The sequence below is a fragment of the Plantibacter sp. H53 genome (assembly GCF_001650455.1).
Taxonomy (GTDB): Bacteria; Actinomycetota; Actinomycetes; order Actinomycetales; family Microbacteriaceae; genus Plantibacter; species Plantibacter flavus_A.
In genome coordinates this window covers 55,904-113,574 of the sequence record NZ_LWCT01000008.1, presented here as the reverse complement: position 1 = coordinate 113,574, position 57,671 = coordinate 55,904, and the positions used below count along the sequence as shown (strand labels likewise).

Genomic DNA, 57,671 nt, shown 5'->3' with positions numbered 1-57,671 from the left:
AGGAAGAGGCAGCAGATGATGGCGCCGAACATCGTCCCGAAGACGAGCGAGACGTAGACGACGCCGAACCAGCCGGTGATCTGGACGCCCTGTCCGAGCGTGGTGAACGCGGTCTGCAGTCCGAAGACGAGTCCGATGATCGCGACCGACCGGCCGAGGAGGCGTTCGAAGTTCGCGGTGTTCAGCATCCGGCGCTGAACCTGGACATCTCTCGTGGTCGCGGGGATCGCGGGATGCCTGGTCGGTGCCCGGAAGCTAGGAGACATCCGTCCCGCCTTGATCGAGGCCGGGGAGGATCCCGTCCTCGACCGCTCGGCGGAGCAGGTCGACCTTCGTCGGTGCCGGGCGACCCACCTCGACGTACTTCACCCGGATGCGGTCGATGTGCTCTCGGGCCGTGGAGTAGGCGATGCCGAGCTGCATGGCGACGGTCTTCAGCGGCAGGCCGGACGCGTAGAGGTGCAGGACGTCTCGCTCGCGACGACCCAGCTGCGCCCGCGCGAAATCGCTGTCGGCGTCGATCGCACTCGCCCACTCGATGTTGTTCAGGGCCTCGCCACGGGCCACCGTGCCGATGGCGGCGATGACCGTGTCCGTCGGTGAGGACTTGGGGATGACCCCGGACGCTCCGGCGGCCAGCGCCTCGCGCACCAGTGCGACCCGATCGGCGATCGAGTGGATGAGGACGTGTGCCCCCACAGCCTGCACCGCGTGGATGTTCGAGGTCGGCGTGCTGCCGTCGGAGAGCGAGAGGTCGAGCACGACCACGTCGGGCACGACGCCGTTCAACGCGGCGATGCACTCGACGGCGGTCGGGGCACTCGCCACGACCTGATACCCGGCGTGCGCACACACCGCTTCGATCCCGAGCCGCACGGACTCGTGATCATCAATGATTGCGACGGTCACCACGGCACCATCGTAGCGAGTGACGGACCCGCCGGGCGCGACGGCCGGATCGCGAGTCGCCTCCGTCGGCTCGGGCCCGCTCAAGCCGTCCGTGAGAAGCCCGCGACGGCCTCGAGGTGGTGCGTGTTGGGGAAGAGGTCGTAGGCCGCGAGGTGGTCGAGCTCGTAGCCCTGCTCCGCCAGGAGGGCGACGTCGCGGGACAGCGCGATGGGGTCGCAGGCGACGTAGACGATCGACGCGGGCCGCAGCTCGCCGAGCATGGCGACGATCTCCGCGCCGGCGCCCGAGCGGGGCGGGTCGAGCACGACGGTCGCGGTGGCGTACCGGGACCGCTCGATCCGACTGCCCGTCGCGATCTCCGACCGCAGGAAGGCGTCGACCTTCGCGGTGACGGCCTGTGCGCCCACCCACTCGGACAGGTTCTCGCCCGCGTACTCGGTGGCCCGTTCGTCACTCTCCACGGTCGTGATGCGGGTGGTCGCGCCGAAGCGGTCCCCCACGCCCGCGGCCAGGAGGCCGACGCCGCCGTAGAGGTCGAGGTTCGCGGCGCGCGGGTCGAAGCGCGCGTCGTCGATGGCCGCCGACACGGCCTGCTGGAGGGTCGTCGCAGCCTGACGGTGTACCTGCCAGAACCCGTTCGCGTCGACGATGAACTCGCGCTCGCCGACGAGCTCGCGGATCGGGTCTGCCGCCGGACGGACCGGCTTCGGTCCCCCGCGTCGACCGCGCCCGCCACCGCGTCGGCGGTCGCCGCCTCCGACCTCGTCCGTACGAGTCAGGACGCGGACCGCCCCGGTCGAGGAGGCGACGATGTCGATGGACGTGGTGCCGTCCGGCAATTCCTCGAGCTTGGCCGCTCCAGCGACCGCTTCGATCGCGAGCGGCAGGTCGTCGACCGGGACGACGTGGTGGGACCGCGAGGCGTAGGGACCGATGTTGCCGTGCTGGTCGACATGCAGGGAGACCCGCGTCCGCCACCGGGTGCCGTCGGGCGTCTCGCCCTCGACCGCGGCGACCGTGAAATCGGGAGCGACTCCGGCGAACCGCTCGAGCCCCTCAGCGAGGACCTGGTGCTTCAACGCACGCTGGTGGGCGAGCTCGATGTGTCCGAACTCCGCTCCTCCCGCCCGCTCGCTCGGCTCGCGGTGGACGGAGGCCTCGGCCCAGACGTGCGGACGGCGGTGCTCGGACGGCGTGAGGACCTCCAGGGTCTCAGCCCGCCAGAAGCGCTTCTCGTTCTCGTCGACGATGCGTGCCCGCACGCGCTCGCCGGGGAGCGTGTCGGGGACGAAGACCACCCGGCCCTCGTGCCGGGCGACGAAGACACCCCCGTGGGCTACGTTGGTGATGTCCAGTTCCACGGTGCGTGCAGTCGTCGTGCTCATGCGTCGAGCATGTCACACGGGCGGCTGCGGGGAGTCCACCGTCCACTGCAGAAGGAACCGTCATGCGCCTCACGCTCGCCTCCACGTCACCGGCCAGACTCGCCCTGCTGCGGTCGAGTGGCATCGAGCCGATCGTCGTCCCGTCGTCGGTCGACGAGGAACGGGCCGTCGACGACGCGACCCGCGCCGCGGGTGCGCCGCTCGCCCCCGACGAGGTCGTGGCACTCCTCGCCCGTGCGAAGGCGGAGGCCGCTCTGGCCGTCGTGCGCGAACGTGGCGACGCGGTCGACCTCATCCTCGGCGGCGACTCGGTCTTCGTCCTCGACGGCGTCGTCCACGGCAAGCCCCACACACCCGAGCGCGCCCGCGAACGCTGGCACGCCCAGCGCGGGAGGACGGGGACCCTGTACTCCGGTCACTGGCTCATCGACTGCACCGGTGCCTCGCCGGTCGGGATCGGCGCGGTCGCGAGCGCCGAGGTGTCCTTCGCCGACGACCTCGACGACGCCGAGATCGACGCGTACATCGCATCGGGCGAGCCCCTCGCGGTGGCGGGGGCGTTCACGATCGACAGTCTGGGTGCCGCCTTCATCACCCGCATCGAGGGCGATCCGTCGACCGTCGTCGGCCTCTCGCTCCCGACCCTGCGGCGTCTCGTCCGCACGCTGGGACACGACTGGCACGAGCTCCGCAACCGGCCCGGTGCCCTCTGACATCCCAGCCCTTGTAGAGGCGATACGTCGTTCCTGCGACTTTTTTGTGCGTGTGAGCCAAAGGCTCACCCGGGCCTCCCGGTAGGCTCGTGGACTGTGCCACGTATAACCAAGGTCCTCATCGCCAACCGTGGCGAGATCGCCGTCCGCGTCATCCGAGCCGCGAAGGACAGCGGGATCGCCTCCGTCGCCGTCTACGCCGACCAGGATCGCGACGCCATGCACGCCCGTCTCGCCGACGAGGCCTACGCCCTCGACGGGACGACGAGCGCGGAGACGTACCTCGTCATCGACAAGCTCCTGTCCATCGCCCGACGGTCCGGCGCCGACGCCGTCCACCCGGGCTACGGCTTCCTCGCCGAGAACGCGGACTTCGCGCGTGCCGTCATGGCCGCAGGGCTGATCTGGATCGGCCCGTCGCCCGAGGCCATCGAGCGGCTCGGCGACAAGGTCTCCGCCCGCCACGTGGCCGAGAAGGTGGGCGCTCCGCTCGCCCCAGGCACGCTCAACCCCGTATCGGGTGCCGAGGAGGTGCTCGACTTCGTCGACGTCCACGGCCTGCCCGTCGCCATCAAGGCGGCGTTCGGCGGCGGCGGTCGCGGCCTGAAGGTCGCCCGTGAGCGCGAGGAGGTCGCCGAGCTCTTCGAGTCGGCCACCCGCGAGGCCATCGCAGCGTTCGGCCGGGGCGAGTGCTTCGTCGAGAAGTACCTCGACCAGCCGCGCCATGTCGAGACGCAGTGCCTCGCCGATGCGCACGGCAACGTGGTCGTCGTCTCCACCCGAGACTGCTCGCTGCAGCGTCGCCACCAGAAACTCGTCGAAGAGGCACCGGCGCCCTTCCTCTCGGACGACCAGGTGGCGGAGCTCTACCGCGCGTCGAAGGCGATCCTCAAGGAGGTCGGCTACCTCGGTGCCGGCACCTGCGAGTTCCTCATCGGCAAGGACGGCACCGTCTCCTTCCTCGAGGTCAACACCCGCCTGCAGGTCGAGCACCCGGTCTCCGAGGAGGTCACCGGCATCGACCTCGTCCGTGAGCAGTTCCGTCTCGCCGAGGGCGGCGTCCTCGACTACGACGACCCGCAGCCGAGCGGCCACTCCTTCGAGTTCCGCATCAACGGCGAGGACCCGGGACGCGGCTTCCTCCCACAGCCGGGCCCGATCCACGTGTTCAAGACCTTCGGCGGCCCCGGTGTCCGGCTCGACTCCGGTGTCACGGCCGGCGACACGATCTCAGGCGCGTTCGACTCGCTCCTCGGCAAGATCATCGTCACGGGACGTACCCGCGAGGAGGCGCTCGAACGGAGCCGTCGCGCACTCGACGAGTTCGAGGTCGCCGGCCTCCCCACCGTCATCCCCTTCCACCGCAAGATCGTCCGCGACCCCGCGTTCACCGCGGAGGACGGCACCTTCGGCGTCTACACCCGATGGATCGAGACGGAGTTCGTCAACGACATCGAGCCCTGGGACGGATCCATCGATGCGCAGCAGGCACCCGCTGCCCGCTCGACGGTGGTCGTCGAGGTCGGCGGCAAGCGTCTCGAGGTCAGCCTTCCGGGCGGACAGCTGGGACTGAACGTCGGTGCGCCGGTCGCCGCTCCCGCTCCGCACCGCCGCGGGGGTGCAGCAGTGGTCTCGGGTGCGACGGGTGACTCCGTCTCGGCGCCCATGCAGGCGACCATCGTGAAGCTCGCGGTCGCCGAGGGCGATGTCGTCGTGAAAGGCGACCTCGTCGTCGTCCTCGAGGCGATGAAGATGGAACAGCCCATCACGGCGCACAAGGACGGCACGGTCGGCGCGATCGACGCGACGGTCGGTGCCACGGTCTCCTCGGGTCACCAGCTCCTCACCATCAGCTGACCCGGACGGCGCCTTCGGGCGTCGTATCGGACCCGGCGACGATACGCTGAGCAGGTGTCAGCAGCCGACCTTCTCGAAGATGCGTTGGATCGTGTGGCGGACTTCGACGCCGCCGGTGCGATCGCACTGCTCGAGGCGGAGCCCGGCGCTGCGTCCGATCCCCGCGTCCTCGCCCTCCTGTCCTACGCCCGGTTCACCACCGCCGACTTCGCGGGTTGTCGCCGGGATGCGGTGGACGCGCTCGCCGCATCGACGGACTCCGACCGGACGACCCGCCTGCTCGTGCTCGGAGCCGCCGGGCTGGCCCTCGGGTCGGACCGCTCGTCCGGCTCGGAGCTGGAGGGGTGCTTCGCGGAGGCGGACGCCCTCGTCGACGACGGCGGGGACCTCGAACCGACCCTGGCCTGGCTCGTCGGGTACCTGCTCGTCGAGGGTGCCGTCGTCAACGTCCTGATCCACGCCGCCCGGCGCTTCGCCGACGCGTTCGCCGACGACATCGCCGCCACCCCGGGCCGCTTGTACCGGACACTCGTCGACGGGGTCCTCGCCCGCCTCCTGCTCAACGAGGGACGCGTCGCCGAGGCCGAGGCCGCCGCGCTCGCGATGTTCGAGCGGGCCGGGAGCGGACCGACCGCGCTGTACGCGGAGGCCGTGCAGTGCCTCGTCGCCGGGAACCGAGCCGAGCAGGGGGCGACCAGGACGCTCGCCCGCCGCGTCCGTCAGGCCATCCCCGAACCCACGGGCGCCTTCCAGACGACGTGCTACCTCCTCGTCGGCTACGGACTCGCAGCCCTCGCGGACGACCACGGTGCCGCGGCCCTCGCCCGCAGCGCATCGGGGAACGACTTCAGCGGCTTGTCCGTCCAGGACCGGGCCCTCGCGATCGAACTGCTGGTCTCGAGCGCGTTCCTCGACCGCGACATCGTCGAATCGGAACGCCTCATCGGCTTCATCGCCGCCGACGTCGACCGCAGGGTCCCCGGGCCGGCCATCCTCCGCATGCAGTGCAAGCTCGAACTCCTCCGCGGGCGCCCCGCCGAGGCGCTGGCGCTCGCGCGCACGGCGACCACCCGCGCGTTGGCCGACGGCCGCATGCTGGAAGCCGGGATCGGCGAGATCCTCGCGACGCGCGCCCTGATCGCCATGTCCGACCGGACGCAGGCCGTCCGCGAGTTGGCCGCGCTCGCCGAGCAGGCGGTCCGCGGCGGGCACACCGCCGCGACCCGCTCCGCCGCCCGGGAGCTGAAGGCGATCGGTCGACGTCTCGCGCCGGTCGCGGGATCCGGTTGGGACGGACTGTCGCCGCGCGAACGCGAGGTCGCCCTGCTCTCCGCCGAGGGCAACTCGACGGCGGAGATCGCGTCCGTCCTCCAGCTCTCCTCGCGCACGGTCGACGCGCACGTCACCCGGGTGCTCGCCGCGTTCGGGATCGTGTCCCGCCGCCAGCTCCCCTCGCGGCTCCCAGCCACACTGCCGTTGACCGCCGTCCCCGTCCCGACCACGCCGCTGACGCCCCGACAGCGGGACCTCACCGAACTCGTCGCGGACGGCCTGTCCAACGACGAGATCGCGACGGCCCTCGGCATCTCCCGCAAGACTGTCGAGAAGCATCTCAGCGCCGTCTTCCACGCCTGGGGCGTGCGCTCGCGGGTCGCCGTCGCGCGCATCGTGCTCGCGAACCGCGATCGGTGACGTCCAGCTCCTCGGCGACGGTTCGACGAGGACGACGTCTATTCGACGATGTGCATGGCGCGCGCCGCGTCGGTGATCGACCCGGTGAGTGACGGGTAGACCGTGAAGGCACGCGCGACCTGGTCGACGTTCAGCCGCTGCTCGACCGCGAGGGCGAGCGGGAAGATGAGCTCGCTGGCCTTCGGGGCGACGATGACCCCGCCGATGACCGTGCCGCTGCCGGTCCGCGCGAACAGCTTGACGAAGCCGTCCTTGATGCCCATCATCTTCGCGCGCGGGTTCTGGGCGAGGGGCAGTTTGTAGATCTCGCCCTGGGCGATGCCGTCCTCGATCTGCTTCTGGGTCCAGCCGACGGTCGCGATCTCGGGCTGCGTGAAGATGTTCGCGGCGACGTTGCGGATCTCGGTCGGGTTCACCGCGTCGCCCATCGCATGCAACATCGAGGTGCGACCCTGCATCGACGCGACGGACGCGAGCGGCAGGAAGGTCGTGCAGTCGCCGGCGGCGTAGATGTTGGGGACGCTCGTGCGGGCGACCCGGTTGACGCGGATGTGTCCGGAATCGGTCAGCTGCACGCCGGCCTCCTCGAGGCCGATCCCGGCGGTGTTGGGGACCGAACCGACCGCCATGAGACAGTGCGAGCCCTCGACCGTGCGGCCGTCGGAGAGCGTGGCCACGACGCCGTGCTCGGTGCGGGTGACGGAATCGGCCCGCGACTTCGAGAGGACGGTCATGCCGTTGCGTTTGAAGACGTTCTCGATGACCGCCGCCGCGTCGGCGTCCTCACCGGGCAGCACCTGGTCGCGGCTCGAGATGAGCGTGACCTTCGAGCCGAGGGCGGTGTAGGCGGAGGCGAACTCGGCGCCGGTGACGCCCGAGCCGACGACGATGAGGTGCTCGGGGACGGAGGTGAGATTGTACAACTGCGTCCAGGTGAGGATGCGCTCGCCGTCCGGCAGGGCGGAGGGCAGCTGGCGCGGGCTCGCGCCGACGGAGACGACGACGGTGTCGGCCTCGATCCGGTCGAAGTCGGTGCCGGCGGACAGGTCGGTCGAGACGATGACCTCGTTCGGTCCGTCGAGCCGGCCTTGACCGTTGACGATGCGGACCCCGGCGCGGATGAGGCTCGCGCGCATGTCCTCGGACTGCTGACGGGCCAGCCCGAGCAGTCGCTTGTTGACGGCGGCGAGATTCACCGCGACCTCGGGCCGGCTGGGCTTGCCGGTGGTCTCCGAGCGGACGAAGAACTGCACACCGAGGTCGGCCGCCTCACCGATGGCTCCGACCGCGTCGGCCGTGGCGATGAGGCTCTTGGACGGGACGACGTCGGTGATGACCGCTGCTCCACCGACACCCGAACGCTCCACGAGCGTGACGTCGGCTCCGAGCTGCGCCCCGGCGAGGGCCGCCTCGTACCCGCCGGGTCCGCCTCCGATGATCGCCACTCGCTGCTTGCGTTCGAACTCGTAGGCCATGCGTCCATTCTCGCGCGCCACCAGGGGCGGGACCAAACCCGTCCGGGCCTGCGGCGGTGGGGATCGTGCGCGGATGAGCGGGGTCGGCGCGGTTGGGCGGCGGCCCCACCCCTGTCTAAAGTGAGAGGATGTCCGAAACCTCTGCGAATCCACTCGATCTGTCCGACGTCGATCCCTTCGAGATCGCCCGCGAAGCCGCCGGCCAGATCGCCGAGAAGACCGGCGTGGAACGCCACGACATCGCGCTCACGCTCGGCAGTGGCTGGGGCAAGGCGGCCGACCTGATCGGTGAGACGACGGCGACGATCCCGGCCTCGGAGATCGTCGGGTTCTCGAAGCCGGCGCTCGAGGGCCACGTCGGCACCCTGCGCTCGGTCCTGCTCCCGAGTGGGAAGCGTGCGCTCGTCATCGGCGCCCGGACGCACTACTACGAGAACCACGGTGTCCGCCGCGTCGTGCACAGCGTGCGGACGGCCGCTGCGGCCGGCGCGGGCATCATGGTGCTGACGAACGGCGCCGGCGGCATCAAGGACCACTGGACGCCCGGCACGCCGGTGCTGATCAGCGACCACATCAACCTCACGGCCGACTCGCCGCTCGAGGGCGCGACGTTCATCGACCTCACCGACCTCTACGCCAAGCGGCTGCGGGACATCGCGCACAGCGTCGCTCCGGACCTCGACGAAGGCGTCTACACGCAGTTCCGCGGACCGCACTACGAGACCCCGGCCGAGGTCCAGATGGCGAAGGCGATCGGCGGCCACATCGTCGGTATGTCCACCGCGCTCGAGGCGATCGCCGCACGTCAGGCCGGCATGGAGGTCCTCGGGATGTCGCTCATCACGAACCTCGCCGCCGGCATCCAGCAGACACCGCTCAGCCATGCCGAGGTCATCGAGGCCGGCCAGGCGGCCGAGCCGGTGATCAGCAAGCTCCTCGCGCAGATCGTCGCGGCCCTGTGAGCGAGGCGACGAGCCTGCTCGCGACCGCCGAGGCCTGGCTCGCCCAGGATCCCGACGACGAGACCCGGGCCGAACTGGCAGGCCTCGTCGAACGCGCCCGCGTGTCCGACGACGTCGCCGTCGCAGAACTGCACGACCGCTTCGACACCCGTCTGCAGTTCGGCACGGCCGGGCTCCGCGGACGCATCGAGGCCGGTTCCAACCGGATGAACCGGGTCCTCGTGTCGCAGGCCGCGGCCGGACTCGCCGCCTACCTGCTCGAGCAGGCACCGGAAGGCGTGACGCCGAGTGTCGTCATCGGCTACGACGGCCGGAAGAACTCCGCCGTGTTCGCCAGCGACACCGCCGAGCTGATGGCCGGTGCCGGCGTCCGCGCCATCCTGCTGCCACGGCTCCTGCCGACGCCCGTCCTCGCGTTCGCCGTGCGGTTCTTCGACGCCTCGGCCGGCGTCATGGTGACCGCGAGTCACAATCCGCCCGCCGACAACGGCTACAAGGTGTACCTGGGCGGCGAGCACCACGGGTCCCAGATCGTCTCCCCCGCCGACGCGGCCATCGCCGCCCACATCGGGCGCATCGCCGAGACGGCGCTCGTCCAGGACCTCCCGCGCAGCGACGGGTTCGAGATCGCGGGCGAGGACGTCGTCGACGCCTATGTCGCCGAGACCGCAGCCGTCGCTCCCGCCACGGCGGGCGGCCAGCTGCGCGTCGTCTACACGGCCATGCACGGCGTGGGTTGGGAGACAACCCGACGCGTCCTCGAGACCGCCGGGTATCCGGCACCGGAACTCGTCACCGAGCAGATCGATCCCGATCCCACCTTCCGGACCGTCAGCTTCCCGAACCCGGAGGAGCCGGGCGCGCTCGACCTGTCCTTCGCGACGGCGCGAGCAGTCGGCGCCGACCTCATCATCGCCAACGACCCCGACGCCGACCGCCTGGCGATCGCGATCCCCGACGACGCGGCCCCCTCGGGGTTCCGTCGGCTCACCGGCAACGAGGTCGGTCTCCTCCTCGGCTGGCGGGCCGCCCAGGCCGCCAGTGCCGCACTCGACGGCGATGCGGCTCCCGAGGGCACGCTCGCGTGCTCGATCGTCTCCTCCCCCGCCCTACGCCTCGTCGCCGAGGCGCACGGCCTCGAGTTCCGCGAGACGCTCACCGGGTTCAAGTGGATCTCCCGGACGCCGGGCATGCTCTTCGGCTTCGAGGAGGCCCTCGGCTACCTCGTGAACCCCGGGACCGTGCGCGACAAGGACGGCATCTCGGCCGCCGTCGCGTTCCTCGGTCTCGCGACGGCGTCGGCGCAGGCGGGCGAGAGCGTCGCGGGGCTCCTCGACCGGTTCGCGGACACCTTCGGTTCCTTCGGCAGCGACCAGATCTCCATCCGCTACACCGAACTCAGCCGCATCGGCGAGGTCATGGCCGGGCTGCGGGCGCTCCCGCCGACGGAGCTCGCGGGAGCTCGGGTGACCCGGATCGACGACCTCGCCGACGGGTTCGAGGCGCTCCCGCCGAGCGACGTCCTGCGCGTCTGGCTCGACGACGGCACCAGGGTCATGATCCGGCCGAGCGGCACGGAGCCGAAGCTCAAGGTGTACGTCGACGTCCAGTCCGCCGACGGCGACGCCGCCGAGCGGGCGGCCACGGTCACCGCACGGCTCGCCGCTCTGCGGACGGACCTCACGGCGCTCGTCTCCTAGCCCCTCGACGGGCTCGGCGCCCGGTGGTGTGCGGCCCGGAGACCGGGGCGCACACCACTCAGCCGATGGCGCGTTCGAGCTTCTCGGTGAGTTCGGCGAGGTCGAAGTAGTTGTCGATGACGACGATGTCGGCGAAGGTCTTGCCGATGCGCTCGACGAGCTCCGGCGAGGTCAGGATCACCTGGGCGTCGGCCGCGGTGGTGCCGAGGCTCTCGATGTCGCCGGCGACGACGTCGGCCTCGAGGTCGAGGCGTTCGAGCGCGCGTTCGGCGTTGAGCTTGAGGATGGCCGAGGAGCCGACTCCCGAACCGCAGACGGCGACGATCTTCATGCCTGGCCCCCGCCGGACAGCGGTGACGCACCGAACACGGCTCGCACCTCGTCGAGCGTCGTGGCCGCAGCGAGCCGCGGGATGGCGGTCTCGTCGTTGAAGACGTTGGCGATCTCCGCCACCCAACCCACGTGTGACTCAGCGGTGGTGACCGCGAGGCCGAGGACCACCGAGACGGGGTCGTTGTGGGGGTGGCCGAACCGGACCGGAGCAGCGAGGGTCGCGACGACGAGGGCGTCCTCGTGGACGTCGGCGCCCGGTCGGGCGTGCGCGAGCGCCAGGCCCGGCGCGATCACGACGTACGCGCCGAATTCCTCGACGACGTCGATCATCCGTTGCGTGTACGCGACGTCGGTCGCGCGGGTGTCGGACAGCAGCGCTCCGGCTACGCGGATCGCCTCGCGCCAGTCGTCGGCATCGACGTGGAGCGCGACGCTGGCTTCGGACAGTTCTGGGAGTGGCATCGCTTCAATCAGAGGATCGGTCGACCCGAGTGGATCGGAACCATCGTAACGCTCCGAGGCTGGAAGCCTGCCGCGCAGGTGCCGCCCAGGCGGTCGCCGGAACAGCACCTGCCGACATCGTCAGTCCTCGTCGTCGTCGAGGAACTCGTCGAACGCTTCCGAGATGCGGTCCGCCAAGGCCTCGCGGATCTCCAACGGCTGGAACGTCGCGGCGGCGGCGTTCAGCTGGAAGGTCTCCAGGTCGGTCAGGTCGTAGTCGAACGCCTCGGAGAGGAGCGCGAGCTCCTTCGTCAGGCTCGTGTCGCTCATGGTGCGGTTGTCGACGTTGACCGTGACGGCGAAGTCGAGCTGGTAGAGCAGGTCGAACGGGTGGTCCTCGAGCTCCTCGCCCCAGGCCGCGATGGCTCCGGTCTGCAGGTTCGACTGCGGGCTGAGCTCCAACGGGATCTTGCGGTCGCGGACCCACTCCGCGACGGGACCGAGCGTGGCGTAGAGGGACTCGGCGTCGTCGCGCTCGATGAAGATGTCCTCGGCGATGCGGACACCGTGGCCGAGTCGCAACGCACGGCCGTCGAGCAGGGCGCTCCGGATCGACTCGATGCCGTCGGCCTCTCCCGCGTGGACGGTCACCGGGAACAGCTCGGCCGCGAGGTAGTCGAACGCCAGGCGGTGCTTGCTGGCGGGGAAACCCGCCTCGGCGCCGGCGATGTCGAACCCGACCACGCCGCGCTCGCGATGACGCACGGCGAGCTCAGCGATCTCGAGCGCACGGTCGGCGTGCCGCATGGCCGTGACGAGCTGACCGATCTGGATGTCGGAGCCGGAGTGGGCCGCGTCCTTGACACCGAGCTCGATACCCTCCTGGACGGCCTCGACGACCGCGTCGAGGCTGAGGCCGCGGGTGAGGTGCTGCTCAGGAGCCCAGCGCACCTCGCCGTAGATGACGCCGTCCGCAGCGAGGTCCTGAACGAACTCGCGCGCGATGCGGACGAGCCCCTCCTCGGTCTGCATGACCGCGGTGCTGAGATCGAAGGTCTTGAGGTACTCGACGAGCGAACCGGCGTTGCACTGCGTGTAGAACCAGTCGGCCAGGCCGTCGGGGTCCGACACGGGGACGTCGACACCGATGGCCTCGGCCAGCTCGATGATCGTGGCCGGCCGCACACCACCGTCGAGGTGGTCGTGGAGCGAGATCTTCGGGAGCGCGCGGAGGTCGACGCCGGAGAGGGGGGATTCGTCTGCAGAGGTCACGGGGTTCACTGTACCGCTCACGCGCATCCTGCGACATGGCTCAGTCCGTCGCCTCGAGGACCGGGCGACGGACTGAGCGTCTGCGGCCGTCAGGCCTCGATGCGGGCCCGGACGATGGGGCCGCGCGGCGGCGCGGTGTCCTCGATCGTGTAGGCACCCTCGAGCGCCTCGAGCGCCCGCGGGAAGCGGGCGGCATCGTCGGCGCTCAGCGTGAAGAGCGGCTGTCCGGCCCGGACCTCGTCACCCGGCTTCGCGTGCAGGTCGATGCCCGCCGCGTGGATGACCGGGTCCTGCTGCCTGGCCCGACCGGCACCGAGGCGCCAGGCCGCGATGCCGAACGGCAGTGCCTCCTGCGTCGCCAGCACGCCGTCGCGCGACGCCGTGACGACGTGCGTCTCCTTGGCGACCGGCAGCGGTGCGTCCGGGTCGCCGTCCTGTGCGCGGATCATGCGCTTCCAGACGTCCATGGCCCGACCGTCCGCGAGGGCGCCCTCGACGTCCGCGTCCGGCTGCCCGGCGAGGGTCAGCATCTCCCGCGCGAGGGCGAGGGTCAACTCGACGACGTCCGCCGGACCACCGCCCGCCAGGACCTCGACGGACTCGCGGACCTCGTTCGCGTTGCCGATCGCGAGGCCGAGCGGGACGTTCATGTCCGTCAACAGCGCGGTCGTCGCCACACCGGCGTCCGTCCCGAGCGCGACCATCGTGCGCGCCAGTTCCTCGGCGCGCTCGTAGTCCTGCATGAAGGCGCCGGAGCCGAACTTGACGTCGAGGACGAGCGCCCCGGTGCCTTCGGCGATCTTCTTCGACATGATGCTCGACGCGATGAGCGGGATCGCCTCGACCGTGCCCGTCGTGTCGCGCAGGGCGTACAGGCGCTTGTCCGCCGGGGCGAGACCGGAACCGGCGGCGCAGATGACCGCGCCGACGTCCGCCAGCTGCGCCATCATCTCGTCGTTCGTCAGCGCCGCGCGCCATCCCGGGATGCTCTCGAGCTTGTCGATCGTCCCACCCGTGTGCCCGAGCCCGCGGCCCGACAGCTGCGGCACCGCGACGCCGAACACGGCGACGAGCGGGGCGAGCGGCAGGGTGATCTTGTCGCCCACGCCGCCGGTCGAGTGCTTGTCCGAGGTCGGCTTGTCGAGCGACGCGAAGCTCATCCGCTCACCGCTCGCGATCATCGCCATCGTGAGGTCGCGGATCTCGCGCCGCTCCATGCCGTTCAGCAGGATCGCCATCGCCAGCGCCGACATCTGCTCGTCGGCGACGTAGCCCCGGGTGAAGGCGTCGATCAGCCAGTCGATCTGCGGCGTCGACAGCTCACCGCGGTCGCGCTTCGTGCGGATGAGGTCGACGACGTCGAATGCTTCTACGGAACTCATGCGTGGTACTCCTCGAGTTGACGTGGTCCGAAAGCGTCCGGCAGGACCTCGTCGATGGTGCGGATGCCGGAGACGGTGTCGAGCAGCATGCCCGCCGTCGAGTGTTCGTACAGCAGCTGTCGGCAACGGCCGCACGGCATGAGGCGTTCGCCCTTGCCGTCGACGCAGGCGAACGCCACGAGGCGTCCTCCGCCCGACATGTGGAGCGCGGAGACGAGCGCGCACTCAGCGCACAGCGTCAGGCCGTAGCTGGCGTTCTCGACGTTGCAGCCGGAGATGATCCGGCCGTCGTCCACGAGGGCGGCCGCGCCGACCGGGAAACGGCTGTAGGGCACGTAGGCGTGACCCATCGCCTCCCGGGCCGCGGTGTGCAGCGCCTCCCAGTCGACGGGTGGCGTGGTCGTCGTGTCGCTCACGGTCAGCCCTTCACGTAGGGCTTGCCGGCGGCCGCCGGTCCGCGGGAGATGCCGACGAGTCCGGCGACCGCGAAGATCGTCACGACGTACGGCAGCATGAGCATGAACGCGCTCGGCACCGGGGAGCCGATGGCGCTCAGCGCGAACTGGAGGTTCTGCGTGAAGCCGAACAGCAGCGCGGCGAGGGTCGCCTTGAGCGGGTCCCAACGTCCGAAGATGACCGCCGCGAGTGCGATGTAGCCGGCACCCGCCGTCATCTCCTTGTTGAACGCACCGACCGAGCCCAGGGTGAAGTAGGCCCCGCCGAGGCCGACGATCGCGCCCGCGAGCGCGACGTTCCAGAAGCGCGTCCGGTTCACGTTGATGCCCACGGTGTCGGCCGCCTGCGGGTGCTCACCCACGGCGCGCAGGCGGAGGCCCCAGCGCGTGTAGAACAGGCAGAAGAACACCACGGCCACGGCGATGTACATCAGGTAGATGATGATCGTCTGGCGGAACAGCACGGGTCCGATGAGCGGGATCTCGCTGAGGATCGGGATGTTGATCCGGGGGAACTTCGGCGGGCTGTTGAAGAGCGCCTCGTTCTTCGTGAGCACCTGCGAGTACAGGAAGCTCGTCAAGCCGACGACGAGGACGTTGAGCACGACACCGACGATGACCTGGTCGACGAGGTACTTGATCGAGAACGCCGCGAGCAGGAAGCTCACGAGCGTCCCGGCGATCATCGCCGCGACGAGCCCGAGGAAGGCGTTCCCCGTCACCGAGGCGACGAAGGCGGACGAGAACGCGCCGGCGAGCAGCTGTCCCTCGATCGCGATGTTCACGACGCCGACCCGCTCGGAGATGACGCCGCCGAGCGCGCCGAAGATGAGCGGGACGCTCAGCGCGACCGTGCCGAGCAGGAGCCCGGTGATCGGGATCGCCTTGCCCGCGGCGGCCCACGACAGGAACCCGACCATGAACAGCACCCCGAACACGGTGATGAGCCAGAGCGGGATCTTCTTGCCCGTGGTGACGAGGTACGCGCTCAGCGCCGCGATGGCGGCCAGGAGGATCGTGACGACGATGCCGGTGACCGTGGACGGGAGCACGACCGTCGGCAGTTGGATGACGTCGCCGTCACTGGAGAGCCGGAACGTGCTGTTGCCGTCGCGGTGCCAGATGACGAACAACAGGAACGCGATGACGGTGAAGATCCCGAACGCGATCGGAGCCTTCCAGCTGCGGACGACGACCGTCTCGAGGACGATCGGGGCGTCGGGAGCCGGCTGCGGCGTCTGCTTGTCGAGCGTGAATCCACTCATGCGGACACCTCCTTCTTGGCGGAGCGACGCGTTCGGCGCGTCGAACCGTCGGGCTTCGGCAGGAAGAAGATCGCCCGCACGAGCGGCGGAGCCGCGATGAACAGCACGATGAGCGCCTGGAGGACGAGCACGATGTCGATCGGCACGTTCACGCCCTGGGTGGCCTGCATGGAGTACCCGCCGGCCTTGAGTGCACCGAACAGGATGCCGGCGATGAGGATGCCGCCCGGCCGGCTGCGTCCGAGCAGCGCGACGGTGATGGCGTCGAAGCCGATGCCGGCGTCGATGCCGTTGTCGAACCCGGAGGTCACCGTTCCGAGCACCTGCGAGACGCCGGCGAGACCGATCAGTCCGCCGGAGAGCAGCATGGCGTACACGTAGGTGTTCTTCACGTCGATACCCGCGACGCGCGCGGCGTTCGGGTTCTCACCGACCGCTCGGAAGCGGAACCCGATCGACGACCGGCTGAACAACCACCACACGAACACGACCGCGAGGATCGCGATGAGGAAGCCGGCGTGCAGGTTGTAGCGGTCACCGAGGAGCTTTGGCAGCACCGCGTTCGGTGCCATCGCAGCGCTCTTCGGCACGTTCGAGCCGGGAGCCTGCAACAGCCCCTGCGTGGAGAGCATGAAGGTGATGAGGTAGAACGCGACGTAGTTGAGCATGATCGTGATGATCACCTCGTGCGCACCGGTGCGGGCCTTCAGGACACCGACGATGCCGCCCCAGAACGCGCCACCGATGATGCCGGCGGCGATCGCGACGAGCAGGTGCACCACGGGCGGGAGGTCGAGCGTGAAGCCGACCCATCCGGCGCAGGCGGCGGCGATGAGCATCTGACCACGCCCACCGATGTTGAACATGCCGACCCGGAACGCCAGGCCGACACCGAGTCCGGCGAGGATCAGCGGGGTCGCGAAGGTCAGCGTCTCCGTCAGCGGGCGGATGCCGTTCAGGAAGTCCGGGCGCTTGAAGTTGTAGATCGACCCCTGGAAGAGCGCGCCGTACGCACCGGTCGCCGACTGCCAGACCGCCGCGATGGTGTCACCCGGGCGCGCGAAGAAGTACCCGGCGGCGGTGTGGACCTTCGGATCGGTCAGCGCGATGAGGATCGCACCGACGACCATCGCCAGGACGACGGCGAGGATCGAGATGACGATGCTCGAGTTGAGGATCTCGGCGAGCACCTTGTTCGAGCGCGGCTGGGTCGTGTCGGGCTTCGCCTCACCCGGTGCCACCGGCTGGACCGTTCCGGGCGGGGTGTGGGACGTCTCGCTCATGCTGCTGCTCCTGCCGGGAGTTCGCCGGCCATCATGAGGCCGAGGACCTCTCTGGGGGTCGATGCCGGGACGATCCCGACGATACCGCCGCGGTACATGACGGCGATGCGGTCGGCGAGCGCGACGACCTCGTCGAGCTCGGTCGACACGACGATGACGGGGATGCCTGCGTCGCGCGTGGCGACGATGCGCTTGTGCACGAACTCGATCGAGCCGACGTCGATGCCGCGGGTCGGCTGTGCGGCGACGAACAGCCGCAGCTCACGGCTGAGCTCACGGGCGAGGACGACCTTCTGCTGGTTGCCGCCGGACAGGGAGCCTGCCGGCGATTCGATGCCCTGCGACCGGACGTCGAACTCCTGCGACTTCTCGCGGGCGAACTCGTCGCGGAACCCGCGCTGGACGTTGCCGCCCTTCACGAAGGGCGCACCGGTCGATCGGTCCAGCATGAGGTTCTCGGCGATGGTGAACTGTTTGACGAGCCCGTCCTCGGACCGGTCCTCGGGCACGAACCCGACGCCGGCGTCGAGCACCTTCCGTGGGGTGGACCCGACGAGTTCGACGCCGTCGAGCTTGATGCTGCCCTTGGTGTGCGGCTGCAGCCCGAGGATCGCCTCGGTGAGCTCGGTCTGTCCGTTGCCCTGCACGCCGGCGATGGCGAGCACCTCGCCCTCGCGCACCTCGAAGCTGACGCCGTTGACGACGAGCTGGCCGAGGTGGTCGACGACGGACAGGTCCTGCACGGTGAAGGTGGTGTCGCCGAGGTTCGGCGCCTCCTTATGGACCGTGAGTTCGACGGGACGCCCGACCATGAGGGACGCCAGCTCGGCGTTCGTCGCGGTGGGCGAGGCCTCGCCGACGACCTTGCCGAGGCGGATGACGGTGATGCGGTCGGCGACTTCGCGGACCTCGCGCAGCTTGTGGGTGATGAAGACGATGGACGTCCCCTCCTCCTTGAGCTGCTTCATGATCGCCATGAGCTCGTCCGTCTCCTGCGGCGTGAGCACGGCGGTGGGCTCGTCGAAGACGAGGACGTTGGCGTTGCGGGACAGCGCCTTGACGATCTCGACGCGCTGCTGCACCCCGACCGGGAGGTCGCCGACGATGGCGTCCGGATCGAGGCTGAAGCCGAACCGCTCGGAGATGTCGATGACGAGCTTGCGGGCCGCGGCGACGTCGAGGCGGCCACCGCCCTTGGTCTGCTCGTGGCCGAGCATGACGTTCTCGGCGACGGTGAAGACGGGGATGAGCATGAAGTGCTGGTGCACCATGCCGATGCCTGCGCCCATGGCGTCGCCAGGGCCCTGGAAGTGCTGGACGACGTCGTCCAGGAGGATCTCGCCCTCGTCGGCCTGATACAGGCCGTACAGGACGTTCATGAGGGTGGACTTGCCGGCACCGTTCTCGCCGAGGAGACAGTGGATCTCCCCCGGTTCGACGGTGAGGTCGATGTGGTCGTTGGCGGTGAGTGCGCCGAACCGTTTGGTGATGCCGCGGAGCTCGAGCTTCATGGGTCCCAATCTAGTCACGTGTCGGATGTCGGCACAGGCGGTCGGGATCGCCGTCCGACCGTGCCGCGGACAAAGCGGGGGGAGGTCGCGGATCGCGACCTCCCCCCGGAGTCCCGGGCGATGGCCCGGGTGAAGAGGGACTACTTGACGGGCGAGGAGACCGAGGTCGCCTTGATGGAACCGTCGATGATCCCCTGCTTGATCGTGTCGAGTTCGTCGGCCAGGGTCGGGGAGACCTTGGACTCGAAGTCGTGGAACGGCGCGATGCCGACGCCCTCGTTCTCGAGGGTGCCGATGTACGCGGCGGCGTCGAACTTGCCGCCACCCGCCTCGGTCACGACGTCGCCGACGCCGGCCTTCATGTCCTTCAGGACGGAGGTGAGGAAGAGGTTGCCGGTGTCCGCGTTCGTGACGAACAGGTCGGCGTCGACACCGACCATCGCGATGTCCTTACCGGTCTCCTGGATCTCGGCGATCGCGCTCAGGAAGATCGGGCCACCGACGGGCATGAGCACATCGGCGTTCTGGTCGATGAGCGTGCGGGCGAGCTGCTTCGCGGTGTCGTTGGCCTCGAAGCCACCGGTGAACGAACCGGTCTGAGCGGCGACGTCCCAACCGACGACCTGGACGCTCTTGCCCTTCTGCTCGTTGTAGTACGCGACGCCCTCGGCGAAGCCGTCCATGAAGATCTGGACGGACGGGAAGGGCTGGCCGCCGAAGGTGCCGACGACGCCGGTCTTCGAGTAGTCGGCCGCTGCGTAGCCGGCGAGGAAGGCGGCCTGGACAGTGTCGAACAGGATCGGCTTGATGTTCGGGGCGTCGACCTTGCCGTCGAAGTCGTTGTCGGCGGCGTCGTCGATGATCGCGTAGTCGATGTCGGGGTTCGCGAGTGCGGCCGTGACGGTGTCGGCGGAAAGGGCGAAGCCGACGCTGACGATGAGCGAGCAGCCCTGGTCGGCCAGGCTCTGCAGGTTCGGCTTGTAGTCGTCGGCCTTGTCGGACTGGACGGTGATGGGCTCGACGCCGAGCTCCTTCGCCGCCTCGGTCAGACCCTCGTAGCCGAGCTGGTTGAACGACTTGTCGGTGAAGCCACCGGCGTCGGAGACCATGCACGGGAGGAAGTCGGATGCGGCACCGGTCGAGTCGCCGTCGCCGGTGCTGGGAGCCGATGCGCAGCCGGCGAGCAGTGCCATGAGACCGACGCCGGCGATTGCGCCCGCAGCGGCCTTCCGAGTTGAGATTGCCAAGGTAGCCTCCAAGATGCAGCCCCGCGGGTCACGGGGCGTATGGGGTTACGTTACCCAATGCGACGACTGCCGGACGGACGATCCCGGCTTCGCGACCGAAGCGTTACAGAACGGTGGCACCGGCGTCATCCGCCGGAAACACGGCGATGCGCAGACGCGCATCACCGGACCGCGCTCCTGCGCACGTGAGCGCGGAGCGACCCCGTCGACGGGCGCCTTGCGCTCCGGGTAGCTGCAGTTCCGACCTGGGCACCGAGCGCGGCTCGGTGCCCAGGCAGGACCGACCGGGATCCCGGTCAGCGGCGGTCCAGCATCAGGGTGTCGCCGGTCCAGCGCCGACGGAGCCACCGGTCGTGGCTCGCGATGACGACCGCACCCGGGTAATCGCCCAGCGCGTCCTCGAGCTCCGTCGCGAGCGCGAGCGACAGGTGGTTCGTCGGCTCGTCCAGGAGGAACAGATGCGGAGGCCTCGCGATGATGAGCGCCAAGGCCAGACGGCGCTGCTGCCCGACGGAGAGCCGACCGATCGGACGGTCGAGATCGCGAAGCGCCAGGAGCCCGAGACCCGCGAGCGGGGTCCGCGCTGCACGCGCCTCGCCGAGCGTCCGGTCGTAGACCTCCCGAGGTGATCGATCCGCCTCCGGGAACGCGACGTCCTGCTCGAGGAGCCCCACCCGGAGCCCCTTCCGCCGGAGGAGGGTCCCCGCATCGAGACGCAGCGAACCGGCGAGCACCGACAGGAGCGTCGACTTCCCCGAACCGTTCGCCCCGGTGACCAGCAAGCGCGACCGGGGCGCCAGCTGCAGGCGTTCGAGGTGCAGCCGGCCGTCGACGCGGGCGTCGGCGAGGTCGAGCAGCTGCTCCCCCTCGTCGAGGACCGTCGAGCCGCTCGGGATCCCTGCGAACGAGAGTTGGCGAGGCGGGCGCCGCACCTGCTCGCGCTCGAGGACCTCGAGTCTGAGCTGCGCGTTCCGCACCCGCCGACTGATCTGCTGCTCGACGCGGTCGCCTCGCATGCCGAACGCCATCCGGTTGTTGTCGCGGATGCCCCGATCGTGGTTGATCCGCGGGGCCACGTCGTGCACCGCGGACGCGAGCCGTCGCAGCTCGGCCTGCTCCTCCTCGTAACGCGTCGACCACCGGTCGCGTTCTGCGGCCTTCCAGCCGAGATACCCACTGAACGGCCCGCCGAACTCCACGACGCCGGACGCCTCGCCGACGGGGACCGGTCGGGACGGATCGATGTCGACGAGCCCCGTCGCCACCTCGTCGAGGAAGGCACGGTCGTGGCTCGCGAAGAGCACCGGCCCCGGCCACTCCGACAGGTGGGAGCGGAGGAAGGCGACCGCCTCGTCGTCCAGATGGTTGGTCGGCTCGTCGAGCAGCAGTGCGGTCGGTCTGGCGACGAGGAGCGCGGCGAGCGCGAAGCGGGATCGCTGTCCTCCGCTCACCTCACCGAGTCGTCGCGACCGTTCGATCGCGGCGATGCCGAGGCCGTCGACGACCGCGTCCAACCGGGCGTCCGCCGTCCAGACGTCCGCGCGTTCCGCCGCATCGAGCGCGGCGGCGTACCGCTGCTCGGCGGAACCGTCACCGGCGGTACCCCGCTCACCGAGTGACGCCGCCGACGTCTCGAGCTCCCGCTCGACGGCGCGGACCTCGCCGAGCGCCTGCTCCAGCAGCTCGCCGACCGTCGTGTCCCCCGGGAGTTCGAGTTCCTGCATGAGGATGCCGGTGCGCACCGGGCGGACGGCCTCGCCGTCGTCCGGCTCGTCGATCCCGGCGAGGATGCGCAGCAGCGTGGACTTCCCCGCGCCGTTCTCGCCAATCAGGCCGAGACGGTCTCCGGCCGACACGACGAGGTCGACGTCGCGCAACACGACGCGGTCGCTGTAGGAGCGGGTGACGCCGTCGGCGCGGAGCTGCTGGATGTCGATGGATCGCCCGAACCTCGAAGCGGTGCGGCGGTGGACTGGTGTCGCGTGGGTCATGGGTGCTCGCATGGAGGCCCCTTTCGAGATGGGGCACGCCGCGTACGGTCGTCGTCCGACACGTCGGGAGCGAGCGCTGGGCTCGAACTCCTGGGCGGACCTGGAAGCGTCTGGCGTACCTCGATGGATTCCCGCCGGGCACATCACGTTCGTGATGGTCTGCCGCAGGCGCGGGACGTCGATTCGCTCAGTTCTTCACAGTGCCTTCAGGCTATCCGTCGGTTGTCGGCCGCCGCAAGCCCTGGACGTCACCGGTCCCGATTAGGCTGGTCGTCATGCGTGCTCCGTCGGTCCCCTCGCCCGCGCGGCGTCGCCGTGCGCATCGATCGACCGCGGCCTGGCTGCTCGCCGCGCTCGGCATCGGTGCGCTCGTCGCACTCGGCGCACTGCCGACCACGCCGGCGACCGCGGCCGCTGCGAGCTCGCAGCTGAGCCGGACGCAGACGACGCCGACGCCCACCCCGAGTCCCTCGCCGACCACGCCCTCGACGGCGACCCCGAAGCCGACGAAGCCGGCCACGCCGGCCCCCGGCAAGCCCACCCAGCCGGCGCAGCCCACGGTCCGCGGCACGGACTTCGACCCGGGCGAGATCATCAGCGACGCGAACTTCTACGACGCGAACGCCATGAGCGAGGCCGACGTCCAGGCGTTCTTCGCTTCCCAGCCCTGTACCCCGAAAGACGGCGTGCCGTGCCTGGCGGACTTCCGTGCCAGCACCGAGTCCGTCCCGGCGGCCGAGCCCGGACACTGCGAGGCCTACCGCGGTGCCGTGAACGAGTCGGCGGCGAGGATCGTCGCGAAGGTCGCCCACGCGTGCGGGATCAACCCCAAGGTGCTGCTCGTCCTCATGCAGAAGGAGCAGTCGCTCATCACCGGGCCGAGCGAATACGGCTACGCGCGCGCCATGGGCTGGGGCTGCCCCGACACCGGCCCGAACTTCAGCGCGAGCTGCGACGCGGACTACTTCGGGTTCCAGAACCAGGTCTACCGTTCCGCATGGCAGTTCCGGCAGTACACGCTGTACCCACTCAACGTGCCGGGTGAGTCCTACCAGCGGGCGTATCACCTGGGATCGGTCTACATCCAGTACAGCCCCGACGCGGCCTGCGGCGGCACCCAGGTCGACATCCGCAACCAGGCGACGGCCAACCTCTACCTCTACACGCCGTACCAACCGAACCCCGCAGCCCTCGCGAACGTCTCGGGCACGGGCGACGCCTGCAGCGCCTACGGCAACCGCAACTTCTGGCGGCTCTACACGGAGTGGTTCGGCCCCGCGATCTGATCGCCCCGTCGGTCCGCCCGTTCTCGGGCGAACTGACGGGTCACTCGCCGATGAGGAGTGAGACGCGGTCGTCGAGGTAGGCGTCGAGCGGGGTGAGCCCGAGGTCGTGCCCGGCCCAGCGGAGCATGACCGTGTCGTCGACGAGGCGCAACGGACCCGAACCCTCCCGGAGTGACGCCTCGTCCAGCGCGAGCTCGACGACCTCGAAGTTGACGACGTCGCCTTCGGCGAACGGGCCGCGGTGCGCCGCCTGCTGCGCGATCCGACGGTGCTCGACCTCAGAGGAGCGGTGGTTGAACCACTTCGGCTCCACCGCCCGAGTGGACTCGGCCGCGGTGAAGAGGCGACCGTCGGCCGAGAGCAGGACGACCCCGAGGCGCCACGCCCGGCCGATCGGCCGCAGCGCGGGTGCCCGCTTCACGAGCGGGAGTCCGCGGGGTGTGTAGACCTCCGCCAGAGCCTCGTCACGGACGCCTGCGGCCTGGAGACGCGCGGCCGCCTGCAGGAGCAGCTCGCGCAGCGCGGTCACCGCGGTCGCCGATCAGAGGACGTCGTCGCGACCGGACAGCTTGAGGGCGTCGACGACGCTCTTCACCCGCTGCGCGTTGGCACTCGTGGTGACGAGCAGGGCGTCCGGGGTGTCGACGACGACGATGTCCTGCACGCCGATGAGGCTGATGACCCGACCGGTCTGGCTGACGACGATGCCGCTGGAAGCGTCCGAGAGCACGCGCGCGTTCTCTCCGAGGATGGCGAGGTCGGACTTGCGCCCACCGGAGTTGAGCTTGGCGAGCGAGGCGAAGTCCCCCACGTCGTCCCAGTCGAAGTGCGCCGGCACGACGGCCATGCGACCGGCGGCCGCGGCGGGCTCCGCCACGGAGTAGTCGATCGCGATCTTCTCGAGCGCCGGCCAGACGCGGTCGACGACCGGTCCGCGGGCCGCCGCGTCGTCCCAGACCTCGGCGAGTTCGAGGAGGCCCGCCAGGAGTTCGGGTTTCTGTCGGCCGATCTCCTCGAGCAGGACGTCGGCCCGCGAGATGAACATCCCGGCGTTCCAGAGGTGCTCGCCGCTCGAGACGTACCGCTTGGCCGTGGCGAGGTCGGGCTTCTCGACGAAGGAGTCGACCAGCATGACCCCTTCGGCTCCGCGGATGCCGAGGTCGCGGGCGCTCTTGATGTAACCGAACCCGATGGCGGGCTCCGTGGGCTGGATGCCGATCGTGACGATGTAGCGCTCCTCGGCGGCCGTGACGGCCTGGGCGACCGCGGCGCGGAACAGCCGGTCGCCGCGGATCACGTGGTCGGCGGCGAACGAGCCGACGATGACGTCGGGTTCGCGGCGGACGAGGATCGCGGCGGCGAGCCCGATCGCGGCGGTCGAGTCGCGCGGCTCGCTCTCGAGGACCACGTTGGCGTCGGCGAGGTCGGGCAGCTGCTGTTCGACGGCCGCGCGGTGCGCACGCCCGGTGACGACCATGATGCGCTGGTCACCGGCGATCGGCGCGAGGCGGTCCCAGGTCGCGCGCAACAGCGTGCTGCCGGAGCCGGTGAGGTCGTGCAGGAACTTGGGTGCGTCGGCTCGCGAGAGCGGCCAGAGACGACTGCCGATGCCGCCGGCCGGGATCACTGCGTAGAAGCGTTCGAGGGGCGTGGTCATCCCCCGAGCGTACCGCCAGGCTCCACCCTGAGGACGACGGCACGGAAGCGTCATCTGACGGGTTTACGATGAGCGCCAGATCGAGCATGAGAAAGAACGGTACGAGCATGGCTGGACGCAACGTCCTCGGGATCCCGATCCCGTCCTTCGGCAGCAAGCAGGCTCCCCCGGTCCCCGTCGGTCCGCCGGACGCAGCGGACCTCGACGGCCGCAACAGCATCGTCAACGCCTGCATCTACCGCCACGGATCCCGCAGCTCGACGCTCACCTCGCTCGAGGACACCTTCCGCGCACTCCATGAGACCCCGGACGGCGTCGCGTGGATCGGGCTCTACCGGCCCGACGCGGGCGAGCTCGGCGTCCTGGCGGCGGAGTTCGGTCTCCACCCGCTCGCCGTCGAGGACGCCATCACCGCGCACCAGCGGCCGAAGATCGAGCGGTACGACGACGTCCTGTTCGTCGTCCTCCGGGCCGCCAACTACGTCGACGAGACCGAGACCGTCGAGTTCGGCGAGTTGCACGTCTTCGTCGGCCCGAACTTCGTCATCACGCTGCGGCACGCCGAGTCCCCCGACCTCTCGCACGTGCGGGCGCGGATGGAGCAGGAGCACGAACTCCTCGCCTACGGTCCGCAGGCCATCCTGTACGCCATCATCGACGCCGTCGTCGACGGCTACGGTCCGGTGGTCGCCGGGCTCTCGAACGACATCGACGAGATCGAGGAGCAGGTCTTCGTCGGCGAGTCCCAGGTCTCCCGCCGGATCTACCAGCTCTCCCGCGAGGTCATCGCCTTCGAGCGGGCGACGCACCCGCTCAGCGATGTGATGCTGTCGCTCGAACAGGGCAGCGCGAAGTACGGTGTCGCCGACGAACTGCAACGCGGCCTCCGCGACGTCGCCGACCACCTCACGAGCGTCAACCAGCGGATCGACGCCTACCGGGAGCTGTTGCGCGACATCCTGACCGTGAACAGCACCCTCGTCGGTCAACGCCAGAACGAGCAGATGGCGAAGATGACCGAGGCGAGCCTCAAGCAGGGCGACGAAGTGAAGAAGATCTCCTCCTGGGCCGCCATCCTGTTCGGCCCGAGTCTCATCGCGGGGATCTACGGCATGAACTTCACCCACATGCCGGAGTTGTCGTGGTGGTTCGGCTACCCGATGGCGCTCGCGCTCATGGCCACCACGAGCGTCATCCTCTACAAGGTGTTCAAACGTCGGAACTGGTTGTGAACACCCGGTGTAGCCCGGTCGTCGCGCAGATGTCCGGCCTCTCTCGACGTCGAGACAGTTAGGCCAGCCTTAGCGGCGGGACGGCGCATCCCCCGCCTACACTTGGTCCAGCGCGCCGATTCGACGCACGGCAGGCAACAACCCCCGCACGGCAGAACGATCTGCCGCAGATAGCGACTATCAGGGAGGACCTCGTGACCGCGAGTCTCACGCGAACGTCACCGTTGGAATCCACGACATCCAAACGCCCGGCCGGCACCCTGTACCGGGGCCGTGAGGGCATGTGGTCGTGGGTGCTCCACCGGATCACCGGCGTCGCCATCTTCTTCTTCCTCCTCGTGCACGTCCTCGACACCGCGCTGGTGCGGGTCTCCCCCGAGGCGTACAACGCGGTCATCGGCACGTACAAGAACCCCATCATGGGGCTCGGTGAGGTCGCGCTCGTCGCCGCCATCGCCTACCACGCGTACAACGGCATCCGCATCATCCTCATCGACTTCTGGTCGAAGGGCACCAAGTACCAGCGGCCCATGTTCTGGATCGTCATCGGTCTCTGGGTCGTGACGATGCTGGGCTTCACGCCGCGCCACCTGATCAACGTGTTCAGCGAGATGGGCCACTGATGACGACGATCGCCGCTCCCCGCACCCCCGCCCGTCCCGCGCGCCGCAAGGGCGTCAACTGGGAGAAGTGGGGCTGGATCTACATGCGCGTCTCCGGCGTGATCCTGCTGGTCCTCATCTTCGGCCACCTGTTCGTCAACCTCATGGTGGGTGACGGCATCAAGGCCATCGACTTCGCCTTCGTCGGCGGCAAGCTCTCGAACCCCTTCTGGCAGTGGTGGGACGTCGCCATGTTGTGGCTCGCGCTGATCCACGGTGGCAACGGCATGCGCACCATCGTCAACGACTACGCCACGGGTCGCACGATCCGCGGCGTCCTCAAGGTCGCGATCCTCGCCGCCGTCACCATCCTCATCATCCTCGGGACCCTGGTCGTCTTCACCTTCGACCCGTGCCCCGCCGGCGCACCTGCAGACCTGCTCGCGTCGTTCTGCCCCGCCAACTGAGCAACCGAGACCGAGCAACGGAAACCGTGACTACAGAAACCACCGAGTCCACCGTCATCGACGGCATCCACTACCACCAGTTCGACATCGTGATCGTCGGTGCCGGCGGTGCCGGCATGCGCGCCGCGATCGAGGCCGGCCCCGGAGCGAAGACGGCCGTCATCTCCAAGCTCTACCCGACGCGGTCCCACACGGGAGCGGCGCAGGGCGGTATGGCCGCTGCGCTCGCGAACGTCGAGGAGGACAGCTGGGAGTGGCACACCTTCGACACCATCAAGGGCGGCGACTACCTCGTCGACCAGGATGCTGCGGAGATCCTCGCGAAGGAGGCCATCGACGCGGTCATCGACCTCGAGAACATGGGTCTGCCGTTCAACCGCACCCCCGAGGGCAAGATCGACCAGCGTCGCTTCGGCGGCCACACCCGCGACCACGGCAAGGCTCCGGTCCGCCGCGCCTGCTACGCGGCAGACCGCACCGGCCACATGATCCTGCAGACGCTGTTCCAGAACTGCGTCCGCCTCGGCATCAACTTCTTCAACGAGTACTACGCACTCGACCTGATCATGACGAACGTCGACGGCGTCGACAAGCCGTCCGGTGTGGTCGCGTACGAGCTCTCCACCGGCGAGATCCACGTCTTCCAGGCGAAGGCGGTCATCTTCGCCACCGGTGGCTTCGGCAAGATCTACAAGACCACCTCGAACGCCCACACCCTCACGGGCGACGGCGTCGGGATCATCTGGCGCAAGGGTCTCCCGCTCGAGGACATGGAGTTCTTCCAGTTCCACCCCACCGGCCTCGCCGGTCTCGGCATCCTCCTCACCGAGGGAGCCCGAGGCGAGGGTGCGATCCTCCGGAACGCGAGCGGTGAACGCTTCATGGAGCGGTACGCGCCGACCATCAAGGACCTCGCCCCGCGAGACATCGTCGCGCGCTGCATGGTCCAGGAGGTCGCGGAAGGCCGCGGTGCCGGACCGAACAAGGACTACGTCTACCTCGACTGCACCCACCTCGGTGCCGAGGTCCTCGAGACCAAGCTGCCCGACATCACCGAGTTCGCGCGCACCTACCTCGGCGTCGACCCGGTGACGGAGCCCGTCCCGGTCATGCCGACGGCGCACTACGCCATGGGCGGCATCCCGACGAACGTCAAGGCCGAGGTCCTGAGCGACAACAACACCGTCGTCCCCGGCCTGTACGCGGCCGGCGAGTGCGCGTGCGTGTCCGTCCACGGCTCGAACCGACTCGGCACGAACTCCCTCCTCGACATCAACGTGTTCGGCAAGCGCGCCGGCAACAACGCCGTCGAGTACGTCCAGAGCGTCGACTTCACGCCCCTGCCCGAGAACCCCGCCGGTTTCGTCTCCGGCCTCATCGAGCAGATGCGGAACTCCAACGGCACCGAGCGGATCTCCACGATCCGCAAGGAGCTCCAGGAGGAGATGGACCGCAACGCCCAGGTGTTCCGGACGGACGAGTCCCTCGCCGGCGTCACCGCCACCATCCACAACCTGCGCGACCGGTACCAGAACATCGCCGTCCAGGACAAGGGCAAGCGTTTCAACACCGACCTCCTCGAGGCGATCGAGCTGGGCTTCCTGCTCGACCTCGCCGAGGTCGTCGTCTACTCCGCTCGCAACCGTCAGGAGAGCCGTGGCGGTCACATGCGCGACGACTACCCGAAGCGCGACGACGAGAACTACATGAAGCACACGATGGCGTACCTGTCCGGCGACCCGCACTCGTCCGACGCGGCCGACCACATCCGGCTCGACTGGAAGCCCGTGGTCATCACGCGGTACCAGCCGATGGAGAGGAAGTACTAGCGATGAGCACTGCAACGCTCGAGAACCCGCCGGCCGCGGCACCGGAGGAGATCCAGTCCTTCACGGTCACCCTGATCATCCGTCGGTTCGACCCGGACGTGGACGCCGAGCCGCGCTGGGAGGACTTCGACGTCGAGATGTTCCCGACGGACCGCATCCTGGACGCGCTCCACAAGATCAAGTGGGAACAGGACGGGACCCTCACCTTCCGTCGCTCCTGCGCACACGGCATCTGCGGCTCCGACGCCATGCGGATCAACGGCCGGAACCGCCTCGCCTGCAAGACGCTGATCAAGGACCTCGACATCTCGAAGCCGATCTACGTCGAGGCGATCAAGGGTCTGCCGCTCGAAAAGGACCTCGTCGTCGACATGGACCCCTTCTTCGCGTCGTTCCGCGAGGTGCAGCCGTTCCTCATGCCCGGCAAGCCCGCGGAGAAGAACAAGGAGCGCGTGCAGTCGGTCGCCGAGCGCGCCCGCTTCGACGACACCACGAAGTGCATCCTGTGCGCCGCGTGCACCTCGTCGTGCCCGGTCTTCTGGACCGACGGCCAGTACTTCGGCCCGGCGGCGATCGTGAACGCGCACCGCTTCATCTTCGACTCCCGCGACGACGCCTCGCAGGTCCGCCTGGACATCCTCAACGACCAGGAGGGCGTGTGGCGCTGCCGCACCACCTTCAACTGCACCGAGGCGTGCCCCCGCGGCATCCAGGTCACGCAGGCGATCGCCGAGGTCAAGCAGGCCATGATCTCCGGCAAGGTCTCCTAGCCCACACCCGGTTCATCCGTCCGGCCCAGCGCACCGCGCTGGGCCGGACGTGTTCGTGCGAGAAGATCCGCGCGTCGAGCGACGTCAGGCCAGCGCGGCAGCTCTCGCTTCAGCAGGCGACGCGGCGCTCAGGGCGTCCATCGCCATGGCGCGAGCCGCCTCGAGCGTGTAGCGGCGCAGCTCGCTCCGGACGTCGCCGAGCGCGGCCGGGGTGACCGAGAGACTCGTCGCCCCGAGGCCGACGAGCACGACCGCGAGGGCCGGATCCGCTGCCGCCTCCCCACAGACGCCGATCGAGCGCCCTGAGGCGAGACCGGCGTCGCCGACGAGCTTGACGAGCCGCAGCACGGCCGGGTGCCACGGATCCTGGTACGAGCCAAGGGGCCCGAGGAGACGGTCCGCCGCGAGTGTGTACTGCGACAGATCGTTGGTCCCGATGCTCACGAAGTCCGCGACCCCGAGGATCTGCGCGGCGAGCAGTGCACTCGACGGCACCTCGATCATCGCCCCGACCGTGCGCAGCCCGAGCCGTTTGGCGAGGGTCACGAACGCCGCGGCTTCGGGAAGGTCGGCGATCATCGGGGCCATCACCCAGAGGTCCGCCTCGTGGGCGTCCTGTGCGAGCGCGAGCGCCGTGAGCTGGTCTCGGAGCACCTCGTCATGAGCGCGGAGCGCCCGGATGCCCCGCACCCCGAGCGCCGGATTGGGCTCGGCGTCGTCCGGTCGGAGGAAGGCGAGCGGCTTGTCGGCTCCGGCGTCGAACACCCGGACGACGACGCGCTTCCCCGGGAACGCCGCGAGCAACTCGCCGTAGCGGTCAGCCTGTTCGGCGACGCCAGGCGCCTCCGCGCGATCGAGGAAGAGGAGCTCGGTGCGGAACAGCCCGACCCCTTCAGCGCCGAGGGCCAGGGCACCGGGCGCGCCGGCGACGGACCCGAGGTTCGCGAGCAGGGGCACCGGAGTGCCGTCGGCGAGTTCGCCCGGCGAGCGCGGCGAGACCCGCACGCGCTCGGCCGCGGTGGACCGGGCCGACCGCACCTCGCGCTTCGTCGGCGACCCCGTGACGACCCCGGCCCCGGCGTCGACGAGGACGATCTCACCGTCCTCGAACTGCTCGGCTCCGGCGACGCCCACGACGGCGATGAGCGACTGCTCGCGCGCGAGGATGGCCGTGTGCGAGGTCGCCGAGCCGCCACTCGTCACGAGGGCCAGCACCCGATCGAGATCGAGGAGCGCGGCGTCCGCCGGAGCGAGGTCCGCGGCGACGAGGACGAACGGCTCGTCCGACTCGGGCGGGCCGGGGACAGGCCGACCGAGCAACCGCGCGATGACCCGTTGCGAGACGTCGCCGACGTCGGTCGCGCGCGCCGCCATCGGCTCCCCCAGGTTGAAGAGGACCTGCTGGACCGTCGCCAGGGCCTCGAACACGGCGCGCTCCGCGGAACGCCCCGCTGCGATGCGCGTCGCGACGTCCTCCGCGAGCGCCGGATCGTCGGCCATGACCGCCTGCGCTTCGAGCACGTCCTGCGCATGTCCGCCGGCTCGTCGAGCCCGCTCCTCCAGGTCGGCCCGCGTCGCGCTGAGTGCCGCGACGGCACGGGCCTGTTCGAGCGTGACGTCCCCGCCGAACGGGTCGGCACTCGGTTCAGGCAGCGGCTCAGGCATGCGGAGCACGGGACCGGCCACGACGCCGCGTCCGACGCCGGTGCCGGTGAACGTGCGTTGCCCCTCCGCCTCGCGCATGGTTCGACCCTAGTGCACCGCCTCTCCCCCGGTCCGGCCCGCTTGTAGGCTGGTCCGGTGACCAATCCGCGTGCGCCGAGGAAGGACTCCGCCGACGCGCCGGACGTCAGCACCACCCCCAGGGTGCGGCTCCAGCAGACGCCGCCACCGCTGGTGTTCCAGTGGATCCAGAACAGCGAGAACCCGTTCATCCGACGACTCGCGCCCCGCGCGGCGAGAGCGGAGCGCGCCACGACGTGGGTCATGCGGTTGAAGCCCTATCGCGTCATCCATCGGTATCTCGCCATGGACGGCAACCTCCTGGCCGCCGGGATCAGCTTCCAGGCCGTCTTCGCCGTGTTCGCAGCGGTCTACGTCGGATTCGCCATCACCGGCATCTGGCTCGGTAACAACGCCGAGGTCTTCCAAGCACTGGTGGAGATCATCAACCGCGCCGTCCCCGGCCTCATCGGCACCGACGGCGAAGGCATCATCGCCGAGGAGCAGCTGTCGAGCGCATCCCTCCTCGGGTGGACCGGGGTCATCGCCGCCATCGGTCTCATCTGGACGGCGATCGGTTGGTTGTATTACACCCGGCAGGCGGTCCGGTCGATCTTCGCGCTCCCGAAGGTCGCCGCGAGCTTCTTCCTGCTGAAGGTCGTCGACCTCGTGCTGGCGCTCGCCTTCGGCGTCCTCCTCCTCGTCTCCGCGACGCTGTCGGTCGCCAGCACCCAGGCGCTCAGCTGGCTGCTGTCGCTCGTCGGACTGGAGGGCACGTTCTGGGTGACCGTCGGCAGCCGGGTCGTCGGACTGGTCGTCGCGGTCGTCGTGAACCTCGTCACCCTCGGCGCCATGTACCGTGTGCTCAGCCGGATCCGGATCCCGTGGCGCAACCTCTTCGGCGGCGCGCTCCTCGGCAGTCTGGTGCTCTCGCTCCTGAGCGTCGCGAGCAGTGCGGTGATCGCCGGGGCCTCTCGGAACCCGTTGCTCGCGACCTTCGCGGTGTTCATCGGCCTCATGCTGTGGTTCAACCTCGTGAGCCGCGTCATCCTCGCCTCCGCCGCGTGGATCGCCGTGGGTCTCGACGACCAGGGCATCAGTGTGCGCACGACGACACCGGAGGAGCAGGCGGCCGAAGAGCTGGCGGCCAGGAGACTGATCGCCGAGGCGGAACTGCGGGAGGCTCGCGAGTCCCTCCGGCGCGCCAAGGGCCCGGCGGTCTGGTTCGCCCGCCGACGCGTGCGGCACGCCGAGGAGGCCTCCGCCGAGCTCATCCGACAGCACGGCGAAGCCCCCGAGTCGCCCGCGGCGGACGCGTCGGACCCACCCCATCGCCGACGCCCGGGCGGACGCCGGGGCCAGGGCGTTGTCGGCCCCCGCGACTAAGCTGGAGGCATGTCTGCACCCCTCCGCATCGCCAGTGTCAACGTCAACGGAGTCCGCGCGGCCTTCCGCAAAGGGATGGGCGACTGGCTCGAAGACCGCGGGGTCGACATCCTCGCCCTGCAGGAGGTCCGCGCCGCGACGAGCGACCTCGAGACACTGTTCGGACCGGAGTGGAACATCCTGCACGATGCCGCGACCGCCAAGGGGCGCGCAGGTGTCGCGATCGTCAGCCGTCGATCGGCGGGCATCCACCGCGTCGCCCTCGGAGCCGACGACTTCGACAGCGCGGGTCGTTGGATCGAGGCCGACTTCGACATCGACGGCACCCTCGTCACGGTCGTGAGCACCTACGTCCACTCCGGCGAGGTCGACACCCCCAAGCAGGTCGAGAAGTTCCGCTTCCTCGAGGCGATGCTCGAGCGGCTGCCCGCACTGCGCGAGCACAACCCGCTGTCCCTCGTCGTCGGCGACCTCAACGTGGGCCACACCGAGCTCGACATCAAGAACTGGAAGGGCAACGTCAAGCGTGCCGGCTTCCTGCCCGCCGAACGGTCCTACTTCGACCGCTACCTCGGCCCGGCGGGCGAGCCGGTGACGGGCGTCGACGGCGTGACCGGCACCGGCCTCGGCTGGGTCGACATCGGGCGTCAGTCCGCCGGCCAGGTCCCTGGTCCCTACACCTGGTGGTCCCAGCGCGGCCAGGCCTTCGACACCGACACCGGCTGGCGCATCGACTATCAGCTCGCCACTCCCGAGCTCGCAGCCCTCGCGTCCGGGTACACGATCGACCGGGCTGCGGCATACGACCAGCGATGGTCCGATCACGCCCCCGTCGTCGTCGACTACGCCGTCTGACCACCGGCACCACACCACCCAGACCACCCGTGCCCCGGCTCCGGCCGCTCATCCCTCTGCGAGAACCCACATGACCAAGCCACGCCTGTACTCCGGCATGCAGCCCTCCGCCGATTCGCTCCACCTCGGCAACTACATCGGCGCCCTCCTGCAGTGGAAGCAGATGCAGCAGGAGCACGACGCCTTCTTCAGCATCGTCGACCTGCACGCGATCACGGTGCCGCAGGACCCCGCCGAGCTCCGCGAGAAGACCCGCCGCACGGCCGCCCAGTACATCGCCGCAGGCATCGACCCCTCGGCCTCGACCCTGTACGTGCAGTCGCACGTCCCGGCGCACGCACAGCTCGCCTGGGTGCTGAACACGATCACCGGCATGGGCGAGGCCGCGCGCATGACGCAGTTCAAGGACAAGTCGGCCAAGCACGGGCGCGACGCCTCGTCGGTCGGTCTCTTCGCCTACCCGATCCTCATGGCGGCCGACATCCTGCTCTACCAGACCGACATCGTGCCGGTCGGCGACGACCAGCGACAGCACATCGAGCTCACGCGCGACCTCGCCGAGCGGTTCAACGCCCGCTTCGGCGACACCTTCGTCGTCCCGAAGGCGCAGATCCAGAAGGACTCCGCGCGCATCTACGACCTCCAGAACCCGACGTCGAAGATGTCGAAGTCCGCCGAGACCCCGGCGGGGATCATCTGGTTGCTCGACGAGCCGAAGGTCACGCAGAAGAAGATCATGCGTGCGGTCACCGACAACGACGGCGTCATCGCCTTCGACGCACAGGAGAAGCCCGGTGTCTCGAACCTGCTGAGCATCTACTCCGCGATCACCGGCTCCCCCATCGAGGCCGTCGTCGGCGAGTTCGAGGGTCGTGGCTACGGCGACCTCAAGAAGGGCCTCGCCGAAGTCGTCGTCGGCGAACTCGAGCCGGTCCGTGCGCGCGCGCTCGAGCTCCTCGACGACCCCGCCGAGCTCGACCGCCTGCTCGCGGTCAACGCCGCGCGCGCGACCGAGGTCGCCGAGCAGACCCTCGCCGAGGTCTACGACCGCGTCGGACTCCTCCGCCCCGCCTGATCCCGCCGTCCGTTCGCAACTCCTGCTCGTCGCTGTCCGCAAGCCCGCGCCCGCCGCATTCAGCGCGCAGCCCGCGAAGTGCCCGCGCGGTGGGCAGGAGTTGTGCGCACCTCCCCGATCAGACCGGTGATGGCCGCCGCAACGAGGCCGGGCTCGTACACCACATGCTGGTAGAGCGGTCGCAACGTCGTCAGCCCGCGCGAGGCGGCTCTGAGGTCACGGGTGCGGTCTGAGACGGCGTGCGACCACCCCTCATGATGGGCTCGACTGTCGACCTCGATCAACAACGACTCAGCCACCAGGAGATCACCGCGTCCACCCTCCGCCAGGCGGGGCTGCACCTCGTACGACAGACCGAGGCTGCGGACGATCAAGCGCAGGAGTGTCTCCGGACCTGACTCGGCGCGTCCATCGATCAACGCCATGAGCGCACGAAAGCGTTCGGGCACCAGGGCGAAGACTCGACGGAGGTCAGGTTCATCGACCAACCCGAGATGGACCGCGCTGTCGAGCGTCGCAAGTGCCATACGCGGCGCCTGGCACCGGATGGACTGGGCCAGTGCGTCGATGATCGACACGTCGCAGTCGAACGTGCCGCACGGCTGGTCAAGCGGTCTCCAGTGGAGGCTGAACTCCCGTCGATCGCTGGTAGCCAGCCGTCGGTCCTCCGCCCGCGGTCCGCGAAGTCGTGAGGCGCTGCGGTCCACATGCACATGGACCCGGGTGGCGTCGAACACGAACACACCACGGGCGGCCAGGGTGGACAGGCATGCTCGCCTCCCCCCGATGCGCACTGCGGCACGGATGTCATCGTGCACTCCGGGGAGCGCGTATCGATCGCGCCGCACGCGAACGATCGTTCCGTCGCGCACAGCCTGGGTGATCTCACGCGGTCGCATCCCCTCCTCGAGAAGCGTCGAGCGGGCGAAGATCGTGTGACCAGAAGATGCGCTGTCCATCCATCGATGGTTGGGGCACCGGTCGAGCGGGCGGTCACGAGCGATGGCTTCACCGTCGGTCGAGGACTGCCGGAACCCTGTGGAGGAGGGTCACGGCCGGGGCTTCACCGTCGCGCATGGTTCACAACTCCTGCTGGCCACTGGCCGACGCTCAGGATCGGCCCCAGGGAGGCACCACAGCAGCGACGAGCAGGAGTTGTGCGCAGATGGGACCCCCATCTCGACGAGATGGGGGCTCGGAGCGAGTCTTGCGGGAGCAGTTCGTCTGCGCAGAACTCCTGCGCCTGACAGGACCGGTCGGCGCGGGCAGGCGGAATGGCGCGGTTGTTCCCATGCCGGTCCTCAAACTGCAGGAGTTCTGCGCAAATGCACCCTTCGGGGGCCGAGCGAGGACGGACGACAGAACGGCCCGCCCTCCGCGAGGAGGACGGGCCGTTCCGGTCGGTCGTGACTACTGCACGTCGTCGTCGACCCAGTCGAAGGTCTTCGTGACGGCCTTCTTCCAGTTGCGGTAGAGGCGGTCGCGCTCTGCGGAGTCCATGTTGGGCTCCCAGCGCTTGTCCTCCTGCCAGTTCTTCGCGAGGTCGTCGAGGTCGGACCAGAAGCCGACGGCGAGACCGGCCGCGTAGGCCGCGCCGAGCGCCGTGGTCTCCGCGACGACCGGACGGATGACCGGGACACCGAGGATGTCGGCCTGGAACTGCATGAGCGTGTCGTTGGCGGTCATGCCGCCGTCGACCTTGAGCTCCGTCAGCGGGACACCGGAGTCGGCGTTGACGGCGTCGATGACCTCTGCCGTCTGGAACGCCGTCGACTCGAGGGCGGCCCGGGCGATGTGGCCCTTGTTGACGTACCGGGTGAGCCCGACGAGCGCACCGCGGGCGTCCGGGCGCCAGTACGGCGCGAACAGCCCGGAGAACGCCGGCACGAAGTACGCGCCACCGTTGTCCTCGACGGTCTTGGCGAGCGCCTCGACCTCGGGAGCGGAGGAGAACATGCCGAGGTTGTCGCGCAGCCACTGGACGAGCGAACCGGTCACGGCGATCGAACCCTCGAGCGCGTAGTGCGGCTTCGCGTCACCGAGCTTGTAGCCGAGCGTCGTCAGCAGACCGTTCTCGGAGTGGACGATCTCCTCACCGGTGTTGAAGATGATGAAGTTACCGGTGCCGTAGGTGTTCTTGGCCTCGCCCTGCTGGAACGCGGCCTGACCGAAGGTCGCCGCCTGCTGGTCGCCGAGGATGCCGGCGATCGGCGTCTCGCGGAGGAGGCTGTCGTCGGACGCGTGGCCGTAGACCTCGGAGGAGCTCTTGATCTCCGGGAGCATCGACTTCGGGACACCGAACGCCTTGAGGATCTCGTCGTCCCACTGCAGGGTCTCGAGGTCCATGAAGAGCGTGCGCGAGGCGTTGGTGACGTCCGTGACGTGCACGCCACCGTTGACACCACCGGTGAGGTTCCAGATGACCCAGCTGTCGGTCGTGCCGAACAGGAGGTCGCCCGCCTCGGCCTTCTCGCGAGCACCCTCGACGTTCTCGAGGATCCAGACGATCTTGGTGCCGGAGAAGTAGGTCGCCAGCGGCAGGCCGACGGTCTTCTTGAAGCGCTCGACGCCACCGTCCGCAGCGAGGCGGTTCACGATGTCCTGCGTGCGCGTGTCCTGCCAGACGATCGCGTTGTAGACGGGCTGACCGGTGGTCTTGTCCCAGACGACGGCGGTCTCGCGCTGGTTCGTGATACCGATGGCCGCGATGGCGTGCCGGGTGATGTTGGCCTTGCTGAGCGCCTGGCCGATGACCTCGCGGGTGTTGTTCCAGATCTGGTTCGGGTTGTGCTCGACCCAGCCGGCCTTCGGAAAGATCTGCTCGTGCTCGAGCTGGCCCGTCGAGACGATCGATCCGCTCTTGTCGAAGACGATGGCCCGGGAACTCGTCGTCCCCTGGTCGATTGCGATGACGTAGTCCGCCATTGGATACTCCTTCGTTGCGTGCGTTGCGAGGTGAGGCACCGGAACCGGTGCCCCGGGGTGCCGCGGCGATGATCGTGTCCGGTCACCGCCGCAGCGTCAGGTCAGACGGCCGGGAGCAGCACCATCGAGGCGAGGGCCGCGAGGACACCACCGAGCAGAGGACCGACGACCGGCACCCAGGCGTAGGACCAGTCGCTCTTGCCCTTGCCCTTGATGGGGAGGAGGGCGTGGGCGATGCGCGGACCGAGGTCACGTGCCGGGTTGATCGCGTAGCCGGTCGGGCCACCGAGGGAGGCTCCGATACCGACGACGAGCAGGGCGACGGGGAGGGCGCCCAGGGCTGCGAGTCCTCCGGGCACGCCCTCGATGACCACCGCGTCGGGGCCGGTCTTGCCGAAGGACATCACGACGAAGACGAGGACGAAGGTCGCGATGACCTCGGTGACAAGGTTCCAGCCGTAGCTGCGGATCTCCGGACCGGTCGAGAAGACGCCGAGCTTCTTGCCCGGGTCCTCCTCCTGGTCGAAGTGCTGCTTGAAGGCGAAGTACGTCAGCACGGCACCGATGAAGGCACCGACCATCTGCGCCGCCCAGTAGACGAGCGCCGTACCGAAGTCGATCGAGCCCGTGGTGAGGAAGCCGATCGTGACAGCCGGGTTCAGGTGACCGCCGGAGGCGTAGGACACCGTGACACCGGCGAAGACCGCGAGGCCCCAACCGAAGTTGATGAGCAGCCAGCCGCCACCGAGGCCCTTGGATTTCGTGAGGATCGCCGTGGCGACCACACCGGTACCGAGCAGGACGAGCATCGCCGTCCCCACGGTCTCGGAGAGGAAGATGGTTCCGAGGTTCATGTCTTCATTGACCTTTCATAGGTGTGGCCGCGTGGGGGCCGACGCCGAGGCGCGAGCCCCCGCTGGGCGAGGTTGCACTGACCAGTTGCTTGTAAGGTAGCCAGCTCCTGTTGCACAGGACAAGGGCCTTGCCTGCACATTCGTGCATTATGAGAACGCCGGGGCCTCCTTGGCGGCGTCGACCCGGAGGTCGACCTGGTGGGCGTCGCGCAGGCGGTCGAGCGCTGCGGAGATCTGCGCGGTCCGTTCGGCGTCGTCCCACCCGAGTACACCGCCGACGACGCGGGCGATCTCGTCGACGAGGCCGGCGGTCAGCGATCCGGTGAACGCGAGGCTCGTGCGGCGGTGCAGCACGTCGGAGAGGTGCACGACCTGCTCCTGCTCGACGAGGTACTCCAGCTCCTGCACGCTGTAGTCGGCAGCGCCCTGCAAGCGGTCATCGCCGTGCTCGGACAGGTGCTCGAGGAGTGCGGCGGCCTTCGTGCCGTACCGGCCCAGCAGCTGCTCGGCGCGCTTGGCGCCGGTGCCGTCCTCGTGCGCGGCGACCCAGGTGCGCGTCGCGGCGTCGGTGCGCGGGAAGCCTGCGCCGCCACCGATCGCGAGTCCGAGGGTCTCCACGGGGCGCGGGGCTCCGATGGTGTTGAGCACGTCCGTGCTGAGGTGCTCGGCGAGGGCCCGGAAGGTGGTCCACTTGCCACCGACGAGGCTGAACACGGTGGTGGACGGACGTGCAGCGGCGGCCCGGCGCTCGATCCGGTAGTCGCGCGACACGAAGCCGGGGGCCTCGTCGTCGTGCTTCGGCAGCGGACGGATGCCGGAGAACCGGTAGACGATCTGCTCACGCGAGGTCGCGATGGTCGGGAAGACGTGCTTCACGAGGTCGAAGAAGTAGTCGACCTCCTCCTCGGTGCAGACGCTCAGGGTGCTCGGGTCGGCGTCGATGTCGGTCGTGCCGACCATGACCTTGCCCTTGAGCGGGTAGATGAGGACGATGCGGCCGTCCTCGTGCTCGAAGAAGATCTCGCGTCCCTTGGTGGCCGCGTAGAGCTCCGGGTTGTCGAGGACGATGTGCGAGCCCTTCGTGCCGCCCATGTAGGTCGTCGGCTCGCCGAGGCCGGCGTTCGTGAGGTCGGTCCAGGGGCCGGAGGTGTTGACCACGACGTCGCTCGTCACGGTGAAGGTCTGGCCGGTGACCGTGTCGCGGAGCTCGACGCCGTCGGCACCCATGCCGACCGCCTCGACGTAGTTGACGGCACGGGCGTGGGGGCCGGCGGCGAGGCCGTCCATGAGGACGTCGAGCGCGAGGCGCTCCGGGTCGTGCATGGAGGCGTCGTAGTAGGTCGCCGTGTACTTGAGGCCCGGGTTCATCTTCGGCAGGTCGGCGAGGGACTTCTTGCGGCCGTGGAAGCGGTGACGCGGCACGCTGCCCCCGTCACGGGAGAAGGAGTCGTACGCGGTGAGGCCGACCTTGATGAGCAGCGCGCCACGCTCCTGCGGCTTGCCCTGCTTGTGGGTGAGGAAGCGCAACGGTGCGGAGAGGATGCCGGAGAAGGTCGAGAAGATCGGGACCGTGGTCTCGAGCGGCTTCACGTAGTGCGGGGCGATCTTGATGAGCCCGTTGCGCTCCTGCACCGACTCCTGGACGAGGCGGAACTCACCGTTCTCGAGGTACCGGATGCCGCCGTGGATCATGTGGCTCGACGCGGCGGAGGCGCCGGAGGCCCAGTCGTTGCGTTCCACGAGCGTGACGTCGACGCCCTGGAGCGCCAGGTCGCGGAAGGTCGCGATGCCGTTGATACCGCCGCCGATGATGAGCACCGACGCCTGCGGGCGGTCGATGACGGACTGCACGGTGGAACGGGGAGCTGACGACTTGAGGGACATGAGATGCCTCGCTTCTTCGCGGTTGGAACGCGACGCTGCCGGGATTGCGCGCCGCTGAATGATGTGACTGAATACATCGTGACACCCGCTGCAACTCTGAACAGCCCTAGTGAACAAACGTGCAAGGAGACCCGATGTCGCTCGCAGACGCGCTCAGCCAGCCGGACCGGACGGCCGAGGCGCTCCGTGCCGCACAGCTGTATTACGTGCAGGACCTCACCATGGAGGCCATCGCCCAGGAGCTCCACACCTCCCGGTCGTCGGTGTCCCGCCTGCTCGGATATGCGCGGGAAAGCGGGCTCGTCGACATCCAGGTGCGCTCCCCGCACGACATGCCGTCGCGGCTCGAGGCGGAGTTCCGCGACCGGTTCGGCGTGACCGCCCACATCGTCCCGGTCCCCGACCACACGAGCGACATCGACCGCCTGGAGCGGGTCGCCCTCTCGGCTGCACGTTTTCTCGGCTCCGTGTTCGACTCGAACATGACGCTCGGCCTGGCATGGGGCTCGACCGTGAGTGCGGTGGCGAGGCACCTCACCCCCAAGCGGACCCACAACTCGCAGATCGTCCAGCTGAACGGTGCGGCCAACACGCGTACCTCGGGCATCCTCTACGCGAGTGAGATCCTGCATCGGTACGCGGACGCCTACGGGGCCTACGCGCAGCAGTTCGCGGTGCCGGCCTTCTTCGACGACCCGTCGACCAAGCTCGCCCTGTGGCGGGAGCGCAGCATCCGACGCGTGCTCGAGATCCAACGGCGCATGGACGTCGCGCTGTTCGGTCTCGGTTCGCAGCTCTCGGGCGTACCCAGCCACGTGTACGTCGGCGGCTACCTCGACGACAGCGACTTCGAGGCGCTCGCGAGCGCCGGGGCGGTCGGGGACGTCGCGACCGTCTTCTTCCGCGCCGACGGTTCGTGGCGGGACATCCCCTTCAACAACCGCGCATCCGGACCCGACCTCGACGTGCTGCGCGGGGTCTCCCGTCGGATCTGCGTGGTCGCCGGTGCCGCCAAGGTGCCGCCGCTTCTCGGGGCGTTGGCGGGAGGGCTCATCTCCGACCTCGTGGTCGACGAGGGAACCGCCCGCGCGGCGATCGATCAGCACGACGCCCAGCGCTGACCCCGGCCGCTTCAGGCGCTGCAACCGGGCGTCATCCGAACCGGGAATAGGGCACCCACTCAGCCCGTTGACCTAGAATCGACAACACGTAACGTGCTCCGGGGTCGGTGAGAGTCCGAACCGGCGGTGATAGTCCGCGACCCGTGTCTCGCGCAAGCGAGGCCCGGTTGACCTGGTGGAACTCCAGGACCGACGGTTATGAACGCGTCTGCTCGCAGACGGCGTTCGAGTCCGGATGGAAGGAAGCACGGGCGTCGGCCGATGGTCGACGCCGGCGAGCACCTGCCCGCGACCCCGGAACTCGTGTCAGTACCGACCGAGATGACGGACAGATGAGCGCAGGAACCGAAGCACCGCGGGCGAGTGTCCGCGAGGAGCAGGCCATGCTGCGTGCGCTCGAACTCGCCGCCAACGGCCCCGCCCGCGGCGTCAACCCCCGCGTCGGCTGCGTCATCCTCGACGCCGACGGCACCGTGCTCGCCGAGGGCTGGCACCGCGGAGCCGGCACCCCGCACGCGGAGGTCGACGCCCTGTCCCACCTCGCGCCCGGGGCGGCCCGTGGCGCGACCGCCGTCGTCACCCTGGAACCGTGCAACCACACGGGCCGGACCGGTCCGTGTGCCGTCGCCCTCCTCGAGGCCGGCGTCGAGCGCGTCGTGTTCGCCGTGGACGACCCCGGCCACCACTCCGGGGGTGGAGCGGAACGGCTCCGCGACGGCGGCGTGACCGTCATCGGCGGCGTGCTCGCCGGACCGGCGGAGGACCTCCTCGGTGACTGGCTCACCACCGCCCGCCTCGGGCGTCCGCTCGTCACCGTGAAGTGGGCCTCGAGTCTCGACGGGCGGATCGCCGCGAGCGACGGCACGAGCCGCTGGATCACCGGCGATGCCGCACGCGACGACGTCCACCGTCGGCGGGCCGCCCACGACGCGATCCTCGTCGGCACGGGGACGGTCCTCGCCGACGACCCGAGCCTCACCGCTCGCGACGACCGCGGCGACCTCCTGCCCGAGCAGCCCCTGCCCGTCGTCATGGGCGATCGCCCGATCCCCCGGGACGCCGCCGTCCACCGCCACCCCCGGCCGGTCGTCCTCCACCACGGGCATGATCCGGCCGCGCTGCTCGCCGAGCTCCGCGCCGCGGGCGTCCGGAGCGTGTTCATCGAGGGCGGCCCGACCATCGCCACGGCGTTCCTCCGCGCAGGACTCGCCGACACGGTCCTCACCTACCTCGCCCCCGTGCTCCTCGGCGGCCCTCGCCTCGCGATCGGCGACCTCGGTGTCGACAGCATCGGCGAAGCGATCCGACTCACCACCGTCGGCGTCGAACCACTCGGCGACGACCTCCTCGTCATCACGACACCCGACCGCAGCGCCTCCGCCTCGGCCGCCCACCACCTCACCGCCTGACCCCCAGAGAACGGACCACCCATGTTCACGGGCATCATCGAAGAACTCGGCACCATCGTCGCCATCGACCACGGCGACGACTCGGCACGTTTCACCGTCCGTGGCCCGCTCGCCCTCGAGGGCACCCGGCACGGGGACTCCATCGCCGTGAGCGGTGTCTGCCTCACCGTCGTCGAGCAGACCGGTGAGACGTTCACGGCCGACGTCATGGCCCAGACCCTCGCGATGAGCTCGCTCGACGGCGTCACGGTCGGATCTCCGGTCAACCTCGAACGTGCGGCCCGCGTCGGTGACCGCCTCGGTGGACACATCGTCCAAGGGCACGTCGACGGCACCGGCAGCGTCCTGGCCACGGTGCCCGGCGAGGCCTGGCGCATCGTGCGCGTCTCGCTCCCCGCGGCACTCGCGCCGCTCGTCGTCGACAAGGGGTCGATCACCGTCGACGGCGTCTCGCTCACCGTCAGCGCCATCAGCGCACCGGCCGCACCGGAGGCCTGGTTCGAGGTGTCCCTCATCCCCGAGACGCTGGCCGCGACGACGCTCGGCGATCGGGTCCCCGGCGACCGTGTGAACCTCGAGACCGACATCCTCGCCCGGCACGTCGAGCGCATGCTCGCCTTCAGCCGTCTCGAGTCGGCACTCCCCAGCAGCATCGACCAGGATCCGCAGTCCGCGGCCCCGGTCGGCACCACCGCCACCGGAAGGGGCAACGTATGAGCATCGCCAGCATCCCGGAGGCCCTCGAGGCACTCCGTCAGGGCCGTCCGGTCATCGTGGCCGACGACGAAGGCCGCGAGAACGAGGGCGACGTGATCCTCGCTGCGGAGTCCGCCACCCAGGAGTGGATCGCGTGGACGGTCCGGCACTCCTCCGGATTCATCTGCGCACCGATGACGAACGAGATCGCCGACCGGCTGGCCCTCCCGCCGATGGTCGCGCTCAACGAGGACCCCAGAGGCACCGCGTACACCGTCACGGTCGACGCGGCCGACCGGCTCAGCACCGGCATCAGCGCCGCCGACCGCGCCCACACCCTGCGCGTGCTCGCCGACCCGGCGTCCGTGCCTGCCAGTCTCTCGCGCCCCGGACACATCGTCCCGTTGCGCGCCGTCGACGGCGGGGTGCGCGAGCGCGACGGGCACACGGAGGCGGCCGTCGACCTCATGAAGCTCGCGGGGCTCGTCCCGGTCGGGGCGATCTCCGAGATCGTCGCCGACGACGGCGAGATGATGCGTCTGCCCGGCCTCATCGCGCTCGGCGAGCGGGAGGGCGTGCTCGTCACGACGATCGCCGCGCTCGTCGCGTTCCTCGAGGAGAACCCCGACGCGGCCGCGGTCTGCGCCGAGGAACGCGCCGCCCAGGCGGCCATCCCCGAGTCGTCGAACGTGTCCTTCGAGGTGGAGACGACCGTCCCGACGACGCACGGCTCGTTCCGGTTGCGCGCCTACCGCGACCGCAGGACCGGTGCCGACCACGTCGCCATCATCGCCGGCGACCCGCAGGCCACCGGTGCGCTCGTGCGCGTCCACTCGGAGTGCCTGACCGGCGAGGCGTTCGGCTCGCTCAAGTGCGAGTGCGGTCCGCAGCTCGACAGCGCCCTCGACACCATCCAGCGCCACGGCGGTGTCGTCGTCTACCTGCGTGGGCACGAGGGGCGCGGCATCGGTCTCGTCAACAAGCTGCGTGCGTACCGGTTGCAGGAGGACGGTCTCGACACCCTCGACGCCAACCTCGCGCTCGGGCTGCCGGCCGACGCCCGCGACTACACGGCGGCGAGCGCGATCCTGACGGACCTCGGCATCACCTCCGTGCGCCTGCTCTCGAACAACCCTGAGAAGGAGCGACAGCTCACGAACCACGGCATCGCCGTGAGCGAGCGCGTCCCGCTGGTGGTCGGCGTCGGCCTGTTCAACGAGGGCTACCTCGAGACGAAGCGCGACCGCATGGGCCACAGCATCGGCTTCGAGCTCGCACCGGAACCGCACCCGCACCAGTAGTTCACCACCGCCCCTCGATTCCTTCGAGGAGCGGGAACACCACCAACCCCCGATGCGCTCGGGGACGAAGACAGGAGACCGCATGAGCGGCGAAGGATCCCCAACCATCAGCGTCGACGGCACCGGCCTCGACATCGTCGTCATCGCCGGCACCTGGCATGAGACCATCACCGACGGTCTCATCGCCGGAGCCGTCAAGGCCCTCGATGCGAGCGGTGCCAACCATCGCCTCGTGCGGGTCCCCGGGAGCTTCGAGCTCCCGGTCGTCGCCAAAGCCGCCCTCGAGGCCGGGGCCGATGCGGTCGTCGCCCTCGGGGTGATCATCCGCGGCGGCACGCCGCACTTCGAGTACGTCTCCGACGCCGCAACGAGCGGCCTCACCCAAGTCAGCATCCAGACGGGCAAGCCCGTCGGCTTCGGCGTCCTCACCCTCGACGACGAGAAGCAGGGGCTCGACCGCGCGGGGCTTCCCGGGTCGAAGGAGGACAAGGGGGCGGAGGCCGCCGATGCCGCCGTGGCCACCGCGGTCGTCCTCCGCGAGCTGCGCGGCTGACTCGAGCGCGTCGCATCACGCGGCATTCCGGTATCGGCATCCGCCCTGCTGGGCAACCGAATACCGGAATGCCGCACTTCGGCGTACAGTGTCATGGTCCTGCCACAAGCGGGCGAACCTCTGATCCTGCCGTCGTCGGCGGGCGTGCGCGACCGGTGCTGATGCTTCGACGGCGTCCATTCCCGAACCGAAACGCGCACGCATGTCTCTCGAAGCAACCCCAGTCACCAAGGCCCCGGTCAATCCGCGCTCTCGTGTCGTCCTCGCCAGCCTCATCGGCACGACGATCGAGTTCTACGACTTCTACGTCTACGCGACGGCCGCCGTCCTCGTCTTCCCGCACCTCTTCTTCCCGAGTGAGGACCCGACCGCGGGTCTCCTCGCCTCCTTCGCCGTGTTCGGCGCCGCGATGGTGGCACGCCCCGTCGGTGCCGTCATCTTCGGGCACCTCGGCGACAAGCGCGGTCGGAAGGCGACGCTCGTCGGTGCCCTCCTCACCATGGGGATCGCGACCTTCCTCATCGGCCTCCTGCCCACCTACCAGCTCGTCGGCTGGGTCGCCCCGCTGCTGCTCGTGATCCTCCGCATCGGACAGGGCTTCGCGCTCGGCGGCGAATGGTCGGGTGCCGCCCTCGTGGCGACCGAGAACGCGCCGACCGGCAAGCGTGCCCTGTTCGGCACGTTCCCGCAGCTCGGTGCGCCGATCGGCTTCATCATCGCCAACGGACTCTTCCTGATCATCGCGGCGATCCTGCCGAGCGACGACCCGTCCATGCCGTCCGAGGCGTTCCTCGAGTGGGGTTGGCGCATCCCGTTCCTGTTCTCCGTCGTCATGGTGATCGTCGGCCTCTGGGTCCGACTCCGCCTCGTCGAGAGCAACGCGTTCACGAACGCGAAGGAGCAGGGCAAGGTGCAGCGGTCGCCGCTCGCGAGCGTCGTCAAGCTGCACTGGCGCAAGCTGCTCCTCGGCACCTTCTTCATGCTCGCCACCTACGTCCTCTTCTACCTGATGACGACGTTCTCGCTGAGCTACGGCCGTGCGCCGCTCGACGCACCGGTCGCCGGCCTCGGCTACAGCTACACGACCTTCGTCCTCATGCTCATCGCCGGCGTGGTCTTCTTCGGGATCTTCACGCTCGTGTCCGGCCCCTTCGCCGACAAGTACGGACGCCGGAGGACGCTCATCGTCGTGACGAGCGCGATCCTCGTGTTCGGGCTCGTCTGGGTTCCGCTGCTCGGCGCCGGGTTCACCGGGGTCATGATCTGGCTCATCATCGGGTTCAGCCTCATGGGGTTCACCTTCGGACCGATGGGCGCCCTGCTGCCCGAGCTGTTCCCGACGAACGTGCGGTACACCGGGTCGGGGATCTCGTACAACGTGTCGTCGATCCTCGGCGCAGCGGTCGCACCGTTCATCGCCGTCGCACTGTGGAGTGCCGGCGGCGGCAGCCCGTTCTGGGTCGGCGTCTACCTCTCGGTGATGGCCCTGATCACGCTCGTCGCCCTCATCGTCTCCAAGGAGACCAAGGACGTCGACATCGACGCCTGATCGAGGCGATCACCGAGGGCCGGTGCGTGGAGGACACCTCCGCGCACCGGCCCTTGCTGCGTCGGCGCTCGGCGCGTCGGCTTCGGGCTCGGCGCGTGCGACCGTCGCCTAGAGTTGAACCACGGTGCGCCGTCGCCATGGACGTCTCGGAGCCGCGCACCGCACCTCGGAGGAAGAGCACCATGAGCACCCCAGCGCGCCCGGCACGCAGCCGCAACCCGTTCAGCCGACCGAAGGACGACGGTCCCCGCGCGAGCCTCAAGCAGCTCATGCCGTACATCTTCGAGCACCGCTCGATCCTCATCGTCGTCATCATCCTGAGCGTCATCGGAGCAGCCGCGTCACTCGCCCAGCCGCTCATCGTCAGCCAGGTGATCGGGGTCGTCGAGGCGGGCCGGTCGCTCGGCAACCTGGCGTGGCTCCTCGTCGGGCTCGTCGTGGTCTCCGGCGTCATCAGCGGGTATCAGCACTACCTGCTGCAGCGCGCAGGCACCGGGGTCGTCTACTCCTCACGGCGCCAGCTCATCGCGCGCATCTTCCGGCTGCCGATCAGCCAGTTCGACACGCGCCGCACCGGCGACCTCGTCTCGCGGGTCGGCAGCGACACGACCATGCTCTACGCCGTCCTGACGCAGGGCTTCGTGGACGCTGTCGGCGGTGCCATCACCTTCCTCGGCGCACTCATCGCCATGGCGATCATCGACCCCGTCCTGCTGGGTCTCACCCTCCTCGTCGTCATCGTCTCGGTCGTCGTGGTCGTCGCGCTGAGCGGACGCATCCGCGTCGCCAGCCGCGAGCAGCAGACCAAGGTGGGTGAGCTCGCCGCCGCGGTCGAGCGGGCCATCAGCTCCATCCGCACCATCCGCGCGTCCAACGCGACCGACCGCGAGATCGACGCGGTGGACGGCGTGGCCAAGGAGGTCTACGGCGTGGGCGTGCGGATCGCGAAGATCTCCTCGCTGGTCGTCCCGGTCGCCGGCATCGCCATGCAGACCTCGTTCCTGGTCGTCCTCGGCGTCGGTGGGTTCCGCGTCGCGTCCGGGGCCATCACCATCGCGAGTCTCGTCGCGTTCATCCTCTTCCTGTTCATGATGATCATGCCGCTCGGTCAGGCCTTCGGTGCGATCACGAGCGTCAACCAGGCGCTCGGAGCGCTCGGCCGGATCCAGGAGATCCTCGACCTGCCCGACGAGGGCGACGACGACGCGGCCATCGCCGCGCGGGTCGGACGTCCCGGGGCCGCCTCAGCGTCCGCTCCGGCGATCGAGTTCGACGGGGTCGAGTTCGCCTACCCGGACGCGGCGGTCATCGAGCGCGAACGGGCCGCAGCGGAGGCGCTCGCGACCGAGGCGCTGAGCGAGGGCACCAGCGCACCGGAGGTCGTCGCCGCCGACGCCGCCCGGCTCACCGAGGCGCAGTCGGCGCTCGGTCGTCAGGTGCTCCGTGGGGTGTCCTTCGCCGCGATGCAGGGCAGACGCACGGCGCTCGTCGGACCGTCCGGCGCCGGCAAGAGCACCATCCTCGGGCTCATCGAACGCTTCTACGACCCGACAGCCGGTGCCATCCGGCTGGGCGGCGTCGACATCCGCACGATCCCCCGCGCCGACCTCCGGGACCAGATCGGGTACGTGGAACAGGACGCCCCGGTCCTCGCCGGCACGCTGCGTGACAACCTGCTGTTGTCGTCACCTGATGCGAGCGACGCCGACTGCGAGCGTGTGCTGCATGCGGTCAACCTCGGCGGGGTCCTCGACCGCAACCCGCTCGGTCTCGCCGCTCCGGTCGGCGAGGACGGCATCATGCTGTCGGGTGGCGAGCGGCAACGCCTCGCCATCGCTCGCGCCATCCTCGCGGCTCCCCCGATCCTGTTGTTGGACGAGTCGACCTCGAGCCTCGACGGTGTCAACGAGCAGATGATGCGCGAGGCCATCGACGCGGTCGCGACGGGGCGCACACTCATCGTCATCGCGCACCGGCTCTCGACCGTCGTCGACAGCGATCAGATCGTCGTCCTCGAGGAGGGTCGGGTGGTCGGCGTCGGCACCCACAGCGACCTCGTGACCGAAGTCCCGCTCTACCGCGAACTCGCCAAGCACCAGCTCCTCGTGTGACGCTCCGCTCGCCCGACCGTCGTCGGGGGGGCGAGCGGACGCATCAGGATCGGAGGCGGTAGCGCAGGGCGGCGAGTTCCGCACGGAGGGCGGCCGGGACGCGGCTGCCGAAGGTGTCGAAGAAGGACTCGGTGAGGTCGCACTCGACGAGCCAGGACTCGCGATCGACGGCGAACAGGGCGTCGAGGTCGGCCTCGGGCACGTCGATGCCGTCGAGGTTCAGCTCGTCGAGGACCGGCAACCGGCCGATCGCCGACTCCCGTGCGTCGACCTCGTGCTCGAGCCGCCGCACGATCCACTCGACGACCCGGGAATTCTCGCCGAAGCCCGGCCAGAGGAAGGAGCCGTCGGCGTCCTTCCGGAACCAGTTGACCTGGAAGATCCGCGGCGCTTTGCCGTGCTCGAGTGCACCGCCCACTCGGAGCCAGTGACTCCAGTAGTCCGCCATGTTGTAGCCGCAGAACGGGAGCATCGCGAAGGGGTCGCGACGGAGCTCGCCGACCGTGCCCTCTGCGGCGGCGGTCTGCTCGGAGGAGATCGTCGCCCCCATGAACACGCCGTGCTCCCAGCTGCTGGCCTCGACCACGAGCGGGACGTTCGTGGCGCGACGCCCGCCGAAGAGGATCGCGTCGAGTGGGACGCCGTCGGCCGCGTCCCAGTCGTCGGCGATCGACGGGCACTGCGCCGCCGCGACGGTGAATCGCGAGTTCGGGTGGGCCGCCGGGCGCCCCGACTCGGGCGTCCAGTCCTGCCCCTGCCAGTCGACGAGGTGAGCGGGCGGCTCGGGGGTCAGTCCCTCCCACCAGACGTCTCCGTCGTCGCGGAGCGCGACGTTCGTGAAGATCGTGTTGCCCCACAGGGTGTCGACGGCTGTCGCGTTCGTGCCGACGCCCGTGCCGGGTGCGACCCCGAAGAAGCCGGCCTCCGGGTTGATGGCGTACAGACGGCCGTCGTCGCCGGGTCGGATCCACGCGATGTCGTCGCCGAGGGTCTCGACCGTCCACCCGGGGATCGTCGGACGCAGCATCGCCAGGTTGGTCTTGCCACAGGCCGAGGGGAACGCGGCGGCGATGTGGAACGCCCGGCCCTCCGGCGAGACGACCCGGACCAGCAGCATGTGCTCGGCCAACCAACCCTCGTCGCGTCCGATGACCGAGGCGATCCGCAGTGCGAAGCACTTCTTCGCGAGGAGTGCGTTACCGCCGTAGCCGGAGCCGAAGGACCACACTTCGCGCGTCTCCGGGAACTGGACGATGTACTTGGTGTCGTTGCACGGCCAGACCACGTCGGCCTGCCCCGCGTCGAGCGGGGCGCCGACCGAGTGGACGGTCCTGACCCACGGTTGTCCGTCGGCGATGAGCTCCAGCACGCGGTCGCCCATCCGCGTCATGATCCCCATGCTGAGCACCGCGTACGCCGAGTCGGTGATCTGCACGCCGAGCTGCGAGAGCGGCCCGCCGACCGCGCCCATCGAGAACGGCACGACGTACATCGTGCGACCGCGCATGCTGCCGGCGAAGACCCCGTGCAGTTCGTCACGCATCACCGCGGGATCCCGCCAGTTGTTGGTCGGGCCGGCGTCCTCCTCCTGCTCGGAGCAGATGAAGGTGCGGTCCTCGACGCGCGCGACGTCGCGCGGATCGCTGCGGGCGAGGAAACTGTTCGGCCGCCACTCGGGGTTGAGCTTGATCAGCTTCCCCTCCTCGACGAGCTGGTGGGTGAGCCGGTGCGACTCGCTCGCGGAGCCGTCGACCCAGTGGATCGCGGACGGCTCCAGGAGGGCCGCGAGGTCGTCGACCCAGGCGTGCAGCTCGTCGAGGCCGGTCCGCTTCGGGCGCGGCACCGCTCGGAGCTCCGCGCGGGCGGCGAGGGCGGGTGCGGTATCGGGAATCAGTTCGGCGATGGACATGCGTTCCTCCGGCGTTGGTGGGACGGTCAAGAAGTGGTCATAGAGCCACCATGCGCCTGATTGTGTCGATCTTCACGGGTATTCACCCTTCAAGAATCGCGGTTCTTTCGATACGGTGAAGGAATGACGCCGACTCCCGCATCGACCGCCGCTGCCGAACTCCTCACGCTCGGCCATCGGATCCGGCACTTCCGGACCCGGCGAGGCCTCACCCTCGACGACCTCGGCGAACGGGTCGGGCTGGCGGCGAGCCAGCTCTCCCTCATCGAGAACGGGAAACGCGAGCCGAAGCTGTCGGTCCTGCAGGAGCTGACGACCGCGCTCGGGGTCGACCTGACCGACCTGCTGTCGAAGGAGGCACCGAACCCCCGCGCGGCACTGGAGATCGAGCTGGACCGCCTCCAGCGCAGTGCCCTCTACGGCGAGTTGACCCTGCCGATCGTCAAGCCGTCGAAAGGCATCCCCGACGAGGCCCTCCGCGCACTCGTGGGCCTGCACCGCGAACTGCAGCGGCACGCGAGCGAGGCGATCGCGACCCCGGAGGAGGCGCGGCGTGCCAACACCGAGTTGCGGGAGTGGATGCGGGAGCGCGACAACCACCTGCCCGAGATCGAGGAACTCGCGGAGTCGCGCGTGCTGCGCGCCGGGCACAGCACCGGCGCACTCACCCACCGCACGGTGAGCATCATGGCGGAACAGCTCGGCTTCGACCTCATCTACGTCAACGACCTGCCGCACTCCGCCCGCAGCGTCACCGATCTCGAGAACGGGCGCATCTACCTGCCACCGGCCTCGATCCCCGGCGGACACGGCCTTCGGTCCATGGCCCTGCAGGCGATGGCGCACCGCCTGCTCGGGCACCAGCGTCCGACGAGTTACGCCGAGTTCCTCCGGCAACGGCTCGAGATCAACTACTTCGCTGCGGCGGCGCTCATGCCGCAGACGGCCGCGGTGTCGTTCCTGCAACAGGCCAAGCGCGACCGCAACCTGGCCGTCGAGGACTTCCGCGACGCCTTCGGGGTCACCCATGAGGCCGCGGCGCTGCGCCTGACGAACCTGGCGACCGCCCGGCTCGACATGCGCCTGCACTTCTTGCGGGTCTCCGAGGACGGGGCGATCTCGAAGGCCTATGAGAACGATGCGCTGCCGCTGCCCGTCGACGTGACTGGCGCGGTGGAGGGCCAGATCGTGTGCCGGAAGTGGAGCGCACGGAATGCCTTCGCGCGGACGAACCGCACCACGGAGCTCTACCAGTACACCGACACCCCGGCCGGTACCTTCTGGTGCGCGACGCAGACCGGCACGACCGAGGCCGGGGAGTTCTCGATCTCGGTCGGCGTGCCCTGGGGCGAGGCGAAGTGGTTCCGCGGACGGGAGACCACGACGCGTGCGGTCTCCACCTGCCCGGACCCGACCTGCTGCCGTCGACCGCCGTCGGACCTCGCCGACAAGTGGCGGGAGCAGGCCTGGCCGAGCGCCCGGTTGCACACCCACATCCTCTCCCCGCTGCCGAGCGGCACCTTCCCGGGCGTCGACGACTCCGAGGTCTACGACTTCCTGGAGCGTCACGCGGCGGGCTGATCGCTGGGGGCGGCTACGCCGTCGCGTGTTCCCGGGGTGCTGCAGAACGCCCAGGCCGGGAGGTGCCCCTGGCGGATCAGCGACCCGACGGTCGCCGCCAGCGGGTGGTCCAGCTCCTCGTCGACCAGCTCGGCGAGGAAGGCGGTCGCGCGCGTGCTCTGGCCGAGCGCCCACGACAGCCAGGCGAGCATGGCGAGCGGCGCGACGCGTGCGGGCTCCGACGCTCGCGCCGCGACGCCGAGGAGCAGGCTGCTCGCTGCACGGATACGTTGGACGTCGGGATGCGGTCCGTCGCCGACCAGCAGGTGGGCGACCCGATGGAACACCTCCGGGTCGTCCGTCCCGACCGGCAGATGCCCGTACGCGCGTTCGGCGTCGTCGAGTTCCTCGCCCAGCTCGCGCCCGAACGCCCACTGCATGAGTGCGAGATCGCTCGCCCAAGGGCGTGAGAGGCTCAGCAACAGGAAGGCCACTTCCCGGGCGGTCATCCCCTCGACGCCGCGGGCGAGCGCGTCCTCGAAGATCGCAGGAAGGCCGTCGAGTCGTTCCACGGCGTCTCCGACGTCGATCCGGCAGGTCATGCGGGCGCGATCGGCGGCCTCGTCGAGCATGGAGGCCAGTCGAGCGCAGAGCACCCGGTACTCGAGGTCGACGGCTGCGAACGTCGCCACGTCCACCGACGGGACCTCGGTCGTGACGAGCTCCCAGGGGAGCGGTGGGACCGGCGGGACCGCCGCCGAGGCCACGATCGCCGGCGGACGCCCTCCGGCGGGGAGTCCGGGGTCGAGGTAGGAGCCCCAGCCGTCAGCGGCCGAGCAGAGGGCGTCTTTGACCGTGAACCCCTGCGCGGTCGCCAGCTCGAGGACGGCGTCGGCGATCGTCCTTCCCGGCGGCTCCGCCCCGGCTCCGAACGCGTCGTCCGTGTAGACCACGGGCACGATGGCGTCGACACCCGGGGCCCGGCAGGCGAACCCGAGTGCTCGCTCCGCGGCGGCGTCCGCCACCTGCCGGTCGACGTCCGTTCCGGCAGGCAGGTGCACCTGGAGTGCGCCGCGGCTGTGACGGCCCGCGAACAGGACGACGACGAGACTCGATCTCGGAGTGCTTCCGACGAGTCCGGGGATGAGGGCGAGGAGGTCTTCGGCCGCGTTGGCCTGCACGATGTGGTTCATGGAGCCAGCCTCCGTCGAACCCGGGTCCGACTGTCCGGCAGGCGTCACGGATGTGGAGCGGATGCTGTCGCTGCCGCACTGTGCAGCGCGGTCGCCGCGGAGTAGAGTGTGCTCGTCAGACTCCGCAGCACGGGGGTCGTTGCTCGAAAAAAGGGCGATAGCGCGGCCAGCACCGGCGAGACACACACGGAATCCCATCCGTCCACGTTCTCGAAGGTCTCCCATGTCCGAACACGCTTCGTCGACCGTTCCCACGTCGACCCGCTCCTCCACCGTCTCCGCCCGGGTGGCACAGGCACTCACCCGCCATGTCTCCGAGGTGTTCGGCGTCATGGGCAACGGCAACGCGCACCTCCTCGACGCACTCGCCACGACCAGAACCCGCTTCACCGCCATGCGTCACGAGGCCGGGGGCGTCGCCGCAGCCGACGCCTACGCCCGCGCCGGCGGCGGTCTCGCTGCCGCGACCGCGACCTACGGAGCCGGATTCAGCAACACCCTGACGCCCCTCGCGGAGGCGGTGATGGCCCAGATCCCGCTGATCCTCGTCGTCGGTGACGCCCCGACCACCGGGGCCCGCCCCTGGGACGTCGACCAGTTCCAGATCGCCGCCGGGCTCGGTGCGCCGACCTTCACCGTCGGTCGTGACGACGCCACCGCGACCACGCTCCGCGCCATCGAGCACGCCGTCCACCGCCGGACCGCGGTCGTACTCGCGATCCCCTACGACCTCGCCGCCGTGGCGTCCGACGAGCCGCTGCGAGCGGACGGGACACCACACCACCCGGCGCTCGTCCGGCCGTCCCGCGTGGAGCCCGTCGCGCGGCGCCTGGACACCGCCGCCGCCGCTCTGCGCGGCGCACACCGTCCGCTCATCCTGGCCGGGCGTGGAGCCTGGCTGGCCGACGCCGGACCGGTCCTCGGCGAGCTCGCCGAGCGGCTCGACGCCCACACCGCGACCACGGCGCTCGGACGCGGGCTCTTCGGTTCCAGCCCCCGCGATCTCGGGGTGGCCGGCGGCTTCGCGACGGAGCACGCCGCGAGTCGCATCGCCGAGGCGGACGTCGTGCTCGTCGTCGGCGCCGGCCTCAACCAGTTCACGATGCGGTTCGGCGAGGCCTTCTCCCCCGCTGCCCACGTCATCCAGGTCGACCTCGCCGACGCCCCGACGAACGCCAGGGTCGACGAGCTCGTCCACGGTGACGCGGCCCTCGCAGCCGCAGGTCTCCTGGAACGGCTCTCCGACGGCGCGGGGTCCGGATGGGTCGCGTCGGCCGGTCACGCCCGCCCAGCACCGCACCTCGACCGCGACCTGGGTGACGGCTCGTCCGGCGACGGACTGTGCGCCGACGGGCGCCTCGACCCGCGCAGCCTCGCGCATCGACTGGACGAGCTGCTCCCGGCCGACCGCACGGTCGTGCAGGACGGCGGCCACTTCATCGGCTGGGCGCCGATGTACTTCGACATCCCCTCCCCCGACCGCCTCGTCATGGTCGGGACGGCCTACCAGTCGATCGGGCTCGGGTTCCCGAGCGCGGTCGGTGCCGCGGCGGCCGGGCACAGGGGCACCACCGTCCTCTGCACCGGCGACGGCGGCGGCCTGATGGCGCTCCCCGACCTCGACACCGTCATCCGCACGGTACCGAGCGGCGTGATCGTGGTCTTCAACGACGCCGCCTACGGAGCCGAGGTCCACCAGTACGGCTCACGTGGACTCGACCAGACCCCGATGCTCATCGACGAGGTCGACTTCGCCGCCCTCGCGCGGGCGTTGGGTGGCCAGGGCGTGACGATCGACACGCTCGCGGACCTCGACGGACTCACCGACTGGGTCCACGCCGGGGCGCAGGGCGTCCTGCTGCTCGACTGCCGCATCTCCACGAGCGTCGTCGCCCCGTACCTCTCCGAGATGATGCACCAGGGACCACGACCGGTGGCCGTCGACTGAGCCTGCGCCGCGCCACCGCGGGTATCGTTGACGGGTGCTTCCTCAGCCTGCCCCGACCAAACCCACCTACGTCATGTCGACGGACGGCATCCGGATCGCGACGTACCTCCACGAACCGGCTCCCGGCACAGGCGACCTCGGCACGATCGTCGCGGTGCACGGCTTCGCCTCGAGCGCCGGCCTCAACTGGGACCTCGCCGGGTGGACGCGCACACTGACGCGTGCCGGGTACCGCCTGCTGAGCCTCGACCAACGCGGTCACGGAGCCTCCGACAAACCGACGGATCCCGCCGCATACCGACTCGACATCCTCGTCGACGACGTCCTGTCCGTCCTCGACGGCTACGGCGTCGACGAGCCGCACTACCTCGGGTACTCGCTGGGCTCCCGGGTGGGTTGGCGGTTGGGCGTCCGACACCCGGACCGCGTGCGTTCCCTCAGCCTCGGCGGTCTTCCCGAGGGCGACTCGCTCCGCGACTTCGACCTGGAGTCGGCCCGTCACCATGTCAGGACCGGGACGACGATCGCGCACGCCCTGACCGACACCTACGTGACGATGGCAGAGGGCGTCCCGGGCAACGACGTGGAGGCCCTCATCGCCCTGGTGGAAGGCCTCCGCGGAGGACCCCAGCCGAGCACGGCCGAGGTGCCGCCGCTGCCGATGCTGCTCGTGACCGGAGACGACGACGCGGTCGCCGCCGGCAGTCGGCGGCTCGCCGAAGCCGCCGGTGCCCGCTATGTGGGGCTGCCCGGCCGCGAGCACTTCAACGCGGTCTCGTCGCGAGCGTTCAAGGACGCCGTGCTGGCGTTCCTCATTGAGCAGGGGTAGTCGGTCGCGACCGCTTCGGTCAGGCCGCGTGCCGGTGCTCGACCCGATCCTTCGCGAGCTTCGACGGCCACCAGATGGCGCTCCCGATGTCGTGGCTGAGGGCCGGGACGAGCAGCGTCCGGACGATGATCGTGTCGAGGAGGACCCCGAACGCCACGATGAACGCGATCTGCGCGAGGAAGAGGATCGGGATGACGCCCAGCGCCGCGAACGTGGCCGCGAGCACGAGGCCGGCCGAGGTGATCACGCCGCCCGTGATCGCCAGCCCCCGCAGCACGCCGGCCCTCGTCCCGACCCGCAGCGACTCCTCGCGGACCCTCGTCATGAGGAAGATGTTGTAGTCGATCCCGAGCGCCACGAGGAAGACGAAGCCGTAGAGCGGCACACTCGGGTCCGCGCCCGGGAACCCGAGCACGTGGTCGAACACGAGCGCGGAGACCCCGAGGGCCGCACCGAAGGACACCACCACGCTGAGGATCAGCAGGACCGGGGCGAGCACCGAGCGGAGCAGCAGCATGAGGATGAGGAGGATGACGGCGAGCACCACGGGGATGATGAGGTTCCGGTCGTGGATGGACGCGTCGTTCGAGTCGATGGCGGTCGCCGTGACGCCGCCGACCGGCGTGTGGGTGCCGACCTCGGCGTCGAGGGTCGAGCGCAGCTGTCGCACGCTCTCCTCCGCCGTCACGGAGTCCGGTGCCGCGTCGAGGGTCGCCTGGAGGAGGATGCGGCCGTCGTCGACCGTCGGTTCGGCGGACGCCACCGGGGTCCCCGGCGGCCCCGCGGCGGGAGCCGTGAACACCGCCTCCCCGTCGCTCACCGTCGCATCCGCGGTGCCCGTCGCGGCGTCGCTCGACAGCACCTGGACGCTGTCGAGACCGTCAGCATCCTCGAGGATCCCGATGACCTGCGCGGCATCGCCCTCTTGCGTGAGGACGTACACGGGGCTCGCCGAGCCGGCCGGGAAGTGCTCACCGAGGGCGGCCTGACCGTCACGGGCCTCGGAGGTGCCGAGGATGAGGTCGCTCTGGGCGACGCCGTCCGCCTTGAGCTGGAAGACCCCGAGGCTCGCGAC

Annotated in this window: 48 protein-coding genes (2 of these 48 running past the window's edge); 24 read left to right on the top strand and 24 right to left on the bottom strand. The window is 69.7% G+C overall.

Translation table 11 applies throughout. The annotated features are described in order from the left end of the window. The 3 genes from A4X17_RS06475 to A4X17_RS06465 all read right to left on the bottom strand — a co-directional run. Positions 1–188, bottom strand: partial view of a sensor histidine kinase gene (locus tag A4X17_RS06475; protein WP_079002866.1) — the 5' end (the start) only. 985 nt of this gene lie to the left of the window's left edge; 188 of the gene's 1,173 nt are visible here — the first part of the coding sequence; the start codon lies at positions 186–188; its stop codon lies off the left edge, out of view. Positions 189–255: 67 nt separating this feature from the next. Then, entirely contained in the window at positions 256–912 is a 657-nt protein-coding gene (locus tag A4X17_RS06470) for a response regulator transcription factor (protein ID WP_064294846.1), read from the bottom strand. A gap of 77 nt (positions 913–989) precedes the next feature. After that, positions 990–2,294 carry a class I SAM-dependent RNA methyltransferase gene (locus A4X17_RS06465; RefSeq protein ID WP_064294845.1) on the bottom strand — a complete coding sequence of 435 codons (1,305 nt, stop codon included), beginning with the start codon at positions 2,292–2,294 and terminating at the stop codon, positions 990–992. A gap of 62 nt (positions 2,295–2,356) precedes the next feature. Here A4X17_RS06465 and A4X17_RS06460 point away from each other — a divergent pair, with 62 nt between their 5' ends. From A4X17_RS06460 to A4X17_RS06450, 3 genes are all read left to right on the top strand, one after another. After that, positions 2,357–3,007, top strand: coding sequence for a nucleoside triphosphate pyrophosphatase (locus A4X17_RS06460; protein WP_064294844.1), 651 nt, complete (start codon positions 2,357–2,359; stop codon positions 3,005–3,007). 96 nt (positions 3,008–3,103) lie between these two features. Beyond that, positions 3,104–4,864 carry a biotin carboxylase N-terminal domain-containing protein gene (locus A4X17_RS06455; RefSeq protein WP_064294843.1) on the top strand — a complete coding sequence of 587 codons (1,761 nt, stop codon included), beginning with the start codon at positions 3,104–3,106 and terminating at the stop codon, positions 4,862–4,864. A 54-nt stretch (positions 4,865–4,918) separates the two neighbouring features. Next, a complete protein-coding gene (locus A4X17_RS06450) occupies positions 4,919–6,556 on the top strand; it encodes a LuxR C-terminal-related transcriptional regulator (protein ID WP_157583357.1) in 1,638 nt (545 codons plus the stop codon). 38 nt (positions 6,557–6,594) lie between these two features. Here A4X17_RS06450 and A4X17_RS06445 read toward each other — a convergent pair whose 3' ends face one another. Then, positions 6,595–8,031 (bottom strand): NAD(P)H-quinone dehydrogenase, encoded by a 1,437-nt coding sequence (locus tag A4X17_RS06445; protein WP_064294841.1) that lies wholly within the window; start codon positions 8,029–8,031, stop codon positions 6,595–6,597. Between the two features lie 128 nt (positions 8,032–8,159). Here A4X17_RS06445 and A4X17_RS06440 point away from each other — a divergent pair, with 128 nt between their 5' ends. Next, positions 8,160–8,993 (top strand): purine-nucleoside phosphorylase, encoded by an 834-nt coding sequence (locus tag A4X17_RS06440; RefSeq protein ID WP_064294840.1) that lies wholly within the window; start codon positions 8,160–8,162, stop codon positions 8,991–8,993. Further along, positions 8,990–10,693, top strand: a complete 1,704-nt coding sequence (locus A4X17_RS06435) for a phospho-sugar mutase (protein WP_064294839.1) — start codon at positions 8,990–8,992, stop codon at positions 10,691–10,693. Before A4X17_RS06440 ends, A4X17_RS06435 begins: the two co-directional genes overlap by 4 nt. A gap of 58 nt (positions 10,694–10,751) precedes the next feature. Here the strand turns inward: A4X17_RS06435 and A4X17_RS06430 are convergent, their stop codons facing one another. The 10 genes from A4X17_RS06430 to A4X17_RS06385 all read right to left on the bottom strand — a co-directional run bounded on the left by A4X17_RS06430 (position 10,752) and on the right by A4X17_RS06385 (position 21,885). Then, on the bottom strand, positions 10,752–11,024 hold the full coding sequence (locus A4X17_RS06430; RefSeq protein WP_064294838.1) for a PTS sugar transporter subunit IIB: 273 nt from the start codon (positions 11,022–11,024) through the stop codon (positions 10,752–10,754). Further along, positions 11,021–11,488: a PTS sugar transporter subunit IIA gene (locus A4X17_RS06425; protein WP_064294837.1), complete on the bottom strand. Its 468-nt coding sequence runs from the start codon at positions 11,486–11,488 to the stop codon at positions 11,021–11,023. The genes A4X17_RS06430 and A4X17_RS06425 overlap by 4 nt, the downstream gene beginning before the upstream one ends. 120 nt (positions 11,489–11,608) lie before the next feature. Continuing rightward, positions 11,609–12,766 carry an adenosine deaminase gene (locus A4X17_RS06420; protein ID WP_064294836.1) on the bottom strand — a complete coding sequence of 386 codons (1,158 nt, stop codon included), beginning with the start codon at positions 12,764–12,766 and terminating at the stop codon, positions 11,609–11,611. A 62-nt stretch (positions 12,767–12,828) separates the two neighbouring features. Beyond that, the gene (locus A4X17_RS06415) at positions 12,829–14,121 is read right to left on the bottom strand and encodes a thymidine phosphorylase (RefSeq protein ID WP_064294835.1); all 1,293 of its coding nucleotides are present in this window, start codon (positions 14,119–14,121) and stop codon (positions 12,829–12,831) included. Then, the gene (locus tag A4X17_RS06410) at positions 14,118–14,537 is read right to left on the bottom strand and encodes a cytidine deaminase (protein WP_064294834.1); all 420 of its coding nucleotides are present in this window, start codon (positions 14,535–14,537) and stop codon (positions 14,118–14,120) included. The genes A4X17_RS06415 and A4X17_RS06410 overlap by 4 nt, the downstream gene beginning before the upstream one ends. Positions 14,538–14,539: 2 nt before the next feature. Further along, on the bottom strand, positions 14,540–15,841 hold the full coding sequence (locus A4X17_RS06405; RefSeq protein ID WP_064294833.1) for an ABC transporter permease: 1,302 nt from the start codon (positions 15,839–15,841) through the stop codon (positions 14,540–14,542). Further along, a complete protein-coding gene (locus A4X17_RS06400; RefSeq protein WP_079002876.1) occupies positions 15,838–17,124 on the bottom strand; it encodes an ABC transporter permease in 1,287 nt (428 codons plus the stop codon). The genes A4X17_RS06405 and A4X17_RS06400 overlap by 4 nt, the downstream gene beginning before the upstream one ends. Then, complete coding sequence (locus A4X17_RS06395) at positions 17,121–18,635, bottom strand: ABC transporter ATP-binding protein (protein ID WP_064294832.1); 1,515 nt, start codon at positions 18,633–18,635, stop codon at positions 17,121–17,123. The genes A4X17_RS06400 and A4X17_RS06395 overlap by 4 nt, the downstream gene beginning before the upstream one ends. Before the next feature lie 140 nt (positions 18,636–18,775). Further along, positions 18,776–19,882, bottom strand: a complete 1,107-nt coding sequence (locus tag A4X17_RS06390; RefSeq protein ID WP_064294831.1) for a BMP family protein — start codon at positions 19,880–19,882, stop codon at positions 18,776–18,778. A 296-nt stretch (positions 19,883–20,178) separates the two neighbouring features. Next, on the bottom strand, positions 20,179–21,885 hold the full coding sequence (locus A4X17_RS06385) for an ABC-F family ATP-binding cassette domain-containing protein (RefSeq protein ID WP_231884308.1): 1,707 nt from the start codon (positions 21,883–21,885) through the stop codon (positions 20,179–20,181). Between the two features lie 263 nt (positions 21,886–22,148). Here A4X17_RS06385 and A4X17_RS06380 point away from each other — a divergent pair, with 263 nt between their 5' ends. Next, positions 22,149–23,159, top strand: a complete 1,011-nt coding sequence (locus tag A4X17_RS06380; RefSeq protein ID WP_064294829.1) for a hypothetical protein — start codon at positions 22,149–22,151, stop codon at positions 23,157–23,159. Positions 23,160–23,199: 40 nt separating this feature from the next. Here the strand turns inward: A4X17_RS06380 and A4X17_RS06375 are convergent, their stop codons facing one another. Next, a complete protein-coding gene (locus tag A4X17_RS06375) occupies positions 23,200–23,688 on the bottom strand; it encodes a hypothetical protein (RefSeq protein ID WP_064294828.1) in 489 nt (162 codons plus the stop codon). 12 nt (positions 23,689–23,700) lie between these two features. Further along, positions 23,701–24,816, bottom strand: a complete 1,116-nt coding sequence (locus tag A4X17_RS06370) for a mannose-1-phosphate guanylyltransferase (protein WP_064294827.1) — start codon at positions 24,814–24,816, stop codon at positions 23,701–23,703. A 107-nt stretch (positions 24,817–24,923) separates the two neighbouring features. Between A4X17_RS06370 and corA the strand changes: the two genes are divergently transcribed. The 5 genes from corA to A4X17_RS06345 all read left to right on the top strand — a co-directional run bounded on the left by corA (position 24,924) and on the right by A4X17_RS06345 (position 29,716). Beyond that, positions 24,924–26,048, top strand: a complete 1,125-nt coding sequence (gene corA / locus A4X17_RS06365; protein ID WP_064294826.1) for a magnesium/cobalt transporter CorA — start codon at positions 24,924–24,926, stop codon at positions 26,046–26,048. A gap of 194 nt (positions 26,049–26,242) precedes the next feature. Then, on the top strand, positions 26,243–26,671 hold the full coding sequence (gene sdhC / locus A4X17_RS06360; protein WP_255376691.1) for a succinate dehydrogenase, cytochrome b556 subunit: 429 nt from the start codon (positions 26,243–26,245) through the stop codon (positions 26,669–26,671). Beyond that, positions 26,671–27,117 (top strand): succinate dehydrogenase hydrophobic membrane anchor subunit, encoded by a 447-nt coding sequence (locus A4X17_RS06355; RefSeq protein ID WP_064294824.1) that lies wholly within the window; start codon positions 26,671–26,673, stop codon positions 27,115–27,117. The genes sdhC and A4X17_RS06355 overlap by 1 nt, the downstream gene beginning before the upstream one ends. 26 nt (positions 27,118–27,143) lie before the next feature. Beyond that, positions 27,144–28,946, top strand: coding sequence for a succinate dehydrogenase flavoprotein subunit (sdhA, locus tag A4X17_RS06350; protein ID WP_064294823.1), 1,803 nt, complete (start codon positions 27,144–27,146; stop codon positions 28,944–28,946). A 2-nt stretch (positions 28,947–28,948) separates the two neighbouring features. After that, positions 28,949–29,716, top strand: a complete 768-nt coding sequence (locus tag A4X17_RS06345) for a succinate dehydrogenase iron-sulfur subunit (protein ID WP_064294822.1) — start codon at positions 28,949–28,951, stop codon at positions 29,714–29,716. An 84-nt stretch (positions 29,717–29,800) separates the two neighbouring features. On the opposite strand, the gene ptsP is transcribed toward A4X17_RS06345, so the two are convergent. Then, positions 29,801–31,459, bottom strand: coding sequence for a phosphoenolpyruvate--protein phosphotransferase (gene ptsP / locus A4X17_RS06340; RefSeq protein ID WP_064294821.1), 1,659 nt, complete (start codon positions 31,457–31,459; stop codon positions 29,801–29,803). A gap of 57 nt (positions 31,460–31,516) precedes the next feature. On the opposite strand from ptsP, the gene A4X17_RS06335 reads away from it, so the two are divergent. The 3 genes from A4X17_RS06335 to trpS all read left to right on the top strand — a co-directional run bounded on the left by A4X17_RS06335 (position 31,517) and on the right by trpS (position 34,754). Beyond that, positions 31,517–32,824 (top strand): YihY/virulence factor BrkB family protein, encoded by a 1,308-nt coding sequence (locus tag A4X17_RS06335; RefSeq protein ID WP_157583356.1) that lies wholly within the window; start codon positions 31,517–31,519, stop codon positions 32,822–32,824. Between the two features lie 9 nt (positions 32,825–32,833). Beyond that, a complete protein-coding gene (locus A4X17_RS06330; RefSeq protein ID WP_064294819.1) occupies positions 32,834–33,679 on the top strand; it encodes an exodeoxyribonuclease III in 846 nt (281 codons plus the stop codon). A gap of 70 nt (positions 33,680–33,749) precedes the next feature. After that, positions 33,750–34,754 carry a tryptophan--tRNA ligase gene (gene trpS, locus A4X17_RS06325; RefSeq protein ID WP_079002883.1) on the top strand — a complete coding sequence of 335 codons (1,005 nt, stop codon included), beginning with the start codon at positions 33,750–33,752 and terminating at the stop codon, positions 34,752–34,754. Positions 34,755–34,813: 59 nt separating this feature from the next. On the opposite strand, the gene A4X17_RS06320 is transcribed toward trpS, so the two are convergent. From A4X17_RS06320 to A4X17_RS06305, 4 genes are all read right to left on the bottom strand, one after another. After that, positions 34,814–35,713, bottom strand: a complete 900-nt coding sequence (locus A4X17_RS06320) for a hypothetical protein (protein WP_082915972.1) — start codon at positions 35,711–35,713, stop codon at positions 34,814–34,816. A gap of 451 nt (positions 35,714–36,164) precedes the next feature. Continuing rightward, positions 36,165–37,679 (bottom strand): glycerol kinase GlpK, encoded by a 1,515-nt coding sequence (gene glpK / locus A4X17_RS06315; RefSeq protein WP_064294818.1) that lies wholly within the window; start codon positions 37,677–37,679, stop codon positions 36,165–36,167. A gap of 101 nt (positions 37,680–37,780) precedes the next feature. Beyond that, a complete protein-coding gene (locus tag A4X17_RS06310; protein ID WP_079002885.1) occupies positions 37,781–38,533 on the bottom strand; it encodes an MIP/aquaporin family protein in 753 nt (250 codons plus the stop codon). 147 nt (positions 38,534–38,680) lie between these two features. Further along, complete coding sequence (locus tag A4X17_RS06305; protein WP_064294817.1) at positions 38,681–40,417, bottom strand: glycerol-3-phosphate dehydrogenase/oxidase; 1,737 nt, start codon at positions 40,415–40,417, stop codon at positions 38,681–38,683. A gap of 134 nt (positions 40,418–40,551) precedes the next feature. Between A4X17_RS06305 and A4X17_RS06300 the strand changes: the two genes are divergently transcribed. The 7 genes from A4X17_RS06300 (at position 40,552) to A4X17_RS06270 (ending at position 49,157) form a co-directional block, all read left to right on the top strand. Continuing rightward, positions 40,552–41,538 carry a sugar-binding transcriptional regulator gene (locus A4X17_RS06300; RefSeq protein ID WP_064294816.1) on the top strand — a complete coding sequence of 329 codons (987 nt, stop codon included), beginning with the start codon at positions 40,552–40,554 and terminating at the stop codon, positions 41,536–41,538. Positions 41,539–41,870: 332 nt separating this feature from the next. Beyond that, positions 41,871–42,947, top strand: a complete 1,077-nt coding sequence (ribD, locus tag A4X17_RS06295) for a bifunctional diaminohydroxyphosphoribosylaminopyrimidine deaminase/5-amino-6-(5-phosphoribosylamino)uracil reductase RibD (RefSeq protein ID WP_064294815.1) — start codon at positions 41,871–41,873, stop codon at positions 42,945–42,947. A gap of 21 nt (positions 42,948–42,968) precedes the next feature. Then, the gene (locus A4X17_RS06290; protein WP_082915971.1) at positions 42,969–43,664 is read left to right on the top strand and encodes a riboflavin synthase; all 696 of its coding nucleotides are present in this window, start codon (positions 42,969–42,971) and stop codon (positions 43,662–43,664) included. Next, the gene (locus A4X17_RS06285) at positions 43,661–44,944 is read left to right on the top strand and encodes a bifunctional 3,4-dihydroxy-2-butanone-4-phosphate synthase/GTP cyclohydrolase II (RefSeq protein WP_064294814.1); all 1,284 of its coding nucleotides are present in this window, start codon (positions 43,661–43,663) and stop codon (positions 44,942–44,944) included. The genes A4X17_RS06290 and A4X17_RS06285 overlap by 4 nt, the downstream gene beginning before the upstream one ends. Positions 44,945–45,026: 82 nt before the next feature. Continuing rightward, a complete protein-coding gene (ribH, locus tag A4X17_RS06280) occupies positions 45,027–45,497 on the top strand; it encodes a 6,7-dimethyl-8-ribityllumazine synthase (protein ID WP_064294813.1) in 471 nt (156 codons plus the stop codon). A 202-nt stretch (positions 45,498–45,699) separates the two neighbouring features. After that, a complete protein-coding gene (locus tag A4X17_RS06275; RefSeq protein WP_064294812.1) occupies positions 45,700–47,046 on the top strand; it encodes an MFS transporter in 1,347 nt (448 codons plus the stop codon). Between the two features lie 182 nt (positions 47,047–47,228). Further along, positions 47,229–49,157, top strand: a complete 1,929-nt coding sequence (locus A4X17_RS06270) for an ABC transporter ATP-binding protein (protein ID WP_064294811.1) — start codon at positions 47,229–47,231, stop codon at positions 49,155–49,157. A gap of 43 nt (positions 49,158–49,200) precedes the next feature. Here the strand turns inward: A4X17_RS06270 and A4X17_RS06265 are convergent, their stop codons facing one another. Beyond that, positions 49,201–51,066 carry a phosphoenolpyruvate carboxykinase (GTP) gene (locus tag A4X17_RS06265; RefSeq protein ID WP_064294810.1) on the bottom strand — a complete coding sequence of 622 codons (1,866 nt, stop codon included), beginning with the start codon at positions 51,064–51,066 and terminating at the stop codon, positions 49,201–49,203. 123 nt (positions 51,067–51,189) lie between these two features. On the opposite strand from A4X17_RS06265, the gene A4X17_RS06260 reads away from it, so the two are divergent. Then, a complete protein-coding gene (locus A4X17_RS06260) occupies positions 51,190–52,647 on the top strand; it encodes a helix-turn-helix transcriptional regulator (RefSeq protein WP_064294809.1) in 1,458 nt (485 codons plus the stop codon). Here the strand turns inward: A4X17_RS06260 and A4X17_RS06255 are convergent. Beyond that, entirely contained in the window at positions 52,632–53,819 is a 1,188-nt protein-coding gene (locus tag A4X17_RS06255; RefSeq protein ID WP_064294808.1) for a DUF4192 family protein, read from the bottom strand. The two genes, A4X17_RS06260 and A4X17_RS06255, sit on opposite strands and share 16 nt — an antisense overlap. A 223-nt stretch (positions 53,820–54,042) precedes the next feature. Here A4X17_RS06255 and A4X17_RS06250 point away from each other — a divergent pair, with 223 nt between their 5' ends. After that, on the top strand, positions 54,043–55,767 hold the full coding sequence (locus tag A4X17_RS06250; RefSeq protein ID WP_064294807.1) for a thiamine pyrophosphate-binding protein: 1,725 nt from the start codon (positions 54,043–54,045) through the stop codon (positions 55,765–55,767). 34 nt (positions 55,768–55,801) lie between these two features. After that, positions 55,802–56,596, top strand: coding sequence for an alpha/beta fold hydrolase (locus A4X17_RS06245; protein WP_231884307.1), 795 nt, complete (start codon positions 55,802–55,804; stop codon positions 56,594–56,596). Between the two features lie 19 nt (positions 56,597–56,615). On the opposite strand, the gene A4X17_RS06240 is transcribed toward A4X17_RS06245, so the two are convergent. Next, a protein-coding gene (locus A4X17_RS06240) for an efflux RND transporter permease subunit (RefSeq protein ID WP_064294805.1) crosses the window boundary here: on the bottom strand, positions 56,616–57,671 show its 3' end. 1,215 nt of this gene lie beyond the right edge of the window; the window shows 1,056 of its 2,271 coding nt (coding positions 1,216–2,271); the start codon falls outside the window, past its right edge; its stop codon occupies positions 56,616–56,618.

Bases quoted from the DNA above. Each gene is read 5' to 3' on its own strand.
- A4X17_RS06420 (WP_064294836.1), bottom strand. From the start codon at position 12,766: ATGCGCGTGAGCGGTACAGTGAACCCCGTGACCTCTGCAGACGAATCC.
- A4X17_RS06370 (WP_064294827.1), bottom strand. From the start codon at position 24,816: ATGACCACGCCCCTCGAACGCTTCTACGCAGTGATCCCGGCCGGCGGC.
- A4X17_RS06305 (WP_064294817.1), bottom strand. From the start codon at position 40,417: ATGTCCCTCAAGTCGTCAGCTCCCCGTTCCACCGTGCAGTCCGTCATC.
- A4X17_RS06465 (WP_064294845.1), bottom strand. From the start codon at position 2,294: ATGAGCACGACGACTGCACGCACCGTGGAACTGGACATCACCAACGTA.
- A4X17_RS06440 (WP_064294840.1), top strand. From the start codon at position 8,160: ATGTCCGAAACCTCTGCGAATCCACTCGATCTGTCCGACGTCGATCCC.
- A4X17_RS06425 (WP_064294837.1), bottom strand. From the start codon at position 11,488: ATGCCACTCCCAGAACTGTCCGAAGCCAGCGTCGCGCTCCACGTCGAT.
- A4X17_RS06255 (WP_064294808.1), bottom strand. From the start codon at position 53,819: ATGAACCACATCGTGCAGGCCAACGCGGCCGAAGACCTCCTCGCCCTC.
- A4X17_RS06380 (WP_064294829.1), top strand. From the start codon at position 22,149: ATGCGTGCTCCGTCGGTCCCCTCGCCCGCGCGGCGTCGCCGTGCGCAT.
- A4X17_RS06445 (WP_064294841.1), bottom strand. From the start codon at position 8,031: ATGGCCTACGAGTTCGAACGCAAGCAGCGAGTGGCGATCATCGGAGGC.
- A4X17_RS06285 (WP_064294814.1), top strand. From the start codon at position 43,661: ATGAGCATCGCCAGCATCCCGGAGGCCCTCGAGGCACTCCGTCAGGGC.
- A4X17_RS06405 (WP_064294833.1), bottom strand. From the start codon at position 15,841: ATGAGTGGATTCACGCTCGACAAGCAGACGCCGCAGCCGGCTCCCGAC.
- trpS (WP_079002883.1), top strand. From the start codon at position 33,750: ATGACCAAGCCACGCCTGTACTCCGGCATGCAGCCCTCCGCCGATTCG.
- A4X17_RS06275 (WP_064294812.1), top strand. From the start codon at position 45,700: ATGTCTCTCGAAGCAACCCCAGTCACCAAGGCCCCGGTCAATCCGCGC.
- A4X17_RS06385 (WP_231884308.1), bottom strand. From the start codon at position 21,885: ATGCGAGCACCCATGACCCACGCGACACCAGTCCACCGCCGCACCGCT.
- A4X17_RS06270 (WP_064294811.1), top strand. From the start codon at position 47,229: ATGAGCACCCCAGCGCGCCCGGCACGCAGCCGCAACCCGTTCAGCCGA.
- A4X17_RS06290 (WP_082915971.1), top strand. From the start codon at position 42,969: ATGTTCACGGGCATCATCGAAGAACTCGGCACCATCGTCGCCATCGAC.
- A4X17_RS06300 (WP_064294816.1), top strand. From the start codon at position 40,552: ATGTCGCTCGCAGACGCGCTCAGCCAGCCGGACCGGACGGCCGAGGCG.
- ptsP (WP_064294821.1), bottom strand. From the start codon at position 31,459: ATGCGCGAGGCGGAGGGGCAACGCACGTTCACCGGCACCGGCGTCGGA.
- A4X17_RS06260 (WP_064294809.1), top strand. From the start codon at position 51,190: ATGACGCCGACTCCCGCATCGACCGCCGCTGCCGAACTCCTCACGCTC.
- A4X17_RS06265 (WP_064294810.1), bottom strand. From the start codon at position 51,066: ATGTCCATCGCCGAACTGATTCCCGATACCGCACCCGCCCTCGCCGCC.
- ribD (WP_064294815.1), top strand. From the start codon at position 41,871: ATGAGCGCAGGAACCGAAGCACCGCGGGCGAGTGTCCGCGAGGAGCAG.
- A4X17_RS06310 (WP_079002885.1), bottom strand. From the start codon at position 38,533: ATGAACCTCGGAACCATCTTCCTCTCCGAGACCGTGGGGACGGCGATG.
- A4X17_RS06460 (WP_064294844.1), top strand. From the start codon at position 2,357: ATGCGCCTCACGCTCGCCTCCACGTCACCGGCCAGACTCGCCCTGCTG.
- A4X17_RS06395 (WP_064294832.1), bottom strand. From the start codon at position 18,635: ATGAAGCTCGAGCTCCGCGGCATCACCAAACGGTTCGGCGCACTCACC.
- A4X17_RS06400 (WP_079002876.1), bottom strand. From the start codon at position 17,124: ATGAGCGAGACGTCCCACACCCCGCCCGGAACGGTCCAGCCGGTGGCA.
- ribH (WP_064294813.1), top strand. From the start codon at position 45,027: ATGAGCGGCGAAGGATCCCCAACCATCAGCGTCGACGGCACCGGCCTC.
- A4X17_RS06415 (WP_064294835.1), bottom strand. From the start codon at position 14,121: ATGAGTTCCGTAGAAGCATTCGACGTCGTCGACCTCATCCGCACGAAG.
- A4X17_RS06345 (WP_064294822.1), top strand. From the start codon at position 28,949: ATGAGCACTGCAACGCTCGAGAACCCGCCGGCCGCGGCACCGGAGGAG.
- A4X17_RS06320 (WP_082915972.1), bottom strand. From the start codon at position 35,713: ATGGACAGCGCATCTTCTGGTCACACGATCTTCGCCCGCTCGACGCTT.
- corA (WP_064294826.1), top strand. From the start codon at position 24,924: ATGGCTGGACGCAACGTCCTCGGGATCCCGATCCCGTCCTTCGGCAGC.
- A4X17_RS06250 (WP_064294807.1), top strand. From the start codon at position 54,043: ATGTCCGAACACGCTTCGTCGACCGTTCCCACGTCGACCCGCTCCTCC.
- A4X17_RS06330 (WP_064294819.1), top strand. From the start codon at position 32,834: ATGTCTGCACCCCTCCGCATCGCCAGTGTCAACGTCAACGGAGTCCGC.
- A4X17_RS06355 (WP_064294824.1), top strand. From the start codon at position 26,671: ATGACGACGATCGCCGCTCCCCGCACCCCCGCCCGTCCCGCGCGCCGC.
- A4X17_RS06430 (WP_064294838.1), bottom strand. From the start codon at position 11,024: ATGAAGATCGTCGCCGTCTGCGGTTCGGGAGTCGGCTCCTCGGCCATC.
- glpK (WP_064294818.1), bottom strand. From the start codon at position 37,679: ATGGCGGACTACGTCATCGCAATCGACCAGGGGACGACGAGTTCCCGG.